The 54,630-nt window shown below is 51.8% G+C and carries 72 protein-coding genes (1 of these 72 only partly in view); 9 read left to right on the top strand and 63 right to left on the bottom strand.

Going from position 1 to position 54,630, the window contains the following annotated elements; all coding sequences use genetic code 11:
• Together GQY55_RS00350 and GQY55_RS00345 are read left to right on the top strand one after the other, a co-directional pair.
• A protein-coding gene (locus GQY55_RS00350; RefSeq protein ID WP_160037355.1) for an MFS transporter crosses the window boundary here: on the top strand, positions 1-737 show its 3' portion. Its footprint begins 544 nt before the window's first position; the window shows 737 of its 1,281 coding nt (coding positions 545-1,281); its start codon lies off the left edge, out of view; its stop codon occupies positions 735-737.
• 167 nt (positions 738-904) lie between these two features.
• Positions 905-1,456, top strand: a complete 552-nt coding sequence (locus tag GQY55_RS00345; protein WP_236575318.1) for a winged helix-turn-helix domain-containing protein — start codon at positions 905-907, stop codon at positions 1,454-1,456.
• Between the two features lie 89 nt (positions 1,457-1,545).
• Here GQY55_RS00345 and GQY55_RS00340 read toward each other — a convergent pair whose 3' ends face one another.
• Complete coding sequence (locus tag GQY55_RS00340; protein ID WP_160037354.1) at positions 1,546-2,505, bottom strand: GNAT family N-acetyltransferase; 960 nt, start codon at positions 2,503-2,505, stop codon at positions 1,546-1,548.
• Positions 2,506-2,853: 348 nt separating this feature from the next.
• On the opposite strand from GQY55_RS00340, the gene GQY55_RS00335 reads away from it, so the two are divergent.
• Entirely contained in the window at positions 2,854-3,795 is a 942-nt protein-coding gene (locus tag GQY55_RS00335; protein WP_160037353.1) for a helix-turn-helix transcriptional regulator, read from the top strand.
• An 83-nt stretch (positions 3,796-3,878) separates the two neighbouring features.
• On the opposite strand, the gene GQY55_RS00330 is transcribed toward GQY55_RS00335, so the two are convergent.
• The 20 genes from GQY55_RS00330 to GQY55_RS00235 all read right to left on the bottom strand — a co-directional run bounded on the left by GQY55_RS00330 (position 3,879) and on the right by GQY55_RS00235 (position 23,023).
• Positions 3,879-5,234, bottom strand: a complete 1,356-nt coding sequence (locus GQY55_RS00330; RefSeq protein ID WP_201452060.1) for a dipeptidase — start codon at positions 5,232-5,234, stop codon at positions 3,879-3,881.
• Positions 5,235-5,302: 68 nt separating this feature from the next.
• Positions 5,303-6,052 (bottom strand): tRNA (guanosine(37)-N1)-methyltransferase TrmD, encoded by a 750-nt coding sequence (trmD, locus tag GQY55_RS00325; protein WP_160038411.1) that lies wholly within the window; start codon positions 6,050-6,052, stop codon positions 5,303-5,305.
• Between the two features lie 4 nt (positions 6,053-6,056).
• Positions 6,057-6,575: a ribosome maturation factor RimM gene (rimM, locus tag GQY55_RS00320; RefSeq protein ID WP_160037352.1), complete on the bottom strand. Its 519-nt coding sequence runs from the start codon at positions 6,573-6,575 to the stop codon at positions 6,057-6,059.
• A 232-nt stretch (positions 6,576-6,807) separates the two neighbouring features.
• Positions 6,808-7,038, bottom strand: coding sequence for a KH domain-containing protein (locus GQY55_RS00315; protein WP_160037351.1), 231 nt, complete (start codon positions 7,036-7,038; stop codon positions 6,808-6,810).
• A gap of 22 nt (positions 7,039-7,060) precedes the next feature.
• The gene (rpsP, locus tag GQY55_RS00310) at positions 7,061-7,333 is read right to left on the bottom strand and encodes a 30S ribosomal protein S16 (RefSeq protein ID WP_036714483.1); all 273 of its coding nucleotides are present in this window, start codon (positions 7,331-7,333) and stop codon (positions 7,061-7,063) included.
• A gap of 38 nt (positions 7,334-7,371) precedes the next feature.
• Complete coding sequence (gene ffh / locus GQY55_RS00305) at positions 7,372-8,754, bottom strand: signal recognition particle protein (RefSeq protein WP_160037350.1); 1,383 nt, start codon at positions 8,752-8,754, stop codon at positions 7,372-7,374.
• A gap of 24 nt (positions 8,755-8,778) precedes the next feature.
• The gene (locus tag GQY55_RS00300; protein WP_160037349.1) at positions 8,779-9,135 is read right to left on the bottom strand and encodes a putative DNA-binding protein; all 357 of its coding nucleotides are present in this window, start codon (positions 9,133-9,135) and stop codon (positions 8,779-8,781) included.
• Positions 9,136-9,295: 160 nt separating this feature from the next.
• Positions 9,296-9,943: a PAQR family membrane homeostasis protein TrhA gene (trhA, locus tag GQY55_RS00295; RefSeq protein ID WP_160038409.1), complete on the bottom strand. Its 648-nt coding sequence runs from the start codon at positions 9,941-9,943 to the stop codon at positions 9,296-9,298.
• Between the two features lie 483 nt (positions 9,944-10,426).
• Positions 10,427-11,437, bottom strand: coding sequence for a signal recognition particle-docking protein FtsY (ftsY, locus tag GQY55_RS00290; protein WP_160037348.1), 1,011 nt, complete (start codon positions 11,435-11,437; stop codon positions 10,427-10,429).
• Between the two features lie 33 nt (positions 11,438-11,470).
• Positions 11,471-15,040 (bottom strand): chromosome segregation protein SMC, encoded by a 3,570-nt coding sequence (gene smc, locus GQY55_RS00285; protein WP_160037347.1) that lies wholly within the window; start codon positions 15,038-15,040, stop codon positions 11,471-11,473.
• 157 nt (positions 15,041-15,197) lie between these two features.
• Positions 15,198-15,908 carry a ribonuclease III gene (gene rnc / locus GQY55_RS00280; RefSeq protein WP_160037346.1) on the bottom strand — a complete coding sequence of 237 codons (711 nt, stop codon included), beginning with the start codon at positions 15,906-15,908 and terminating at the stop codon, positions 15,198-15,200.
• Between the two features lie 12 nt (positions 15,909-15,920).
• Positions 15,921-17,159 (bottom strand): beta-ketoacyl-ACP synthase II, encoded by a 1,239-nt coding sequence (fabF, locus tag GQY55_RS00275; RefSeq protein WP_160037345.1) that lies wholly within the window; start codon positions 17,157-17,159, stop codon positions 15,921-15,923.
• Positions 17,160-17,291: 132 nt separating this feature from the next.
• Entirely contained in the window at positions 17,292-17,525 is a 234-nt protein-coding gene (gene acpP, locus GQY55_RS00270; RefSeq protein ID WP_019638123.1) for an acyl carrier protein, read from the bottom strand.
• Positions 17,526-17,626: 101 nt separating this feature from the next.
• A complete protein-coding gene (gene fabG, locus GQY55_RS00265) occupies positions 17,627-18,376 on the bottom strand; it encodes a 3-oxoacyl-[acyl-carrier-protein] reductase (protein WP_160037344.1) in 750 nt (249 codons plus the stop codon).
• 50 nt (positions 18,377-18,426) lie between these two features.
• The gene (fabD, locus tag GQY55_RS00260) at positions 18,427-19,350 is read right to left on the bottom strand and encodes an ACP S-malonyltransferase (RefSeq protein ID WP_160037343.1); all 924 of its coding nucleotides are present in this window, start codon (positions 19,348-19,350) and stop codon (positions 18,427-18,429) included.
• Positions 19,351-19,500: 150 nt separating this feature from the next.
• Positions 19,501-20,490: a beta-ketoacyl-ACP synthase III gene (locus GQY55_RS00255; RefSeq protein ID WP_160037342.1), complete on the bottom strand. Its 990-nt coding sequence runs from the start codon at positions 20,488-20,490 to the stop codon at positions 19,501-19,503.
• Positions 20,487-21,497, bottom strand: a complete 1,011-nt coding sequence (gene plsX, locus GQY55_RS00250) for a phosphate acyltransferase PlsX (protein WP_160037341.1) — start codon at positions 21,495-21,497, stop codon at positions 20,487-20,489. The genes GQY55_RS00255 and plsX overlap by 4 nt, the downstream gene beginning before the upstream one ends.
• A gap of 1 nt (position 21,498) precedes the next feature.
• Positions 21,499-22,077, bottom strand: coding sequence for a transcription factor FapR (fapR, locus tag GQY55_RS00245; protein ID WP_160038407.1), 579 nt, complete (start codon positions 22,075-22,077; stop codon positions 21,499-21,501).
• Positions 22,078-22,279: 202 nt separating this feature from the next.
• Positions 22,280-22,453 (bottom strand): 50S ribosomal protein L32, encoded by a 174-nt coding sequence (gene rpmF / locus GQY55_RS00240; RefSeq protein WP_036645943.1) that lies wholly within the window; start codon positions 22,451-22,453, stop codon positions 22,280-22,282.
• A 60-nt stretch (positions 22,454-22,513) separates the two neighbouring features.
• Positions 22,514-23,023 (bottom strand): YceD family protein, encoded by a 510-nt coding sequence (locus GQY55_RS00235; protein WP_160037340.1) that lies wholly within the window; start codon positions 23,021-23,023, stop codon positions 22,514-22,516.
• Between the two features lie 199 nt (positions 23,024-23,222).
• On the opposite strand from GQY55_RS00235, the gene GQY55_RS00230 reads away from it, so the two are divergent.
• Entirely contained in the window at positions 23,223-24,461 is a 1,239-nt protein-coding gene (locus GQY55_RS00230) for a nucleotidyltransferase (RefSeq protein ID WP_160037339.1), read from the top strand.
• A gap of 22 nt (positions 24,462-24,483) precedes the next feature.
• On the opposite strand, the gene GQY55_RS00225 is transcribed toward GQY55_RS00230, so the two are convergent.
• Positions 24,484-25,524 carry a SepM family pheromone-processing serine protease gene (locus GQY55_RS00225; RefSeq protein ID WP_160038405.1) on the bottom strand — a complete coding sequence of 347 codons (1,041 nt, stop codon included), beginning with the start codon at positions 25,522-25,524 and terminating at the stop codon, positions 24,484-24,486.
• 101 nt (positions 25,525-25,625) lie between these two features.
• On the opposite strand from GQY55_RS00225, the gene GQY55_RS00220 reads away from it, so the two are divergent.
• Positions 25,626-26,846 carry a nucleoside recognition domain-containing protein gene (locus tag GQY55_RS00220; protein WP_160037338.1) on the top strand — a complete coding sequence of 407 codons (1,221 nt, stop codon included), beginning with the start codon at positions 25,626-25,628 and terminating at the stop codon, positions 26,844-26,846.
• Here GQY55_RS00220 and coaD read toward each other — a convergent pair.
• Positions 26,843-27,337, bottom strand: a complete 495-nt coding sequence (coaD, locus tag GQY55_RS00215; RefSeq protein WP_160037337.1) for a pantetheine-phosphate adenylyltransferase — start codon at positions 27,335-27,337, stop codon at positions 26,843-26,845. The two genes, GQY55_RS00220 and coaD, sit on opposite strands and share 4 nt — an antisense overlap.
• On the bottom strand, positions 27,321-27,935 hold the full coding sequence (gene rsmD, locus GQY55_RS00210; RefSeq protein WP_160037336.1) for a 16S rRNA (guanine(966)-N(2))-methyltransferase RsmD: 615 nt from the start codon (positions 27,933-27,935) through the stop codon (positions 27,321-27,323). Before rsmD ends, coaD begins: the two co-directional genes overlap by 17 nt.
• Positions 27,936-28,424: 489 nt before the next feature.
• On the opposite strand from rsmD, the gene GQY55_RS00205 reads away from it, so the two are divergent.
• Positions 28,425-28,847 (top strand): hypothetical protein, encoded by a 423-nt coding sequence (locus GQY55_RS00205; RefSeq protein WP_160037335.1) that lies wholly within the window; start codon positions 28,425-28,427, stop codon positions 28,845-28,847.
• 43 nt (positions 28,848-28,890) lie between these two features.
• On the opposite strand, the gene GQY55_RS00200 is transcribed toward GQY55_RS00205, so the two are convergent.
• Together GQY55_RS00200 and GQY55_RS00195 are read right to left on the bottom strand one after the other, a co-directional pair.
• Positions 28,891-29,223, bottom strand: coding sequence for a YolD-like family protein (locus GQY55_RS00200; RefSeq protein ID WP_160037334.1), 333 nt, complete (start codon positions 29,221-29,223; stop codon positions 28,891-28,893).
• A gap of 113 nt (positions 29,224-29,336) precedes the next feature.
• Positions 29,337-29,561 carry a helix-turn-helix domain-containing protein gene (locus tag GQY55_RS00195; RefSeq protein WP_160037333.1) on the bottom strand — a complete coding sequence of 75 codons (225 nt, stop codon included), beginning with the start codon at positions 29,559-29,561 and terminating at the stop codon, positions 29,337-29,339.
• A 142-nt stretch (positions 29,562-29,703) separates the two neighbouring features.
• On the opposite strand from GQY55_RS00195, the gene GQY55_RS00190 reads away from it, so the two are divergent.
• From GQY55_RS00190 to GQY55_RS00180, 3 genes are all read left to right on the top strand, one after another.
• Entirely contained in the window at positions 29,704-30,108 is a 405-nt protein-coding gene (locus tag GQY55_RS00190; RefSeq protein WP_160037332.1) for a hypothetical protein, read from the top strand.
• A 72-nt stretch (positions 30,109-30,180) separates the two neighbouring features.
• On the top strand, positions 30,181-30,516 hold the full coding sequence (locus tag GQY55_RS00185; protein WP_160037331.1) for a hypothetical protein: 336 nt from the start codon (positions 30,181-30,183) through the stop codon (positions 30,514-30,516).
• A 101-nt stretch (positions 30,517-30,617) separates the two neighbouring features.
• Positions 30,618-30,890 (top strand): hypothetical protein, encoded by a 273-nt coding sequence (locus tag GQY55_RS00180; RefSeq protein ID WP_160037330.1) that lies wholly within the window; start codon positions 30,618-30,620, stop codon positions 30,888-30,890.
• Positions 30,891-31,338: 448 nt separating this feature from the next.
• Here the strand turns inward: GQY55_RS00180 and GQY55_RS00175 are convergent, their stop codons facing one another.
• The 37 genes from GQY55_RS00175 to GQY55_RS00005 all read right to left on the bottom strand — a co-directional run.
• Entirely contained in the window at positions 31,339-32,049 is a 711-nt protein-coding gene (locus tag GQY55_RS00175; protein ID WP_160037329.1) for a glycoside hydrolase family 73 protein, read from the bottom strand.
• The gene (locus tag GQY55_RS00170) at positions 32,042-32,452 is read right to left on the bottom strand and encodes a phage holin family protein (RefSeq protein ID WP_160037328.1); all 411 of its coding nucleotides are present in this window, start codon (positions 32,450-32,452) and stop codon (positions 32,042-32,044) included. The genes GQY55_RS00175 and GQY55_RS00170 overlap by 8 nt, the downstream gene beginning before the upstream one ends.
• Before the next feature lie 73 nt (positions 32,453-32,525).
• A complete protein-coding gene (locus tag GQY55_RS30945) occupies positions 32,526-32,666 on the bottom strand; it encodes a hypothetical protein (protein ID WP_201452058.1) in 141 nt (46 codons plus the stop codon).
• A gap of 19 nt (positions 32,667-32,685) precedes the next feature.
• Positions 32,686-33,069 carry a hypothetical protein gene (locus tag GQY55_RS00165; RefSeq protein WP_160037327.1) on the bottom strand — a complete coding sequence of 128 codons (384 nt, stop codon included), beginning with the start codon at positions 33,067-33,069 and terminating at the stop codon, positions 32,686-32,688.
• A 10-nt stretch (positions 33,070-33,079) separates the two neighbouring features.
• Positions 33,080-34,249: a tail fiber protein gene (locus GQY55_RS30940; protein ID WP_236575316.1), complete on the bottom strand. Its 1,170-nt coding sequence runs from the start codon at positions 34,247-34,249 to the stop codon at positions 33,080-33,082.
• A 13-nt stretch (positions 34,250-34,262) separates the two neighbouring features.
• Positions 34,263-34,904, bottom strand: a complete 642-nt coding sequence (locus GQY55_RS00155) for a hypothetical protein (protein ID WP_160037326.1) — start codon at positions 34,902-34,904, stop codon at positions 34,263-34,265.
• Positions 34,897-35,928, bottom strand: a complete 1,032-nt coding sequence (locus GQY55_RS00150; protein WP_236575315.1) for a baseplate J/gp47 family protein — start codon at positions 35,926-35,928, stop codon at positions 34,897-34,899. The genes GQY55_RS00155 and GQY55_RS00150 overlap by 8 nt, the downstream gene beginning before the upstream one ends.
• 136 nt (positions 35,929-36,064) lie before the next feature.
• Entirely contained in the window at positions 36,065-36,427 is a 363-nt protein-coding gene (locus GQY55_RS00145; RefSeq protein ID WP_160037324.1) for a DUF2634 domain-containing protein, read from the bottom strand.
• Complete coding sequence (locus GQY55_RS00140; RefSeq protein WP_160037323.1) at positions 36,409-36,780, bottom strand: Gp138 family membrane-puncturing spike protein; 372 nt, start codon at positions 36,778-36,780, stop codon at positions 36,409-36,411. Before GQY55_RS00140 ends, GQY55_RS00145 begins: the two co-directional genes overlap by 19 nt.
• Positions 36,781-36,800: 20 nt before the next feature.
• Entirely contained in the window at positions 36,801-37,589 is a 789-nt protein-coding gene (locus GQY55_RS00135; protein WP_160037322.1) for a phage protein, read from the bottom strand.
• Complete coding sequence (locus GQY55_RS00130) at positions 37,582-37,908, bottom strand: phage baseplate plug family protein (RefSeq protein ID WP_160037321.1); 327 nt, start codon at positions 37,906-37,908, stop codon at positions 37,582-37,584. The genes GQY55_RS00135 and GQY55_RS00130 overlap by 8 nt, the downstream gene beginning before the upstream one ends.
• A 10-nt stretch (positions 37,909-37,918) precedes the next feature.
• A complete protein-coding gene (locus GQY55_RS00125; RefSeq protein WP_160037320.1) occupies positions 37,919-38,470 on the bottom strand; it encodes a phage baseplate protein in 552 nt (183 codons plus the stop codon).
• Positions 38,471-40,669 carry a phage tail tape measure protein gene (locus tag GQY55_RS00120; RefSeq protein WP_160037319.1) on the bottom strand — a complete coding sequence of 733 codons (2,199 nt, stop codon included), beginning with the start codon at positions 40,667-40,669 and terminating at the stop codon, positions 38,471-38,473.
• 42 nt (positions 40,670-40,711) lie between these two features.
• Entirely contained in the window at positions 40,712-40,909 is a 198-nt protein-coding gene (locus GQY55_RS00115; RefSeq protein ID WP_160037318.1) for a hypothetical protein, read from the bottom strand.
• The gene (locus GQY55_RS00110) at positions 40,869-41,180 is read right to left on the bottom strand and encodes a hypothetical protein (protein ID WP_236575314.1); all 312 of its coding nucleotides are present in this window, start codon (positions 41,178-41,180) and stop codon (positions 40,869-40,871) included. Before GQY55_RS00110 ends, GQY55_RS00115 begins: the two co-directional genes overlap by 41 nt.
• Before the next feature lie 37 nt (positions 41,181-41,217).
• Positions 41,218-41,604 carry a phage structural protein gene (locus GQY55_RS00105; RefSeq protein ID WP_160037317.1) on the bottom strand — a complete coding sequence of 129 codons (387 nt, stop codon included), beginning with the start codon at positions 41,602-41,604 and terminating at the stop codon, positions 41,218-41,220.
• A 14-nt stretch (positions 41,605-41,618) separates the two neighbouring features.
• Complete coding sequence (locus GQY55_RS00100) at positions 41,619-42,620, bottom strand: DUF3383 family protein (protein WP_160037316.1); 1,002 nt, start codon at positions 42,618-42,620, stop codon at positions 41,619-41,621.
• Positions 42,621-42,625: 5 nt separating this feature from the next.
• Positions 42,626-43,096, bottom strand: coding sequence for a phage neck terminator protein (locus GQY55_RS00095; protein ID WP_160037315.1), 471 nt, complete (start codon positions 43,094-43,096; stop codon positions 42,626-42,628).
• Positions 43,080-43,433, bottom strand: a complete 354-nt coding sequence (locus tag GQY55_RS00090) for a hypothetical protein (protein ID WP_160037314.1) — start codon at positions 43,431-43,433, stop codon at positions 43,080-43,082. Before GQY55_RS00090 ends, GQY55_RS00095 begins: the two co-directional genes overlap by 17 nt.
• Positions 43,434-43,439: 6 nt before the next feature.
• Positions 43,440-43,916 (bottom strand): hypothetical protein, encoded by a 477-nt coding sequence (locus tag GQY55_RS00085; RefSeq protein ID WP_160037313.1) that lies wholly within the window; start codon positions 43,914-43,916, stop codon positions 43,440-43,442.
• Position 43,917: 1 nt separating this feature from the next.
• Entirely contained in the window at positions 43,918-44,460 is a 543-nt protein-coding gene (locus tag GQY55_RS00080; protein ID WP_160037312.1) for a phage gp6-like head-tail connector protein, read from the bottom strand.
• Positions 44,460-44,837, bottom strand: coding sequence for a hypothetical protein (locus GQY55_RS30935; protein WP_201452056.1), 378 nt, complete (start codon positions 44,835-44,837; stop codon positions 44,460-44,462). Before GQY55_RS30935 ends, GQY55_RS00080 begins: the two co-directional genes overlap by 1 nt.
• A 36-nt stretch (positions 44,838-44,873) precedes the next feature.
• Positions 44,874-46,043, bottom strand: a complete 1,170-nt coding sequence (locus GQY55_RS00070; protein WP_160037311.1) for a phage major capsid protein — start codon at positions 46,041-46,043, stop codon at positions 44,874-44,876.
• A gap of 44 nt (positions 46,044-46,087) precedes the next feature.
• On the bottom strand, positions 46,088-46,681 hold the full coding sequence (locus GQY55_RS00065; protein ID WP_201452055.1) for an HK97 family phage prohead protease: 594 nt from the start codon (positions 46,679-46,681) through the stop codon (positions 46,088-46,090).
• Position 46,682: 1 nt separating this feature from the next.
• A complete protein-coding gene (locus GQY55_RS00060; RefSeq protein WP_160037309.1) occupies positions 46,683-47,957 on the bottom strand; it encodes a phage portal protein in 1,275 nt (424 codons plus the stop codon).
• Positions 47,958-47,977: 20 nt separating this feature from the next.
• Entirely contained in the window at positions 47,978-49,771 is a 1,794-nt protein-coding gene (locus tag GQY55_RS00055) for a terminase large subunit (protein WP_160037308.1), read from the bottom strand.
• Complete coding sequence (locus tag GQY55_RS00050) at positions 49,752-50,237, bottom strand: phage terminase small subunit P27 family (protein ID WP_160037307.1); 486 nt, start codon at positions 50,235-50,237, stop codon at positions 49,752-49,754. The genes GQY55_RS00055 and GQY55_RS00050 overlap by 20 nt, the downstream gene beginning before the upstream one ends.
• Before the next feature lie 91 nt (positions 50,238-50,328).
• Positions 50,329-50,505, bottom strand: coding sequence for a hypothetical protein (locus GQY55_RS30930; RefSeq protein ID WP_201452094.1), 177 nt, complete (start codon positions 50,503-50,505; stop codon positions 50,329-50,331).
• A complete protein-coding gene (locus tag GQY55_RS00045; protein WP_160037306.1) occupies positions 50,498-50,908 on the bottom strand; it encodes an HNH endonuclease in 411 nt (136 codons plus the stop codon). The genes GQY55_RS30930 and GQY55_RS00045 overlap by 8 nt, the downstream gene beginning before the upstream one ends.
• Before the next feature lie 107 nt (positions 50,909-51,015).
• Positions 51,016-51,567, bottom strand: a complete 552-nt coding sequence (locus GQY55_RS00040) for a site-specific integrase (RefSeq protein ID WP_160037305.1) — start codon at positions 51,565-51,567, stop codon at positions 51,016-51,018.
• Positions 51,568-52,064: 497 nt separating this feature from the next.
• Positions 52,065-52,451 carry a hypothetical protein gene (locus GQY55_RS00035; RefSeq protein ID WP_160037304.1) on the bottom strand — a complete coding sequence of 129 codons (387 nt, stop codon included), beginning with the start codon at positions 52,449-52,451 and terminating at the stop codon, positions 52,065-52,067.
• A 99-nt stretch (positions 52,452-52,550) separates the two neighbouring features.
• Positions 52,551-52,697 carry a hypothetical protein gene (locus GQY55_RS00030; RefSeq protein WP_160037303.1) on the bottom strand — a complete coding sequence of 49 codons (147 nt, stop codon included), beginning with the start codon at positions 52,695-52,697 and terminating at the stop codon, positions 52,551-52,553.
• Positions 52,690-53,079 carry a DUF3553 domain-containing protein gene (locus GQY55_RS00025; protein WP_160037302.1) on the bottom strand — a complete coding sequence of 130 codons (390 nt, stop codon included), beginning with the start codon at positions 53,077-53,079 and terminating at the stop codon, positions 52,690-52,692. The genes GQY55_RS00030 and GQY55_RS00025 overlap by 8 nt, the downstream gene beginning before the upstream one ends.
• A complete protein-coding gene (locus tag GQY55_RS00020) occupies positions 53,072-53,467 on the bottom strand; it encodes a YopX family protein (RefSeq protein ID WP_160037301.1) in 396 nt (131 codons plus the stop codon). The genes GQY55_RS00025 and GQY55_RS00020 overlap by 8 nt, the downstream gene beginning before the upstream one ends.
• 27 nt (positions 53,468-53,494) lie before the next feature.
• A complete protein-coding gene (locus tag GQY55_RS00015) occupies positions 53,495-53,824 on the bottom strand; it encodes a hypothetical protein (protein WP_160037300.1) in 330 nt (109 codons plus the stop codon).
• Between the two features lie 65 nt (positions 53,825-53,889).
• A complete protein-coding gene (locus tag GQY55_RS00010; RefSeq protein WP_160037299.1) occupies positions 53,890-54,186 on the bottom strand; it encodes a hypothetical protein in 297 nt (98 codons plus the stop codon).
• 89 nt (positions 54,187-54,275) lie between these two features.
• The coding region (locus GQY55_RS00005) for a site-specific DNA-methyltransferase (RefSeq protein WP_201452054.1) at positions 54,276-54,630 on the bottom strand (355 nt) is incomplete at its 5' end.

Below are 54,630 nucleotides of genomic sequence, written 5' to 3'. Positions count from 1 at the left end.
GCACGATGGTGATCGATGCCGCGACTTTTTTGATCGAAGCGCTGCTGTTTTTCTTCATTCGGCCCAATCCGGCGGAAAAGCCTGCGGATGAACCGCACGGTGATACCGGAGAGGACAGCCGAAGCTCGTATTGGAAACAATTTTTGTCCGGCCTGCGGTTCGTCGGAAAAAAACGGCTGATTCTGCTGACCATGCTGGCGGGCGCTTTCGTGAACCTTTGCCTTTGTCCGTGGAACGTGCTTCAGCCCGTCTATGTGAAGGAAGTGCTGCATGCCGGACCGTTCGGGCTCAGTTTGCTCGGCATTACGCTCGTGGTCGGCATGATTTTGAGCGGCCTTTGGATCAGCCAAAAGGGAAACCGCTACAAAAAAAGCACCCTGATCGTTTTTGGCTTCCTGCTGCTTGGGGTAACCTACAGCCTGCTTTATTTTCCGGCGTTCATCGCCAAATATCCGCTTTATGCGGCCTCCTTGTTCAGCTTCGGCATGGGCTTTGCCATCTCGTTCGTAAACACGCCGATATCGACGTATACGATGGAAGTTACGCCGCAGAACATGCTTGGGCGCATCGGGGCTTTGTCCGGCATGATCGCGACGTGCACCATCCCTCTCGGCGGCGTCATCGCCGGTTTTGCCGGCACCTGGATGAGCGCAAACACGGTATTTCTCGTTTTCGGGCTGCTGATGATCTTGCCGGGACTGGCGCTTCTGACGCAAAAAAGTTTTATGAGCCTGTAAATCGCCGGCGCCCGCACCTCCATCCTGCCTCAAGCGGAAACATCGGCGCCGGAATATGCGCCGTTTTGAACAAACATGCTTTGTGCTTTATCCATTCGGGCTATATAATAGTCTTATTGGCAAAATACGCTGAACGTAAATGCATGAAATAATGAGGTGCGATTGTATTGGAAACGAAGGAACTTAGCACGATTGAGGAAATCCGGATTTATTCCGACCCCTACCGGATGAAAATATTAAGCCATTTCCAGCGGATGGATCACCCCGCGACCATTAAGGAAATTGCCGACGACATGGGCGAGATTCCGGCCAAGGTATATTACCACGCCAAAAAGCTGGAAAGCATCGGACTGCTCCAATTGGTAAGCACCAAAGAAATCAACGGCATCAACGCCAAATATTACGAACCGTTCAAAGGGGCGGTGCGGATCAAACGCGACGACGGCGCGGACGAAGCCGCAAAAAAGATTTTTATATCGGAGACGCAAAAGCTCTTATCGGATTTGTACGAGGATAACAAGCAGCGATTTTTAAAAGCTCAAACGCTGGATAAACCCCACAGCAATTTGACCAATTCCGAGGTGTATTTGACCGAAGAGGAAGCGAAGGAATTTTTCGAAAAAATCAATCGGTTCTTGGAAGAGCATCATAAACGGAAACATCCGGACCAGGTCAAATACAGCATTTTTACGACGATTACCAAGTGGATGGAAGACTAAACCGGATATGCGGCGACAAAATGCAACCCCCTCGGCATGCTGCCAAGGGGGTTCTCCTATTATCCACGTTTTGATATCGTTCGGGGACCTTACTGCTTCAAGTCTTTTTTGGCCAGATCGTAGCCCTTCCATACGGTAAATCCGAGTTTTGCGTAAAAATCGATCAATCCGGTCCAGTCGATCACGAGGTTGTTTACGCCGCGGCCGGCCAGCTCCGCTACCCCGTCTTTCACGATCGCAAGGCCGTAGCCTTTTCCGCGGAAACGGTCGTCAACCCCCAGCGGGCCGATCCCGCCCAACGGGCCGTCAAACAGCGGCGCCCAGTACGTATTTTGGGCAATCAGCGGCGATTTGTCGTCATTCACCCTGCAGAAGCCGATCATTTCTTCGCCCTTGAACAGCCCTACAAACTCCCGGCCTTCGCCTCCGCGTTCCCAATATGTTTCCGCCTCGTAAAGCCAGCGTCCGGGGAAGCAGCGTTTGAAAAAGCGCAGCATTTCTTCCCGGTCCTTGGCTTCGAGCAGGCGGGCATAAGCCCCTTCGGCATATTGCTGGCGTCCTTCGTGTTTCCCCGACCGATTGACCAAATCATAGACGTCGTACACTACTTCGTATCCCCGGCGCGCAAACCATGCCTTGGCCTCAGGCAGCTCATGCGGAATTCCAGGAAAATAGTGCCACGGGTCCCGGCCGACGTAGGCCAGCTTCGCGCCCGCTTCTTGCAGCGCCCGTTCGGCCTGCTCCAACAGCGAGCTGCCGACGCCCTGCCCCCTTGCATCGCTGCGGACTACAATCGCCTGAATCCAACCTCCGCCGTCGCCAAGCGTCATTTCGCGCTGCCGCTCCCGCCACAATTTCGCAATGACGAAACCCGCCAACCGTCCCTCGTCATCGACGGCAAGCCTGGAGCCTTCAACGTACATGTTTTGATCCTGAAACGTATTTTGCCGCATCAGCTGCTCGCGCATCGGGAAAAGTCCGCCAAGCTCCCGGTTCCAAAGCTCGCACATCGAAGCCAGCCAATCCTCATGAAGCGGTATGAATTTCACGTTAAGTCCTCCCGAAAATCAGAATAATATTTCATAAATAGGCTATTAAAATAAAATTTTATTTCATATTGAAATTATATTGGATATCCCTCTATACTTCAACCTATTTGCGGTAATTCACATATGCCGTTACATCCGCAGCCGTGTTTGAACACGACGACGGCGCCCAGCGACCGTTCATAAGACATCCCCATCATCTCCTTCGTTATTTTAGAATGCCGCAAGGTCCTTCTGGACTTTGGGATCCGTTTAGCTCATAATAGTGACAACTATTGTCATGATCAAAAAATCTTTTAAAAAACGGATCGGGGTATCCGAATATCCCGTCAAATCCGATGGGGAAAAACGATGTCCAAATCCAAAAGACTGATGGAGCTCATGATGGCCGTTAACCGGAAGCGCCGCTTTACCGTCAAGGAGCTGGCTTCCGATTTCGGCGTATCGCCCAGGACGATCCTGCGCGATTTGCAGGAGCTGAGCGAGCTGGGCGTGCCTTTATATTCGGAAGTCGGGCCTCACGGCGGATATCGGGTGCTGAACGAAAGAATGCTGCCGCCGATTGCGTTTACAGAAGAAGAAGCGGTATCGGTCTTTTTTGCCGTTCATGCGCTCCGCCATTATACGTCCCTGCCGTTTGAAGCGGAATCTTCCTCGGCGCTGAAAAAGTTTTACCACTACATGCCGGAGGACACGCGGGATCGCATCGACCAGATGAAACAACGCATCGATTTCGTCACGCCAAAAAGGCAGGCGGCTTCCCCGCATCTGGCCATGCTGCTGGATGCGGCGATCCGCCAGCAGGTCCTGAAGATCGAATACGCCTCCCGGGAAAAGCGGTCCCAGCGCGACATCCAGCCGATCGGCATCTACACGAGAAACGGGTTATGGTATTGTCCCGCGTATTGCTATCAAACCGACGGCTTCCGCCTCTTCCGGTGCGACCGGATCCATTCGGCCTTTCCTTCGGAAACGCCGCCCCGGGACCTTCGCCATATCCATCTCGAAAACCGCGAGCCGGCACACCGCTCGGATCAGCATTGCATCCCTCTGTTTGCCGAGTTGACCCCGGTCGGGGTTCAGCTTTGCGAAGCGGAACCTTGGGCCGAACCGATGCTTCATAAGCGGGAGGACGGCAGCGGCTGGCTTGAAGGAAACATGCCGGAAAACGAACTGGATTTTTTTGCGAAGTTTATGATCGGATTAGGGGATGAAGCCGAATTAAAAGGCGCTCCGCAGCTCCGGCTGCACATCCGAAAGGTTCTCGATGGCCTCATGACCAAATACGGTTAAATCCGGTCTCCGGTGCTTTAAACGAAAAACTGCCGCTCGTCAAAGTTTCACTTTGCTAAGCGGCAGTTTTGTTTCAGGCGTTATTACACCCTTTTGAGGAAATCGACGATGGTCAGCAGACCCAGATCGAAGTTTTCAAGGTTGAAATGCTCGTTTGGCGCATGCAGGTTTTCGTCCGGAAGTCCAAAGCCCATGCACACGACAGGAGCTTCAAGAACACGCGAGAACGTTTCGACAATCGGAATCGAACCGCCGTCGCGGGTGAATACCGGACGCGTGCCATAGACATGCTCATAAGCATCCGCAGCCTTTTGCAGCACCGGCGTGGATGGGTCGATCGTAAACGGGTTTCCTTTTTCCATCGGCGTCACGACGACTTTCGCGCCGGCAGGCACATGGCTGTAGATATGTTTTTCGATTTTGTCGAGAATGTCCTGCGGATCTTGATGTCCGACGAGACGGCACGTAATTTTCGCATGCGCTTCCTTCGGAATGACCGTTTTGCTGCCTTCGCCTTGGAAGCCGCCGTATACCCCGTTCAGCTCAAGCGTAGGCCGCGCTCCGGTTCTTTCGGCAAAGGTGAATCCTTCTTCCCCGAACAGCTCGTCGAGCCCCAAATCCTGTTTCAGCTTGTTTTCGTCGACGTTTTGCTTTTTGAATTCCTCGCGGTCCTCCGGCGTAAGCTCCAGCACGCCTTTGTAGAAGCCTTCCACGCTGACCCGTCCCTTTTCGTCATGCAAGGAGTTCAGCAGGCTGACCATCGCATGCAAAGCGTTTGGAACCCCGCCGCCGTACGTGCCGGAGTGCAGGTCCGTATTGGCGGTGTATAACGCCACTTCCAGGGAGCAGAGACCGCGCAGGCCGGTGCAGATCGCCGGTTTTCCTTTTTCGAGCAGCGAGGTGTCGGAAATGAGCACCACGTCGGCTTTGAGCTTATCTTGATGTTCTTCAAGGAAGATCGGCAGGTTCGGGCTCGACACTTCTTCTTCGCCTTCGACGCAAAACTTGATGTTGACGGGCAGCTCTTTTTCTTCGGCAAGAATAGCTTCTACCGCTTTGATATGTAGGAAAAGTTGGCCTTTATCGTCCGTCGCGCCTCTGGCGTACAGTTTCCCGTCGCGGATGTCGGGCTCGAACGGCGGCGTTTGCCACAGATTGAGCGGATCGACCGGCTGCACGTCATAATGGCCGTAAACCAGAACCGTCGGTTTGCCTTCCGCATGCATATAATCGGCATATACGATCGGATGCCCTTTCGTTTCATGGATGGTGACGTTTTCGAGTCCGGCGCGGGTCATCGTATCGGCCAGCCATTGGGCCGCCCGCTTGACATCCCCCTTATGCTCGGACAAAGCCGAAATGCTTGGGATCGACAACCATTCCTTCAATTCGTTCAAATGTTTGTCTCTATTGCCCTGGAAATAATTTTTGTAATCCATGGATATTCCTCCTTTAAAAGATGAATTTAAACTGAGCGGGCCGTCATAATATCAGGCAGGAACACGGCCTATCGGCCGCTTTCCTGCTTCTCCTGCCGCAGCCGCTTCAACACTTTGCGGTCTTGATCGGTAAGCTCTATCTTCTCCAGCAGGTCCGGACGGCGCTCCAGCGTGCGTTTTAAGGCCTGCTCGCGGCGCCAAAGCTCGATGTTGGCATGATGTCCGCTGAGCAGAATATCGGGCACCTTCCAGCCCCTGAATTCGGCTGGACGGGTGTAATGAGGATACTCGAGCAGCCCCGTGCTGAACGAATCGGTCACCGCGGAGGTTTCGTTTCCGAGCACCCCCGGAAGCAGACGCACGATGGAATCGATGGCCACCATGGCCGGCAGTTCCCCGCCGGTCAGCACATAGTCGCCGATCGACAGCTCGTCCGTCACCAGATGCTCGCGGATTCGTTCATCATAACCTTCATAATGGCCGCAGATGAAGATAAGATGCTCTTCCTGGGCAAGCTCCTCCGCTTTCCGCTGCGTGAAGGTTTCGCCCTGCGGGCACATCAGAATAACGCGCGGCGGGGCGGAGGTACGTGTCAGCAAATCCTCGACCGCCGCAAAAATCGGCTCGGGCTTCAGCACCATGCCGCCGCCGCCGCCGTATGGGGTATCATCCACGGTGCCATGTTTGCTGCTCGAATACTCGCGAAAATTCACGGCGTTTAAGCTGACGATGCCTTTTTCCTGCGCTTTTCCGAGAATGCTCGAGCGAAACACGCCATCCATCATCTCCGGGAACAATGTCAGCACATCCACCTTCATCATGCTACAGCAATCCTTCCATGAGATGCACAAGCACTTTCCGGTCTTTGACGTTGACGTCCAGCACGACGTCGTCGATGTACGGAATGAGGATGCTTTTGCCCGATTTCGGCTGCACGACCCAGACATCGTTGGCTCCCGGCGTCAAAATTTCCGTGATCACGCCCAGTTCCCGTCCTTCGTCCGTCACGACCTCGCAGCCGATGATTTCATGGAAGTAGAACTCGTTTTCGGGCAGTTCGACCAAATCCTCCCCGGTCACTTTCAGCATGCCGCCCTTTAATTTTTCGACGTCATTAATATTATCGTACTCTTTCAACTTCACGATGTACATATTCTTATGAAATCTCGAGGTTTGAACGGTAACGGGCACCGGCGTTTTTCCGTCCGGCGGGACGACCAAAAGCTCGCTGCCCTTGGCAAAGCGCACTTCGGGAAAATCCGTGTGCGGCAATACCTTGATCTCGCCCCGGATTCCATGCGTGTTTACGATTTTGCCTACATTTAAAAGTGTTTGCGGCATATTTTCCTCCTGCGTTTATTGCGGTTTCGGCCTAAAGGCCGAAACGGAAACGTCTCTCGGCGTTTTTCAAAAAAACAAAATACGGCATATAAAACAAATAACCGCCGCTTGCCCGGCGGCATGTTCTCTTTACTCTATATAATACCGTGGACAAGGCTTAAATCCTTCAAGTTTCATCCTTTATATTTTGAAAAAAAGGGCTAGGAAATACATCCTAGCCCCCTTCGTACCTTTAAGATATAATATCCACGGTTACGCGTTTATCCATTTTGACTGCTGCGGAAGTGACGACCGTGCGAAACGCCTTCGCGATCCGCCCCTGCTTGCCGATGACTTTGCCTACATCGTCGGGATGCACGGTCAGTTCATACACAATCAGGTGATCCTTCTCCACCGTTTTCACGGTCACATCTTCGGGATGATCCACTAAAGCCTTAGCAATAACTCCAACTAATTCTTCCATAGATAACCCTCACCATCAGTCATTATTTCTGTTGCTTCAGCTCATGGAACTTCTTCAACACGCCTGCTTTGCTCAGCAGGTTGCGAACCGTATCGGAAGCTTGTGCGCCATTTTGGAGCCAAGCAAGAGCTTTATCTTCATCGATTTTGACTTCAGCCGGTTGTTGAACCGGGTTGTAGTAACCGATTTCTTCGATAAAACGACCGTCACGCGGGGAACGGGAATCCGATACCACGATGCGGTAGAAAGGAGCTTTATGAGCACCCATGCGTTTCAGACGAATACGTACTGCCACGAAATTCACCTCCTTCAACAAAATATATATATCCAGGCTTAACGGAACGGGAATCTCATTCCGCCTTTGCCGGCCAATCCTTTAAGCTGTTTCAAAGCTTTGCCTTTAGGGCCTTTCGGACCCATCATATCGGAGAACTGTTTCATCATCCGGCGCATTTCGTCGAACTGCTTGATCAGCCGGTTCACTTCGGCAAGCGAGGTTCCGCTGCCTGTCGCAATCCGCTTGCGGCGGTTATGGTTGATGATATCCGGATGCTGCTTCTCCTCTTTCGTCATCGAGAAGACGATGGCTTCGATGCGGCTCATCTGTTTCTCGTCGACTTTCAAATCTTTCGCCTGCTTCAGCTTGCCCATGCCGGGAATCATGTCCATGATCTGATCGATCGGACCAAGCTTCTTAACCTGCTCCATCTGCTCCAGGAAATCGTCGAAGGTAAATTCGGCGTTGCGCATTTTGCGCTCCATTTCCTTGGCTTTTTCGGTGTCGATATTGGCCTGCGCCTTTTCGATCAGGGACAGCATGTCGCCCATGCCGAGAATCCGCGAAGCCATCCGTTCCGGATGGAAAGGCTCGAGCGCATCGACCTTTTCGCCAAGCGCCGCGAATTTGATCGGACAGCCGGTTACCGCTTTGACGGACAACGCGGCGCCGCCGCGCGTATCGCCGTCGAGCTTCGTCAAGACAACCCCTGTCAGTTCGAGCTCTTTGTTAAACGTCTCCGCGACATTGACGGCATCCTGCCCCGTCATGGCATCGACGACGAGCAGCACTTCGTCCGGCTTGATTTCGGCGTGTATCTGCCGCAGTTCCTCCATCAGCTCTTCATCGACGTGAAGACGACCGGCGGTGTCGACGATCAGATAGTCATGGCCGTTGTCTTTGGCGTGCTGCAAGCCCTGTTTGGCGATCTCCACCGGGCTTGTCTTGTCGCCAAGCGAAAATACCGGCACATGGATCTGTTCGCCCAACACTTGAAGCTGCTTGATCGCAGCCGGCCGGTATATATCGCCTGCTACGAGCAGCGGACGGTGGTTTTGCTTCAGGAGCATCTTCGCCAGCTTGCCGGAAGTCGTGGTTTTACCCGCACCCTGCAGACCGACCATCATGATCACGGTTGGCGGCTTGTTCGCTTTCGCCAGCTTCGCCTGACTTCCGCCCATCAGCTCGGTGAGTTCCTTGTTGACAATGTCGATGATCACCATGCCCGGCGTGAAACTTTGCATCACTTCGGTACCGATGGCTTTTTCTTTCACCTTGGCCACGAAATCCTTGACGACTTTAAAGTTGACGTCCGCTTCGAGAAGGGCCAGACGCACTTCGCGCATCGCTTCGTTTACGTCGTCCTCGGATACCTTCCCTTTGCCGCGCAGCTTGCTGAACACGTTCTGCAACCTGCTGGTCAATCCTTCAAATGCCACGAACCGCCACCTCCTTCGTTTGCTTTATTCCCATGCTTCCAATTGATCCACAATATCGTTGATGTCCGTTTTCCGGTCCTGCGCGATCGCGCTGGCATTGACCAGCTCGCGCAGCTTTTCCAGCTCTTGAACGCGTCGTTCGTATTTTTTCAGCAGCCCGAGCTTTTCCTCGTATTGCTCCAACACCTGTTCGGCCCGTTTAATATGTTCATATACCGCCTGCCGGCTGATTTCGAACTCGGCGGCGATTTCCCCGAGGGAAAAATCATCGTGAAAGTAGTATTTAAGGAACGTCTGCTGCTTCTCAGTCAGCAAAAGTTCATAAAAATCAAACAGCAGATTGATGCGGTTCGTTTTCTCGAGCCGATTCTCCTGACTCATCCAGGGGCACTCCCTTCGTCAAGGAAAAACACTTTACAGTTCATTAACGTTCCTTATCATACATAAATCCAGGAAAGATGTCAAGCATTATTCCTTGTCATCTTTGAAGCGGATCTTCCCTCAGAATCAAGGAACGTTTCTCCCCCTCATGACGGGCTTTTTACGACCATGGCAGCAAATAAACCAGCACGGCGAAAAAGTGAACGATACTTCCGGCCAGCACGAACAAATGCCAAATGGCATGATGGTAGGGGAATCCCCGCCACACGTAAAAAATCGTTCCCAGCGTATACAATATGCCCCCTGCCGTCAGCAGCGCAATCCCACCGGGCGCAACCGCCGCGGTCAAAGGCCCCCAAGCCACGACGACCATCCAGCCCATGATCAAATAAAAAATCGTGGACATAAACAAAAACCGTTTCGTGAAAAAGGCTTTAAAAATACAGCCCAGCACGGCGATTCCCCACACGATCCCGAACAAGGTCCAGCCGAGCGTGCCGCGGATCGCCACCAGCATAAACGGCGTGTACGTGCCCGCGATAAACAAATAGATCGAGGAATGGTCGAAAATTTCGAACAGGTCCTTGATTTTTCCCTCTTTAAAGCTATGCACCAGGGTGGAATTCAAATACAGAATCAGCATCGTCGCCCCGTATACGGAAAAGCTGGCGATATGCCACGCCGTTCCTTTCATCGTCGAAAAGACGACCAGCGCCACGAGGGCCGCGACGCTAAGCAAGGCGCCGATGCCGTGGGTAATGGCGTTGGCCACTTCTTCCCGCCGGCTGTAGGTATAAGTGTTGGCCATAAACAACCCTCTCATCGTTTCTTTTCTTAACATTATAACCGTCCCTCCTCTACCATTTCCACTCTCGCGGAATTCCGGCCGTCCTCAGCTGTTCCGTTGGAAGGTTCAAAGGGGAAATTTGCTATAAAAAAACGATGACGAGATGTGATATTTTGCTGTAACTTTAGGTGCTGCAGCTGCCTGATGCCAAAAACATCATGTTCGAGCGAACCGCAAGAAAGGATTTTTTATGTACCGGTTTTTCGCCTAGACTTAAGCCTGTTAAAGCTTATGAAAATCGCCCCGAAGGTGTGCCTGTACACGGCCGGGCAGGAGATGCCGCCCCCGCTTCACCGCCCTCTACTGCTTCACGGGTCAGCGCTTTAACAAGAAAAAAAAGCTTTGCGAAGGAAGCGGTTTTCCCCGGAAACCCGGACCTTCCATGGCAAAGCCTTTTTTATATCATGACTCGGATCATGACTCCCGTACTAAGACGGACAACCTTTAATCATTGGCCGTTTCGGTCTCATCGCCTTGCTCTTGCTCCTGAATCAGTCCGGCGAAAAGCGCATGTACGAACTGCTCGGAATCAAACGGCTGCAGGTCTTCCATTTTTTCGCCGAGACCGACGAATTTCACCGGCAGGTTGAGCTCTTGGCGGATCGCCACGACGATCCCGCCTTTGGCCGTTCCATCCAGTTTTGTGAGCACGAGGCCGGTAACGCCGCTTTTTTCGCCGAAAAGCTTCGCCTGGTTCAGCGCGTTTTGTCCGGTCGTTGCATCGAGCACCATGAGCACTTCATGCGGCGCGCCCGGAATTTCCCGCTGGATGACGCGGAAAATTTTGTTGAGCTCTTCCATCAGGTTGGTTTTGTTCTGCAAACGTCCCGCCGTATCGCAGATGAGCACATCCGCCTGCCGCTGCTTGGCGGCTTGAACGGCATCGTACATGACGGCCGCGGGATCCGATCCGGCATGCTGCTTGATCACCTCGACGCCGGCGCGTTCTCCCCATACTTCAAGCTGCTCGATCGCTCCGGCACGGAACGTGTCGCCTGCGGCGAGAATCACCTTTTTGCCTTCCTGCTTGAAGCGGTGCGCAAGCTTGCCGATCGTCGTCGTTTTGCCGACGCCGTTGACGCCGACGAACAAAACGACCGTAATGCCGTCCGGATTCATCCGGATCGCGTTGTCGTCGTCTCCGCGCAGCAGCTCCATCAGCTTTTGCGACAAAATCGGCTGCAGCTCGGACGCATCTTCGATCCGCTGTTTTTTCACTTCGGCGCGCAGATCGTCAATAAGATCCATGACGGTGTTCACTCCGACGTCGGCGCCGATCAAAATTTCTTCAAGCTCCTCGTAAAATTCCTCGTCGATTTTTTTGCGGCGAATCATCAGGTCCGCCACTTTCTCGACAAACCCTTTGCGGGTTTTCTCCAGCCCGTCGCGGAATTTGCTTGTCACCGCCTCCGTTTTGCTGGAAATGCTTTCTTTCAGCTTTTTGAAAAAGCTCATACGTCTCCTCCATCTCTATCGCTATTGCCTGGATCAGGCGATTTCTGCCTCGTCGTTTTCAAGACGGACGGACACCAGTTTGGAAACCCCGCCCTCTTCCATCGTCACGCCGTACAGCACATCCGCTTCTTCCATCGTGCCTTTGCGGTGCGTCACAACGATAAATTGCGTTTGCTCGGAAAATTCGCGCAAATATTGGGCAAACCGGACGACGTTGGCTTCGTCGAGCGCCGCCTCCACTTCGTCCAGCACGCAGAACGGCACCGGCTTGACCTGCAAAATCGCAAACAGCAGCGCCATGGCGGTCAGAGCGCGTTCGCCGCCGGAAAGCAGCTGCAGGTTTTGCAGCTTTTTGCCCGGAGGCTGGGCGACGATGTCGATCCCCGTCTCAAGCAGATGCTCGGGATCGAGCAGCACCAGATCGGCGCGGCCGCCGCCGAACAGCTTGACGAATACCGTGCCGAATTCATGCCGGATCGCGTCAAAGGTCTGTTTGAACCGTTTGGACATTTCATCGTCCATTTCGCGGATGACCTCGTACAGCGTCGTTTTGGCCTCGATCAAATCGGCCTTCTGTTCGCTGAGGAACTGGTAGCGCTCGTTGACGCGCTGATACTCCTCGATGGCGCCGAGGTTCACGTCTCCCAGCGCCGCGATGCCGCGCTTCAATTCGCGAACATCGGCCTGCACGGCCGGCACGTCTTCCGGAACCGGATATCTCGCTTTCGCCAGCTCATAGCTCAGCTCGTAGTCCTCGCTCAACTTCTTGAGGATATTCTCAAGCTCCACGTCGAGCCGGTTCACGCCGATTTCCGTCTGCCGCAGCTGGTCCTCCACCGCTTTCAGACGCGTCCGCTGCTCTTTCGTTTCGCTTTCGTCCTGCTCCAGCTTTTTGGAAAGCTGCATCCGCGCGGCCCGTTTGAAATCCAGCTGCTCGGAAGCCTGCTCCTTCTTCAGCTTGTAACGGTTGAGGTCCTCGATTCTCTGGATGGATTCCTTGGCGTTGGTTTCGAGATCCGCCTCGATGGAAGCCAGAAGCGTCTTCGATTGGCGCAGCTCCTTGTCCTGGGAATTAAATTCGTTTTGCATCCGGCGCAGCTGCTCCTCGAGCGAGAAACATTCCTGATCCAGCTTGCCTTCCCGGACTTTATGCTGGGTCAGCTGGGTTTGCAGCTCCTCCTTGGCCGTTTCGCTTGCCTTGCGGGCAAACTCGGCAGCCTGGATCGCTTGATGCGTCGCTTTCTCTTCCTCTTCCAGCTGGGCGAGCTTTTTGACGGCTTCTTCCCGGGTTTTCTGCAGCTGCTCGTTTTCTTCATTGAACCCGTTTTTCTCCTGACCGGCCAGTTCGACCTGCTCCAGCACATGCCGAAGCTCATGCTCCAGCTGCTTGAGGTCGCCGGAAAGGTTTTGTTCTTCGACCCGCTTCTCGTCGCCGGCTTGGCGAAGCTCATCCAGCTTTTCCTGCGTTTCGTTCAGCTGGTTTTTCACGTCCTGAATGCTTTGAGTCAGCTTGCGAAGCTGATTCTCCGTATCGGTTATTTCTTGGTCCAATTGTTCAAGCTGGCGTTTGCGGCCAAGCAGGTTGTTGTTTTTTTTGTGCTGGCTTCCGCCCGTCATCGAACCGCCGGCGTTCACCACGTCGCCTTCGAGCGTGACGACCCGGTAACGGTATTGGCAGCGCGCCGCGATTTTGTTCGCGACCTCAAGGCTTTCCGCCAAAATGACGTTGCCGAGCAGGCTGCCGACGATCGGAGCATACTTGCCGTCGTATTGCACGAGATCCGCCGCTATGCCGACGTAACCTTCTACGCCCTCGACCATGGAACGGTCGCCGGAGGCAATATTCCGCGCGCGGATGACGTCGAGCGGCAGAAACGTCGCCCGGCCAAGCTGCCGCTGCTTCAAGAACGCGATCGCCTGGCGCGACACCGCCTCGTTGTCCATGACCACATGCTGTAGCGACGCGCCGAGCGCGGTTTCCACCGCAAGCTCCAGCCGCTCAGGGACACGGATGAGATCCGCGACGGCGCCGTGTACGCCGTGAAGCACCGATTTGCGGGCGGCCTTCAATACTTCCTTGACGCCAAGCATAAAGCCGTCGAAGTCATCGGCCATTTCCTTCATCGTGTCGCGGCGCGAAATTTGCGCCTCGCGCTTCTGCTCCCACTTCCGCAGCATGCTTTGGCTTTCGTCCAGCAGCCGCTGCAGCGACTGGTAGCGTTCGCTTTCGGTAATGTAGCCGCCCCGCAGTTCCCGAATCTCCTGCGCGATTTTTTCGATCGCCTGGTCAAGCTGCTGCTTGCGCCCCATGAGCTCTGCTTTTTTGCTTTCCCATTTGTCCGTTTCCTCATCGGCACGGCTCATCCGGCGGGACAAGGCTTCCTGCTGCTGGTCAGCGTAACGGATTTCGTTGCGTGCCTGGGCCATTTGGTTCATCAGCTCGAGCAGATTGCCCTTCAGGCTTTCCTCCTGCTGCTGGCTGATCCCGCCCGTCAAGCCCGCAAGCTTGGTTTCTTCGGCGGAAAGCTGCTCGCGCAGCTGCTTCAGTTCCTCCTGCGAAGCCTCCAGCTTCGTTTTTAGCAGCTCGATTTCGGCTTTCCGGTCTTCAAAACGCTCGTCGCCGCTGCTCAACGTGCTCAGAAGCTGTTCCCGGTTCGCCTCCAGATTCCGCTTGCGCTCCCGCAGCACTTCCGCGTAACCTTCGCTTTTCTCGTAAGCCTCGCTGTACTGCAGCAGTTCACCCTGCAGCGTCTCGACTTCCGTCTCCAGCTTGCGCAGCGCCGCGCGATCGCTTTCCAGCTTGGCGTCATGCGCGGACACGACCGTGGACAGCTGAAGCTGCTCCTCCTGCAGCACCTTCAGCTTGGCGTTCGCCTCGCTCCAGGCGGCGTGGATTTGCTCGATCTGGTACACGTACAGCGATATCTCTTTCGTTTTAAGCTGCTCGCGCAGCTGTTTGTAATGAATGGCCTTTTCGGACTGTTCCTTCAGCGGCCCGATCTGATCTTCGAGCTCGGTGACCAAATCGTGAATGCGGAGCAGGTTTTGCTCGGTTTCATCCAGCTTGCGCACCGCATCCTTTTTCCGCGATTTATATTTGACGATACCGGAGGCTTCTTCAAAAATCCCCCTGCGATCCTCGGACCTCGTGCTCAAAATCTCTTCGATCCGGCCTTGTCCGATGATGGAATACGCTTCTTTCCCGATGCCGGTATCCATAAACAATTCGGTAATGTCTTTCAGTCTGCATGATTGCCTGTTGATAAAATATTCGCTGTCTCCGCTCCGGTGCACCCGGCGCGTCACCGTCACCTCGTTAAAATCAAGAGGCAAGGCATGGTCCTCATTATCCAGCGTTAACGACACCTCGCCGAAATTGACCGCTTTGCGCGCGTCGCTTCCCGCAAAAATAATGTCCTCCATCTTGCCTCCGCGCAGCGATTTGGCGCTTTGTTCCCCAAGAACCCAGCGGATCCCGTCGGAAATGTTGCTTTTGCCGCTGCCGTTCGGACCCACGACCGCCGTAATGCCGCGGACAAACTCCATTTCGGTTTTATCGGCAAACGATTTAAAACCCGCTAATTCAATCCGCTTCAAAAACATTTTTCCCAAATCACCTCTAAACCTTATAATACCATAACCCCGCGCTTCATTGGGGATCCCGCCGGCTTTCAACGAAGAAAGAGCAAAAAGCAGTCTGAAGGCTACTGCCGTTCATTAAAGTGCGACTGCTCTTTGCTCTTTGTTTGTCCTTGACTATTTACAGGGAGCCGTCAATGCCAGCCAGCTTCAGCTGCTTTAACGCGACTGCGGCAGCCTGCTGCTCGGCTTCTTTTTTAGAGCGGCCCGTTCCTCTTCCTACACGCTCATTCCCCATATAAACCTCGGAGACAAACTCACGTTCATGCGCCGGACCCCGTTCTTCGACGATCCGGTATTCCAAAGCGCCCATGTTATGATGCTGCGTCAATTCCTGCAGCTCTGTCTTGTAATCGCTCATATGGAGGTTGCCTCCGGCTTCAACCAGGGGAAACACATAGGTTTGCAAAAACGAACGGGCGGCATCCAGCCCCTGATCGAGATAAAGGGCGCCGACAAACGATTCGAAAACGTCCGCGAGCAAAGCCGGGCGGGTTCGCCCGCCGGTCAGCTCTTCCCCTTTGCCGAGCAGCACGTACTGCCCGAATTCCAAACTTTCCGCAAACTTCACGAGCGACGGCTCGCAGACGATGGCCGCGCGCAGCTTTGTCAGTTCACCTTCGGGACGGTTCGGAAAAAGCCGGTACAAATATTCGGATACCGTCAGCTCCAGCACGGCATCGCCCAGAAATTCCAGACGCTCGTTATCCTGCTGCTGGCTGAAGCGGTGTTCGTTGACATAAGAAGCGTGGGTAAAGGCCTGTTTCAGCAGCAGCCGATTGTGAAATTGGATTTGAAGTTTCTGCTGTAACTGCTTCAGATCTCCACTCAACAAATCGTCCCCTTACTCATCGAATTTTTTAAGAATGATCGTGGCGTTGTGACCGCCAAAGCCAAAAGAGTTGGACATGACGACATGAAGCTTCGCGTCGCGCGCCTTGTTCGGAACGTAGTCCAAATCGCATTCCGGATCCTGGTTGTCCAAATTGATCGTCGGCGCGATTTTTTGATGTTCGAGCGACAATCCGCAAATGACCGCTTCGACCCCGCCTGCCGCGCCAAGCAGATGGCCGGTCATCGATTTGGTCGAGCTGACCGCTACTTTGGAAGCGTGATCTCCCAGCGCCTTCTTGATTGCGATCGTTTCGGAACGGTCGCCGACAGGCGTCGAAGTCCCGTGCGCGTTGATGTAGTCGACCGCGTCCGGAGCAAGGCCGGCGTCGCGCAGCGCCATCGTCATGCAGCGTGCCGGGCCGTCCGGATCCGGCTCGGTAATGTGGTAAGCATCGCCGCTCAGGCCGTAGCCGACGACTTCGGCGATAATGCGCGCACCGCGTTTTTGCGCATGTTCGAGCGATTCGAGCACCAGAATGCCCGCGCCTTCGCCCATAACAAATCCGTCGCGGTCAATGTCGAACGGGCGGCTCGCTTTTTCAGGTTCGTCGTTGCGGGTGGACATCGCGCGCATCGCGCAAAATCCCGCCATGCCGGTTGGACGGATCGTCGCTTCCGCGCCGCCGCAAATCATAACGTCCGCGTCGCCGCGCTGGATCAGCTTGAAGGAATCGCCGATGGCATGCGAACCGGTTGCGCAGGCCGTGACCGGCGTCGTGTTCGGTCCTTTTGCCCCGAGCATGATGGACAGCTGTCCGGAAGCCATGTTGGCGATCATCATCGGGATGAAGAACGGGCTTACGCGTTTCGGTCCCTTTTCGAGCAAAATGTTGTGCTGGTCTTCCCATGTTCCGAGACCGCCGATGCCGGACCCGATCGAAACGCCGACGCGGTTGGCGTCCGCATCCTTTTCGATGTCAAGGCCGCTGTGCTGAAGGGCGGATTTCCCGGCCGCGACGGCAAACTGGACGAAACGGTCCATCTTGCGCGCTTCCTTCTTGTCCATGAAGTCTTCGGGATTAAAATCCTTGACCGAAGCCGCGATTTGTGTCGGGTATTCGCTGATGTCAAACGATTCGATCCGGGAAACTCCCGACTTGCCTGCCATCAAGTTATTCCAAAACGTGTCCAGGTCATGGCCGAGTGCCGTCACAACGCCCATCCCGGTTACAACCACTCTATGCTTCAAATACATTCACCTCTATATCGAATGCACGGACCAAAGCGGGCCCGCTGCAAATATATTCAAGTCGTTTGGCGTTTCACTTTCAAAATGAGGAGAAGTCCCGCCTGTAGAGCAGTACGGGACTTATCAAATGACTTAGGTATGAGATTGTATGTAATTTACAACTTCACCTACGGTCGTAATTTTCTCTGCGTCTTCATCAGAGATTTCCAGATCGAATTCGTCTTCCAATTCCATGACGAGTTCAACAACGTCGAGAGAATCAGCACCAAGATCATCTTTAAAAGATGCTTCCAGTGTTACCTCAGCTTCGTCAGCACCCAAACGATCCACGACGATGCGCTTTACACGCTCCAATACATCGGACATCCGGTTCACCTCCTCCTTGGTATTATACGAGAAAAGTTTTCAAAATGCCAGAGGCTATGAAAACGGTTCTCTTATTGGCGTCTGCGCCGGTTTAGCGGGCATTACATGTACATGCCGCCATCTACATGAAGAGTTTGTCCTGTCATATAGGATGCCCCTTCGGAAGCCAGGAAAACCACGACCTTGGCAATTTCCTCCGGCTGGCCGAGGCGGGCGAGCGGAATATCCTGAATCATTTTGTCTCTCAGTTCATCCGAAAGCTCGCGGGTCATGTCGGTATCGATGAATCCCGGAGCCACGCAGTTTACCGTAATGCCGCGCGAAGCAAGCTCGCGCGCCGACGATTTCGTCAGGCCGATGACGCCGGCTTTCGCCGCGACATAGTTGGCCTGCCCCGCGTTGCCGAGCACGCCGACAACCGACGAAATGTTGATGATCCGGCCGTAGCGCTGTTTCATCATCGGACGGCTCGCGGATTTGAGGCAATTGAACACGCCTTTGAGGTTCGTTTCGATCACTTGGTCGAATTCTTCCTCTTTCATGCGCATGATCAGATTGTCTCTCGTAATTCCGGCGTTGTTGACAAGGATGTCGATCCGGCCGAAAACGTTCGTTACCTCTTTAATGAGGGTTTCGGCCTGATCCGATTGTCCTACGTTGGCCTGAATGGCGAACGCCTCAACGCCGAGCCGCTTGATTTCCTCGACGACGGCCTGCGCGGCAGCCTCGCTGCCCGAATAGTTGACGGCGACGTTCGCCCCCGCTTCGGCAAGCGCAAGCGCGATGCTGCGGCCGATCCCGCGGGATGCGCCGGTAACCAGCGCGGCTTGTCCCTGCAGTGGTTTGGACATGCGAAATTCTCCTTTCTTCTTAGTATACCTCGGATGCCTGTCGCTTCATCTTAAAAACTTGCGGACAGGCTTTCAAGCGTGTTGATGTTGATGAGTTTCGCGGTTTTGTCCATTTTTTTGACGAGCCCCGTCAGCACGCTGCCCGGCCCGATCTCGACGAACGTGTCGACGCCTTCCGCGATCAGGTAGGCCACCGTGTCTTCCCAAAGCACGGGAGAATAAACCTGCTCCACCAAAAGCTCGCGGATCCGGTCCGCGCTTTCGGCCGGACGGGCCGTTACGTTGGCAACGACCGGAACAGCAGGTTCATGGAACGTTGCCTCCTTAAGCTTGGCCCCCAGCTGCTCCGCCGCGTCCTTCATCAAAGAAGAATGGAAAGGTCCGCTGACTTCCAGCGGGATCGCCCGCTTGCCCCCCGCTTCCTTCACGCGCTCGCCGACGGCGGCCACGCCTTCTTTGGAACCGGATACGACGATTTGGCCCGGGCAGTTGATGTTGGCCATCTCTACCAGACGACCCTCTTCGGTAATGCTCCGGCACAACTGCTCCAAGGCGGAGCGGTCGGCGCCGAGCACGGCCGCCATGGCGCCTTGCCCGCCGGGAACCGCCGCCTCCATGAATTCTCCCCGTGCGCGCACGATCCGAACCGCGTCCTCGAAGCCGAGCACGCCGGCCGCGACCAGCGCGCTGTATTCGCCCAGGCTGTGGCCCGCCACGAAGTCGGGAGCGATTCCTTTCTCGCGCAGTGCCGCCAAGGCGGCAACGCTTGCGGTCAGCAAGGCGGGCTGCGTATTAAACGTCTTTTTTAATTCGCCGTCCGGACCTTCGAACATCAGCTTGGAAATCGAAAATCCAAGCGCGCGGTCCGCGCTGTCGATAATATCGCGCGAAGCGGGGACCGCTTCGTAAAAGTCTTTGCCCATTCCGACGGACTGGGCTCCCTGTCCGGGAAATACAAATGCCGTTTTACCCATCTTTTACGCTCCTCTCATTATCGGTTGACGCCTCGCAAAACGCCGGACCGCCCCTTGCAGCAGTGCACGGAGGATGTCCGCGTCATGGTCGGCGCTGACGTATATAGAAACGACACGGGAATTCACGAGTCCCCCGTACGCAGGCGGATCTTACCAAATGAGAACGGAAGCTCCCCAAGTCAATCCGCCGCCGAAGCCGACCATCAGCACGCAGTCGCCTTCCTTGATCCGTCCCTGCTCCGCGGCTTCGACCAAAGCGAGCGGTATCGAAGCCGCGGACGTGTTGGCGTATTTGTCCACGTTAACGACCACCTTGCTCTCGGAAAGCTCCAGCCGCTCCATGGCGGATTGGATGATCCGGATGTTCGCCTGGTGCGGCACGAACAGGTCGATATCCTCTTTGGTTTTGCCCGCTTTCTTGAGTGCGTCCCCCGTAGCGGTGTTCATGACGCGTACGGCAAACTTGAAGACTTCGCGGCCGTTCATGTAAATGTAATGCTTTTTGCCTTCCACCGTTTCGACCGAAGCAGGCATTCTGGAACCTCCGGCTTCGAGCTTAAGCAGGGTGCCTCCCGCACCTTCGGCGCCCAGGTCGAAGGATTGGAACCCGCGCCCTTCAGGCACCTCGCCGAGAATGACGGCCCCCGCTCCGTCCCCGAAAAGCACGCATGTGTTGCGGTCGGTGTAGTCCGTAATGCGGGAAAGGCAATCCGCTCCGATGACCAAAGCATTGTTGTACATGCCCGATCCGATAAAATTGCTTGCCGTCGCAAGGCCGTACACGAAACCGGAGCAGGCCGCGGACAAATCGAATGCGGCCGCTTTTTTCGCCCCAAGCTTATCCTGCAAAATGCACGCGGTGGACGGGAAGAACGTATCCGGCGTAATCGTCGCCACGATAATCAGGTCGAGCTGGTCGGCCGTCATGCCGGCGGATTCCAGCGCTTTTACCGCCGCTTCGTAGCAAAGATCGGAAGTCGCCTGATCGTCCGCCGCGATATGGCGTTCACGGATTCCCGTGCGGGATACGATCCATTCGTCATTGGTGTCCACCATTTTTTCCAGGTCGGCGTTTGTCAAAACCTTCTCGGGCACGTACATTCCCGTGCCGATGATCCCTACTGGCCGCAATGTATTCATATCGTCACTCTCTTCCCGCTAATTTCGTTTGAAATGCTTTCTACCAACTTGTTCCGAAGGGCGATCCGGGCTTGGCGGACCGCGTTTTTGATCGCGTTGCCGTCAGCCGAACCGTGGCTTTTTACGATCAATCCGCTGAGGCCGAGAAGCGGCGCGCCGCCGTGTTCCTTGTAATCCAGCTTTTCCTTCAGCCCGCGCATTTGGGGCATCAGAAGGGCGGCTCCCAGCTTGCTTTTGAAATTGGCCGTGAACTGCTCCTTCAAAAGCTTGAACATCGCTCCCGCCGTGCCTTCGACAGCCTTCAGCAAAATGTTGCCCGCAAAGCCGTCGCACACAAGCACGTCGCAGTTGCCCGTCATGATGTCGCGGGCTTCCACGTTGCCGACGAAATGAATCGGCATCTGCTCAAGCAGCGGGTACGTGTGCTTCGTCAGCTCGTTCCCTTTGCCCGGCTCCGTGCCGACGTTCAGCAGGCCGACGCGCGGCCGCTCGACGCCCATCACCTTTTGTCTGTACAGGCTTCCCATCAAGGCGTACTGAGCGAGGTGCTCGGGTTTGGCGTCCATATTGGCGCCCAAATCCAGCGCCAGGACGCCGGCCCCGTCCAGCGTCGGAATCATCGGGGCAAGGGCCGGCCGTTCGATGCCCTCCATTCTGCCGACGACCAACAGCCCCGTGGTCATCAGCGCCCCGGTGTTGCCGGCCGAAATCATCGCATCGGCCTCTTTTTCCTTTAGCATGCGTCCGGCCACGACCATGGATGCGTCCTTTTTGCGTCGCACCGCCTTGACGGGCTCGTCCTCGGGCTCGATCACTTCGCCCGCATGGCGGACGGTCAGGTTGGAAGGAACCTGGCCGTTCGTTTTATGAAGCAGCGGGTGAAGTTTCGATTCGTCACCCACCAATATGATTTCCGTATCCTTCCACTCGGCAGCTGCGGCCAAAGCCCCTTCAACGTTGCAAGCGGGAGCATTGTCGCCTCCCATGGCGTCAATGGCGATCCGCATACTACATTCCCCCTTCAATGTGATCTTCCCCTGTTGACCTGTAAATGACGAAATTGCCTTGGAACACCATTTCTTCGCCGACATAGGTGAAAACTTCGACCTTGGCTTTTCCCTTGTGTCCGTTCATCGACCTTACATAAGCCTTGGCGATGCATTTCTCGCCGAGATGAACCTGCCGCAAAAAGCGGATGTCCGCCGAGGCGGTCAGCGCGATTTCATCGTTGATCAGGGCCACCGCCAGCGAGTTGGCCTGGGCAAAGACGTAATGGCCGCGCGCTATATGCGTCCGTGAAAAAACGTGCTCTTCCCGGATTTCGAATATGGAGATGCCGCTTTTGTCCAGCTGCAGATCCACAACATCGCCGATCACCTCGTCCAAAGGAAGGGAACGCACTTGGTCGTAGGAATGCTCGGCCATTTGCTTCATGCGCTCCCGAAGTTCGGGAATCCCGAGTTCCATGCGGTCCAGGCGGATCGTTTGAATGCTGACCTTCAGCTCGCGGGTCAACTCGCGATCCGTCACAAACGGATTATCTTCTATGATTTTCAATAACTGCTGATGTCGCTGTTTCTTGGGCAACCGTTCGATCAGAGGCACCTCCTAAGCTCCTTAACTTATCCGGCAATGATTTATTGTTTTTAAAACGGGTTTTTGCAACCGATTCGTCCGATCATTTTAGAACCTGGTACTAAAACAGTATATAGCATGGCAAGCCAAAAAGGAAGAGGAGACAAAAAAAATAGCACCTCACCAAAGATGAAGTACTACTTGATTTCCCGCATTACTGCGAAATAATTTCTCTCGATTTATACGTTCCGCACACTTTGCATACGTGGTGAGCAAGCTTCAATTCTCCGCATTGTTCACATTTCACCATGCCTGGCACCGCCAGTTTAAAGTGAGTACGACGTTTGTCACGACGCGTTTTGGACGTTCTCCGTTGAGGTACTGCCATGTTCCCACCTCCTTATTTCAATCAACCGTCGGCGTCAGCCTCCGGTCATGCTTTGCATACTCATTTAAAAAAATCTTTCAGTGCCGCAAGCCGTGGATCGACCGTTTCGGTATCACAGTCGCAGGCTCCTTCATTCAAGTCCGTTCCGCAATTCGGGCACAGCCCTTTGCAATCTTCCTTGCAAACCGCGGTCATCGGAATATGAAGCACAAATGATTCCTCCACGTACGGAACAAGATCCACTGTCTCATCGTCCACGTAAATGGTATCGTCATCTTCATCCTGAATTTCTTCAGGCGCCTTCACAAGCTTGAACCGCTCGTGGAATGGAATGTTCAGATGCTGATGCACGGGTTTCAAGCAGCGGGAGCAGGCCATGTCCAGCTCTACGGAGAGCTTTCCTTGGACTTCTACCGCATCCTGTCCGACGTAGGCAACCTCCAGTTCCGCCAAAAGCGGCCGGGGTGCTCTTATATCGCCAAGTCCTTGAACTAATCGGCTGACATCCACTTGCTGACGGACCTGCAGCGGCTGGCTGCCGGCTGCCATTTTCTTAAATTGAAAGTGCATAAACATCACTCCAAACAAACAAAAATTATTATACCGATACCTTGGAAGCTTTGTCAATAGTTCGACCTTTACTTTGCCTTATTGGAGTTTCGTTCGCGCGGAACGGTCCATAGGTCCCCATACCGCTTATTGTTGCAGAGACGGCCGTCTTTTATGTTATATTGGACTGGAATGAACAAAGCGGATGGAGTTGAACTTGATGTCTGCCGTCGGAATTATCGTCGAATACAACCCTTTACATAACGGTCATGTCCATCATTTTAACAAAGCCAAGGAAATCACAGGCGCGGAGCACGCCATCGCCGTACTGAGCGGCCCGTTTCTTCAGCGCGGCGAACCGGGCATCGTCAGCAAATTCGCCCGGGCCGAAATGGCTCTGGCGATGGGGGCCGATCTCGTCCTCGAGCTCCCGGCCGCTTACGCCGTGCAGCCTGCGGAATGGTTTGCCTTCGGCGCCGTCTCCCTGCTGCACGCCACGGGCGTCGTGGACAGCCTTTGCTTCGGGACGGAAAGCGGCACGCTTGACCTGCTGCTTCCCCTCGCGCGGATCCTCGCGGAAGAAAGCCCGGAGCTCCAAGAGCGTATCGCATTTCATTTGCGGGACGGAATGAATTATCCCGCCGCATACAGCCGCGCCGCGGCGGAAGCTGCGAACATGCCAGGGGATGAAAGCGATGTGTTGCAGACGCTTCAGCAGCCGAACCACACGCTTGGCCTGCATTACCTGATCGCGCTGAACCGCCTGGGGAGCCCGATCCGCCCGCTCACCATCCCGAGAATCCATGCCGCGTATCATGACGAACAGCCTTCCCATGCGGCGATCGCCAGCGCAACGGCGGTCCGGAAGATGATCGTGGAGCAGGATTTGGCGGCGGCCAGCCCCTATATCCCCGAATCGACGCTCCGCATTCTCGATCGGGAATTCCGTGAGGGACGCGGGCCGGTCACCTGGAATTCCTTCCGCGGGTCGCTGATGCATATCCTCCTGACCGGCGCACCGCAAGACTTGGCCGGTCTGCACGAGGTGACGGAAGGGCTGGAACACCGTCTGCGGCGGCTTCTGTTTACCTTGAAGGAACCGACCGTAGGCGAGCTGCTGCAAGCCCTCAAAACGAAACGTTACACGCATACGAAGCTTCAGCGGATGCTGACGCATATTTTGCTTGGCCACACGAAACGGGAGATGTCCCCCGAAGCGCTTGCCCAAGGACCGGGATATTTGCGCGTCCTGGGCTTTAACGGCCGGGGACGGCAGCTGTTGAAGCGAATGAAGAAGACGGCCTCCCTTCCGGTCATCATCAAGCCGTCTTCCTTCGAGCACCCCCAGCTCACGCTCGATCTCAGGGCTTCGGCGGCATACGCCAATGCGTTTCCGCACCCAACGACACAGAGCATGTTCAGGGATTATCTTGAGGCGCCGATCCGTTATCCCGAATAAGGTTGGATTCCAACCCCCGGCGTCAGGATTTGGCCTGAAGTTTCTCCATATAGCCGATGGCATCCTCCAGCTTTTCCACCGGCACGAGTTTCATGCCGGTTTTTATTTTGTCCGCTTTCGCTTTCGCTTCCGCGTAATTATCCTTCGGAACGAAAAAGATTTCCGCATGTTTCCGGTCGGCGGCGACGATTTTATGCTGAACCCCGCCGATCGGGCCGACGTTGCCGTCCTTGTCGATCGTACCCGTGCCCGCAACCTGGTAACCTTTGGACAAATCACCCTTCGTCAGCTGATTGTAGATTTCCATCGTGAACATCAGGCCGGCGGACGGCCCGCCGACGCGGGTATTTTCGAAATTGACCTGCAGCCCCGGATCCCGGGATACGACTTTTTGCATCGTTGCGATCGTGACGCCAAGCCCCGGACGCGTTTTGTTGGTGTCCTTATCCTTCAGCTCGATCAGCTTCACGTTTTCCTCCAGCGTTTTGCCGCTCCGGATTAATTTGACGGTAACCTGATCCCCCACTTTTTTCGTTTGAAGCAGGTCGGTCAAGCTTTTATTGTCGGTCACCGGTTTCCCGTCGACTTCGGAAAGGCGGTCGCCCGGCTTGAAGTTTTTGCGTGCTTCGTCTCCTTCCGGCGTTGAAAAAATAAACAAATATTGCGGTTCGATGCTGTACGGAACATGTGCTTCATGGTACGCCGCTTCCATGGCCGAGGATTGCGAATCGCTCATCAGATATACCTGCTCCGCGGCATATTCGTCTTCGCTGCGGTCGCCCAATCGCGCCTGTTTTTTGTCGATTTCCGCATTCGGATTAAAGGCCGAAACGACAAGCATGACCAGATTGGCGTAACTCGCCGATACCGTCGTCATCATAAAAGCGCCTTTTTCCTCGGGGTCCCCTTTTTGGACGGAAAGCATCGGCTTGACTTCGTCCGCGCTTCCCGGCTGGTAAATGATATACGGCGTCGGCATGTATACCGTCACGTATACCAGCAGGGCCACCGCAAAAATGTAGAGGATCAGGCGGGCCGATTCCCGTTTTTTCGTGCGCTGCATATTTTTCCCTTCTCTCATTCCATCCTGCTCCCCTGGTCTTATGGTTGTCTTTCCCGCATAGATTGTGTACTAGCTATGTTTACTCAGAAGAGGTGAAAATCATGAAAAAAAAAGCCCCTCTCCGCTTCACGCCCGCTGCCGCCACGGTACTGCTAGGGGCAGGCGCCCTGGCGCTGGTGGCTGCCGTCGTCAGTTCTCCAACACCGGCCTTTCAGGCTTCCCTGCAGGGTCTGCGATTATGGTGGCAGATCGTTTTTCCGGCGCTGCTTCCTTTTCTTGTTTTATCCGAAATATTGATCGCGTACGGCTGGATACATGCCTTGGGCGCATGGCTCGAGCCGCTGATGAAACGACTGTTCGGGCTTCCCGGCGTTGGCGGCTGGGTTTTGGCGATGGGCATGACGACGGGTTATCCCGGAGGAGCCCAATCCGCCCGGCGGCTGTTCGACCAAGGGGAATTAAGCGGTCAGGATGCCAACAGGCTCGCCGCCCTTTCCCATTTTTGCAACCCGATGCTGGTTCTCGTCGTCATCGCGACCGGATTGATGCACGAACCTTCGGCAGGGTATATCGTGCTGGCCGTTCATTGGGCCGCCGGTCTGCTCGCATTTCTTTTGCTCGGACGAAAGCGCCCCGCCGATAGCAAAACCTCGGGAAATGATGCAGGGAATAAAGGCAACCGCAAAGACCGGCGTTCACTGCTCGTCCGCTCCCTTCATGCCGCCAAGGTGGCCCATGCCAAAGACGGCCGCGGATTCGGGAGGCTGCTGGGCGATTCGGTCACGAACGCCGTGCAAACCTTGATGATGATCGGCGGCTATATCATCGTTTTTGCGGTCGTCATCCAAATCGCCAGCCGTTTTCTGCCGTCCGGCCTTCCCGCTTACGTGTTGTCCGGAGCTTTCGAGGTGCATCTCGGAACAAGGGACGCCAGCGCGGCGGTCTTTGCCGCGGATCGCACGCAGTGGTCCGTCATTTCGGCCCTGCTCGGCTTCGGCGGCATCTGCGCCATGCTGCAATCCATGTCGCTGCTGAGAAAGACGGGCATCCGCTGGTTCCGTTTCGCGCTTGTCCGCCTGCTTCACGGCGCGCTCGCTTTCGCGGGCACTTGGTTCGCCTGGCCGCTTCTCCGCTATTTTCCGAAAAACGCGAGCAACGCGTTTAACGGCAACGGAGAGCTTGCGGCCGATTGGAGCGGTTATTTGACGTTATGGAAAATCGTGCCGCAGCTGTTTCAGTGGCAGGGTATGATGCTGGCCGCCATGCTGGTATGCTCGCTTTTGTTCATGCTGCTGCAGCCGTCCCGCAAATTTCCGCGTTAGCCGCCGAATTTCAGGCGCAGCGCATCCTCCACCTCAGGCGGAACCAGATCCTTGACGTCCCCCTGATAGGCTGCGATCTCTCTGACAATGCTCGAGCTTAAATACGAATATTTCGGATTGGTCATCATAAAGACGGTTTCGGCATCCGGATTCAGCTTATGATTGGCGGACGCCATCTGCAGCTCGTATTCGAAATCCGTCACGGAGCGTACCCCGCGCACGATCGCCTGCGCGTTCCGCAGACGCACGTAATTGGCCGTCAGGTCATGAAAGCTGTCCACCTCCACATTGGGCAGGTGGGTCGTTACTTTTCGGATCAAATCCATCCTTTCTTCAAGCGAAAACAGCGGCTGTTTGCTCCGGTTGACCAGCACGGCCACCACCAGAACGTCAAATTGCCTTGCCGCGCGCTGAATGATGTCCAAATGGCCCATCGTGACCGGATCGAAACTTCCCGGATATACCGCGATTCTTTTATTCGTCGAGCTCATTCTCGGCCTCCCCGGCGGCTTCGTCTTCGGACGAGGCCGCATCATGTTCGTCATATTTGTAAATGGAAACCGCCGTTTCCCCGTACACCGCATGCCGGACGCAAGCAAAAGGGCCGAACTCGGCCGGGTATTCGTAACCCGATTCATGTTCGAGAACGATCGTCGCCCCGCTTGCCAGCATGTTTTTTTCGTGCATCGCTTCCATCAGCTTGTCTCCGTTTTTCATCCGGTACGGCGGGTCCAAAAACACGACGTCCAGCACGACCCCGCGCTTCGCGAGCGCTTTGAGCGCCCGTTCCGCCTCATTGCGGTACACTTCGGCCTTTTCCTCCAGCTTGGCGGCCTTCAGGTTGGCCCGGACCGTTTCGATGCTTTTCGGGTCCATGTCGATAAAAATCGCCTTTTCCATCCCCCGGCTCAGCGCCTCGATCGCAAGTCCACCGGTCCCCGCAAACAGATCAAGGGCAACTCCCCCGTCAAAAAATGGACCGATCATGCTGAAAATCGCTTCCTTCACCTTATCCGTCGTCGGACGCGTCCCCATGCCCGGGACTGCCTTCAGCGGCCTTCCTTTGGCGCTCCCCGATACTACTCTCACGTTGTTTCACCCATTTTCGTCGTTAAAAATTCTTTTGTGCGATGCTGTCCATTCAGAAGTTCGCAGCATGCCTTTTTCTGACGAATATCGTACCACAACCAACCCGAATTTGAAAAATGAACCCCTCGGACAATTTTTTTGGAAAGGGATGTATAAAGAGGGCTATAAGGGGAATGCTTTAACTATCGACATCAACGAATGTCGTAGACAACCGCGGAAAGCTTACGTTTCCCCATAAGCTCTTCGTCCGGTTTCTCCTCTCCCATGAAAGGGCGTCCCGAAAGGGGCGCCCGATTTTATTTGCTAAAAACCCTTATATATCAAGCGTTTCAGGAAAATCGTTTTGGGACAACCCACTGAATTGTCCACCTATTGTCCACCAAATAATCCAAAAAGCACTTTACTATTCCTTAATATCACACTTTTATTGTGGTTAAATTTTCCTATCCTTGATAAACTGTTATTGATTTTACATAGGGAGGTCAAATTATGGGGATTTTCGACAAAATGAAAGCCGATCTTAAACAAGCAACTGCGGATGGAAAAGCCATTGGTGCTGGCAAGGCGGTCATGCTCGAATATATAGGCGGACATCCAAAAGTAAAGGCCGGGCGAGTCACATTTACCAAAGGGGACGAACCATATACTCTCTTGGTCTCAGGAAACAAGATCACTGTCACTAAAATGGAGTGGGATGAAAAAGGAAAGCGTAGTGCTGGCAAAGCAGCTGCTGGTGCAATTGTAGGCGGGGTCCTTACGGGCGGTATAGGTTTGCTTGCTGGCGCAGCGATCGGCGGGAGAAGGAAGGATAATTCCCTTGCTGTAATATCTTTTACCGACGGTCCATTTGAAGGTACTATTTACTGCCGCTGCGATCAGAAGGAATATCAAAAACTTGCCGCTTTACTTTGATACGTAAAAAGCCCACCGACCAATTAGGTTAGTGGGCTTTTTTCTAAATATTCGCCTGAATGATATCATCAAATTTTATCCAATCCCAATCGTCGTCGTAACGCAATTTTATTTCCTTTCGAAACATGTTGATCACGGTGACAAATCCGGTCGCCTGTTTATCCTCATATGGGTCATAAAGTTCCAGAGTCACCGGAACATGTCGGTTAAACGAATCCTGTAGCGCCTGGCCGATCTGCTGCCATTCCTGCTCGTCGATCACCGGCTTAGGGCGCGGATCCTTGTGGATCATATATTGGTTGTACGCTTCCCGGTGTTCCGGCAAAATCATCCGAGACGACTCAAATAGCCCGTTTCCTTCCAGTTTTGATGCCATATAGCGACCTCCATTCAAGAACATTTGTTCTTATTATACACAAACATGCGTTCGATATTCAATAAAAAATCCTAACTGCATTTCTGAGTACAAAAAAATACCACTTTGGCTACTTATGCCTCGGTGGTATTTTGGGCGTCTGGGATATGTTCGAGCAAATCATTTGGCTGGACTCCAAAATAATTACACAGCCGATCCAGTACTTCTAAAGACACGTACTCTCCTTTTTCAAACTTCGCCAGCGTTGACGGCCCTATTCCGACCGCCCCACGTAAATCTGTCTTTTTCATATCTCTATCGATCAGCAGCTTAAACAACGGCTTATAAGTAAATGCCATACAATCACACCTTTCTGTATTCCATGTACATAATATAAGATAAAAAGTACATAAAAGCAAATATTTTGTTTGACATAATGTTTTCGATATAGTATATTAAGTACAGGAAGTGAAACATAATAACAAATGGAGGTAATCGAAAATGAAGAAGGTCATGGTAAGAGCTTGGGAAATCGCAAAGGCGGCAGTTGCTAAATTTGGAGGCAAAGCAAAGGAATACTTCTCCCAGGCTCTCACCATGGCGTGGAAGGAGGTGAAAGCAGTAAAGAAGAAGTTTGAACTTGAATTGAAGGCAGACACCAAGAAGACAAAGACATGGGTCGCTGAGATTACGGGTACTCATCCGGTTTACAAACTGGCCAGAAAATTCCTCAACAAGGATTGGGATAACGAGTACGGCGAGAAGGTTTTTCGCCTCAATGACGGGTTTTACGAATTTTTCAACGGCAAGCGCAAGCAGTTGTTTCAAGTCGTGGATGGTGAGTACGTAGAAGTGGATTTGGACAGAGTCCTAGTAGCAGTACAAGAAGAAAGCCGCTCGGTATAAGCGGCTCGGGCGGGAAAAACTTCTCACGGCCTTCCCGCCCTCCATTATAACAAAAATCGGAGGATGATGAGAATGTCTAAAGTAAATGTGTATGAAAATGAGCTTGCACAAGGTCCCGTAATTGCCAGGGTGGAATACAACTCCCATCTTGATTTTTGGAATGGAAGCGATTGGACGGATGGCGGTCTGGGGACGCACCTTGGTATCACGAAACTCCGCGATGGCCGCTACGTCCTGATCCATGGAACTCAATGGGAGGGGCAACGTGATTGGGCGGAGGTCGTGTCGGATGAACGAGCATTACAGGCTATTTTGAGCACTGGCAACGATCATTTGCTCGATGATAAACGATTTAAGCCGCTCAGAGAGTTGGCCGAGAGACAACTGGTAAAAGAGTTAGAGCATTAATTACACAAGCGCATCGGAGGGGTCTCCATTTCCTTCGATGCGTAGATTTAAATTCAAAAAACTGATAGAGTAGGATTATATTAACTACGGAGGTACTACCGATGGGGAGATTATCGATAAGCCAAAGATTGCGTAAGGCAAGTAAACCCGAACTCAAGCAAAAGATCGCCGTAGATTGGTCGGCTGAATGGCAAACAGAATATGAAACTCATGTGAGAAATTTCGAAAAAGCAATCCGTGACAAGGACTTTGACCTTTTGGTGCGAACCCTTGGATGGTTAAAGGCTGATGGAAAAAAGAGATTTGACGCACTTCCACGCGTCCTGTCTGCTCTTGCAGAAGAACATAAAGTTGAATTAGAGGAAGATAACTAAGTATGAACGGACGGTATACGAAGGAATGCGCATATTGTGGGATTGAATTTAAGACTGATACCCAGCATCAACGATATTGCAGACCAACGCATAAGACATACGATTATCGTAGACGTCGGGTGCTCAACGCCGAAAAGCCAATTTGTCCGAAATGCGGAAAGCCCTGGAAGGAGCCAGACATTAAAAGGGGAACAAAGCCGAGTTATTGCGCAGATTGCCAGGAGTATTTTTCCGAAAATTATGAAAAAAAACGCCTGCGGAGTTAAACCCACGGGCGTTTTTTTTGTAATCAATTTTAACCCAGCGCTTGTATAAAAAGCGACAGCGCGGCGGTGCTTCCGATCCGCGCAAGTTAATAATAAATCATTTGGGACAAAATGTAAATATGAAAAAAAAGAACCCTGCCAAGCAGGGCCTTCGCCCTTATAATCCCAAGCGCTTGGGAATTTTATTTCTTTACAGTCATCCCGTTTTCCTTCCGGAAGTTAATCACCAGCTGCCTCCAAAAATCATAACTCCCTGTTTCATCAGCAATATAGGGCTTGTAAAACTTAAATGCGTCCTTAGCCCATTCAGGGCAAGGCATGTTTGCCAGCCCCTTCTGCTCCTTGATCCATTCAGCCTGTTGTTTAACCGTAGATTGCAGCTCTTCAAACATAGCACGTTCTTCTTTTGTCATGGGTCCATCTCCTCCTTCCCGTTTATCGTATTGATGAAGCTTGTACTGCTCGATAATGCTGATCAATTTGGTTGGATAATTCGGATCGGTAGCGTAGCCACCTTTCCATATTTCATGGCAGGCAGTTTTATAATCAGCGTTAAGGACGCCATGATATCGTGTCGGCTTATCCCTGGTCCCCCTCAAAATCAACTTGGAATGATCCGCAATGGACTCATACCAGTTAAAGTAAGCCCTGAAGGCAGCGTTAACCTTGATTGGTTTTCCCTGAACATATTCCGTCGTCGGCATGGTTACACTCCCGGCGGTCCCCTTCCCTTTAATTCCAAAAAGGTTATTTGCTTGCCGGGTTAAACCGCTGCTTCCCCAATTGGATTCAAGCGCAGCTTGGGCAATCGTCAAAGACGCGGGTACTCCGGTCAAAAGCATGTCCTTGACGGCCGAGGGTGCAATCGTTGCTATAAATTCGGATTTAATCACCTTTTTTAAAGCCTCCTTTGCCTTTCAGCACCTCAATTGCCTGCTGGATAACGGGAGGTATGGGAGCGCCCATCTTTCCTCCGTTTTCTATAATCGACAACAGCTCGTTTGCAATATAAAAATAGGCGATAGTGTCCCTAAATAAATGGCTATCACCTAAAACGCCATCAACGAGATGACCAACTGCTACCATGGCGAAGATAAATGCTTTGCGGGCGATCCCGATCAAACCCTTTTTGCTTTTCAGCTCCCCGGACGCTCCTGCCGCTATGACGCCAGTAAAATAATCGATGATAACAAACACAAGCAGTGTGCCCAGAACTCCGGACCACCCGCCAAAAAAATATGTTGCTGCGCTCCCCCCTAATGCTGCGGCCCACTTAATAACTTCCCATCTATCCATGTTCTTCCCCCTTTAAAAGTAATGCCCCCGGATCACTCCGAGGGCAAAATAAAAACGCCTATGCGGCGCTAGTTTATACTGCCGTTCCGGTTACGACTTCGGTGACGACATCTTTAAGGTTATACAATTGCGGTACTTGCTCGACCTTATAAGTCCCGGTCATAACCAAGCTTACCCATACCTTTACAAGCCCGCTGTCCTTGGTAAATTGCATGATCGTTCACCTCCTTTCATCAGGCCGTAGGAGCTGCGGCCATGAGCATGGTCAATTCGGCGACGGCCTGCTTCAATTCCTCCACCTGGTCCGTTAATGGTTTTTGAAATACGGGCTGCTCAGGTTCTGGGTTATTAGGGTCCGGGTAGGAAAATTCAAGTTTTTGGGTCTCCGGATTGACACGAAAACCATTACATGTTGCAAATTCCTCGGCGTATTGCCCAGGTTCCAGTTCTAGGATGATTACCGAATCGGGATCTCGCCCAATCAGATTGTAAAATGCTTGAAAGTCCGACTCGATCGATGGTCGTTCGAAGTCATCTAACACCTTCAAATCTCCTGTGTTGGCCAATATAACACCAGTTGTTTTATCAGCGTATATTCGTCTACCGAATATTTTCATTTCTATCCTCCTAACGCCCATAAGCATAAACTATAATACCTTTTGTTGTATTATTACCATTGCTATAGTACAAATGGATGCCTGTCAATGTTGGATTGGTTAAGTTCCCGTTATATGACATACCTGTTGATAAAGAACCTTCGGGATGTCTTAAATAAAAAGATGAAATGCCTCCATCCCAATTTTCTGAATTCGCGATTAAAAGGACTACCGACCAATTAAAACCAATATTAATGTCAAAATCTACCTTACCGTAAGGCGGTATAGAAATATCTTGCTTATAAAATTTTTTCCCTTCTTGAAGTGTTCCGACCAGTCCTGCAACATTTACTCCTGCTCTTAGATTTGCGGCTGTAAGTCCTGGAACATCGGCAGTGACCCATGTAGAACCGTTAAAGTAGCCGTTTGGCGGACGAATAAAAAATCGATCCCCCGGCCAAACAGTAGACTCGAGTCCGGGTATGTGGGTGTTCTCGGCGCTACGGTTTGGCATCATCCCTGGGGTCCCGGCCACGGTGTTACCAACGAGCAGCGCATTTTGATTAAACTGCACGCCAGCAACCTTGCCCGCCCCGTTATGATAACCTGTTGGGATCGTTTGGTCAGCAGGTCCCGGTGTGATGACCACCGCTCCCTTGTTAGGCATTGATCCTGTCAATCCATTTCCGCTGCCATTCGAAAAAGTCTTTCCTGCTAAGACGTCGGCGGCTGTCGCATTACCTGTTGCCCGAATAACCCCCGCCATTTTTGCAATGAGCTGCGCCCAGGTTTCATTGGTGGATGCCGCTACCCCAATGGAGTTGAGCGCGGCAACCACATTCGCTTTTTGCTCAACTCCAAGCTGCTTTGACGCTAAAGCCTCATCCATGGCCGCCTTTACCGCCTTCGGCGTCGCGGCCATTGCCTCAGACGTGCTGTCTGTGGCGCTGGAAAGCTGCGTGATGCCTTTTTGCGTCAGGGTAGCGTCTGGCACCTTCACCCCGGCCACGGCTTCATCGACATATTGTTTGTCTGCTGCCTTGTTCCGCAGCTCCTCAATGGCTTTAAAAGTCCGGTTCAAAAGCCAGTTCCACCAGCCAGCAGGAGGCCTGTCCTCCACGTCCCAACCTGCTTGCTTTTTGGAGTCTGGCGGTTCGATGCCTTCAGCGTGCCACTCGGGCAGTTTCTCTGTAAATGCCATCGCGTGTTCCCTCCTATATTGGCAATGTGTAGTCATGACCCGGTACGTATACTTCGCCCAACGTGCCGCCCGTGCTCATATCAGGATCGGCCAGTCCGGTCGGTCCTGTCTCCAAAGCTCCATATTTTGAAGACAATTGAAAGGTTCCGGCCAGCTCGATTTGGGCAACCCGCACACCGGCAGCCACCGTCTTTTGTATGATCTGTCCAAACTGCATAGGCGACATGCCGACCTCATTCAGCCGCTTAATAGGCACCCGAATAAGGGAGATTGCGGCGGGCTCCGGGTCGACGGGGTCATTAAACTTGGACTTGATACGGATATCGCTGTAATCGCAGTTCAGGGCCAGCGCCAGAACCCGGATAATGGTGTTAATGTCGGTTTGTGATAGGTTCCGGGCAATTTTGGATTTCAGCAGAACCCGGTAAATCTCGTCCGTGGCCGCGCCGCGCGGCTGGACGATGTTTTGCCCGATCATATCAAGGGTGGTCCCCTTGGCCTTATCGATGCTGCGCCATTCACGGACGGTTTCCAGCGTGTCCCCGACTTCTTTCAGCTGGCCGTATAGAATACCAATCAACTTTCCAATGTTCGAATCCGGGTCTTTATTGAAAACGTCCATGAACCGCCCGAGCATATCCTTCATGCTAAACATGACTGGACACCTCAATGTGGCCCGCTGTCGTTTGCGCAACCTGGTACGGAGCAATTTCAACGTTCTGGCTCTGCATGTTTTGAGAGCTGCTGCCGACCGTGAGAGCGACGTCTTCTACGCCATCCACTGAATATACGGCGCTGATCAGACGGGTAAATACAACCGGCGCGCCCATGGACAAGCCATTGTAATAACTGCCTGCGGCGTCTTCGCCGCCGATATACCGGATAATGGCGTTCCGGATCAAGTCGTCCCCGTCAGCTGGATATCGGTCGTTTTTATTGACCTCAACACGGACATAGATAGGTACCTCTTCGGCGCGGCTGAATTTAATCGTGTGCGGGTACCCGCCCAAATCTAATACCTCTTTGCTGATATCGCCATAGGTTTCGATGCCGCCGGACTGCTTAGCAAAGATCGTCTCGGCCACCTCCTGATCGTCCCCGCCCAAGACGTAAACTTGTATGGACTTCGGCGGCCGCCCGGCCGCGTCAACCTCCATTGTCTTATTATCGATTACGGCCGCCGCCCGAACCTTTTCCAATCGCAGCAGCGCCCCCCGAATAGCATCAAGAGATGCCGATCCACCCCCGGCTACAGACAATTCAAAGCGAGAACGAAACTCCGGGTCCGTCTCTTTCTCACGGCCTCCGGTGATCCGCTCGGGGTTGGTGACGGCTGTCACATCCGGATTAGGGTTGACGACAACGTTGACCAGTCCGGCGGCCACATTCCCGGATTGTCCCGGTTCAATAGCTTCAACCTTAACCAGCACCATCCCATCGGGCCCGATCGTAAAATCCTCCAATGTCTCGTATTGGATTCCGGATTCGGTACCTACACGAAAACCAGCCGCCTCCGAATGGCCCGGTGTGCCGGAAATTTTCACGACGCCCGAGGCGTATTGATCTAAAACACGAGTAATCCCGACATAAGGCCCGAGCCTGTCGAGGTTATTTCCGGTGGCCGTTGGGATGTACGCACTATTATATACGTCCTCAGCAACGGCCCAAATTTTGGCCAAAAACCAAGCGAAAATGCGCAGCATAATGCCGAGGAATGATCTTTCTGAAGTGTTTATCTGTTCTCCATAAACTTCCCTTGCTTTGTCCTCAGCCTCCGAAAAAAGATCGTCGAACCGTCTTCGTTGAAATCCTTTTTCAGTCAGCACCAATCTTCACCTCACTTTGAATCCCCTCTCCGTCCGCTTTGGTAGCGACAAAGGAGACTTCCATCGCCCGAGACTTTTCATCCGGGTTAAACACAATCTCGTTTACACTGGAAATGCGTTCTTCCTGAAGCAATCCCCGGTTAATTTCATCCCGCATCTGCTCTTCGCTCAAATGCTTCCCGAGAAACAGGCTGAAATCAATCCCCATTTCCGGATTCAGAAACCATTCCCCGGTATTTGTCCCCAAAGCAATGTCACAACATTGTGCCAGCTCCTCGTCGCCGTCGATCATCTCCAAATCGCCGCTGCTATTAAAGACAATATCCCCGTCAATCAACTTGAAAGATTGCATCCGAGCACCCCCAATACAACTGCGTCGTTAACATCATGTTGTCGGCCTGTGCTTGCTGCGGCCACCGATCCATTCAAAGCGTTTTTGATTTCCCGATCGGCACAGACTACAAAGACCACATCGCCTTGTTTTAAGTGCGGCTTGTATACTTGCGGCTCTCCTCCGTTGACGGATAATCGATGCGCAAGGACTTGGGCGCCCTGAATTATCGCCGGCATGTCGGAAGTTGTTCGGATCAATGGCTGAACGTCCGCCGCGCACTTCCCGGAATCAAAGTTAATGACTTTGCACAAAAAGCCCACATGCAAGTCGCTGAAAATCTTGGCTTTGAAGGATTCGAAAATCGTGGACATGCTGCCCGCAGGGTCGGTCCTCATAAAATCGCCTCCACTTCCGTAACGAAATCCCCCGTTCGGCTGAAGGTATGCGAGCCGCTGCGGACGTGCGTCCGGCCCGTAAACTGCGAATATTCTAGGTCAATGACCGATGCCGTAGTAACCCGGTGCTGTAGCTGCATTTTGATATTGAATCCTTTCGTTCCCCCGTCTTCGAATCGGCCCGGGGTACCGATCAGGCCCGTATCCTTGTTCAGCTTAAAGACTGCATCACCGCCACGCCTCAAATTCCGGATATAGAGCTTATTTTTGTTGATATAAACGGATGTCCCGCAATCCTTGCAAACCTTCGCAATGATTTCCGTTACCTTGCCTTTGGCCGTATATCCCTCCTGGTATCGGTAATCCTGGTTAAGCTCCATTTGAGCAATCGGGAGGCCGATGTACCCGGCCATTTGCTTGATGATTTGGCTCGCCAGTGTCCCTTTGGCATAAGCGATTTCCTTGACCTCGCGTTTGGATAGGTCTTCGCTGTCCAAAACGTTGATTACCGTGATCTTGTCTACGCCTTCCCATGTCGTGGATACCTTAGAAATATAGCCATGCAGCAGCAGGCCGACATCGCCTTTATAACCAGCGTTCAGCATCATCACCGCGCCACGCTTAATGTTATTTATGGTTTTATCGGACAAGTTCCAGATTTTGATTTCAGATTCGTTGGGCAGCGGATCGTTATCAAACGGTACTTTGCCTTCGATGTTGTAATGTTCGCTCGAAAACTTCATATTGGCTGTCATAACCTCGACCACGCGGCCAAAATTATCCATCGTCATCACCTTCGATCACATACAAAAAGACGCTCTCATTGAGCGTCCGCCAATTTACTTCGCTTTCATTTTCCGATTCATCATATGGCACGATCGGCACTTTCGGGTATCGATTGTCCTGGTTGTCATAAAACAAGGGCTGCCCGTAGATCAACTTTTCTCCGGTCGCAAGTATCTCGCCGTTTTTTTCAAGATTGACGGTGAAGAAGTCAAATTCTTCGTTGTAATGAACTTCAAAGGTGAACATTTCATCGGCCAGCGAAATATCGAACCGGTACGGGATTAAATCTTTTTCGATTTCAATATATTCGTAATCCATTCATCCCCACCTAATCAGCCGCCCAAGGGCTGCCCTTCTTAAATTTCACTTTTTTGACTGGCTCCTTTTTAGTTGTTGATTTTTTCTTGGTGGTCGACTTCTTCTTTTTGTCTTTCGTCTTCGTGCTCTTGGTTTTCTTTTTTGATTTGGTTTGCTTGACACCGCTATTCACGATCTTAGCCGCCTGCGCCTTTACGGGGGTGGGTAGCTTGTTTACATAGGAAGATTGAGCGACTCGTACTTCCGTCAATGTGAACGAAAAGGTAAAACCATCAGCGGTCTGATAAGTGCGCTCCGTGGAAAGACCGCTAATCAAACCGATGAATGCCATTCGACCGATGTATTTTACAATTTTGCCAGTATCGGACGCATGGACAAGATAGGCATGGATTTCAGCAGCTTTGCTCCCCGTTACCATGCCATTTAAGGCCAGCGTGCGCGCTTTACGTTGAACATGGTCTGTCATGTCGATGTCTTTTTCCACCGGTTGACTCGTGATGTCCACATCAAAATTAGGCGATTCCTTTTCTACCCAAATGTATTTGCCATCAATTGTCGCCAACTAGATCACCTCCGGTTCAGGCAGACCCATACGGCGAATCGCCTCTTCAATGACTTGCTGTATGACTGTTCGTACCTCCTGAGACACATCAGACGCCACCGTAGCGCTCGAAGCGTCTGCCCGCAGATCGATATTTACCTTGATATCCATAGACCCGGCAGCATGTCCTGTGGCCGCTCTCGCGGGGGCCAAGGTCGCTTTTGCGGGAGCTGTGCTTGCGGATGTCGTGATTTCATCGGCCAAGCCAGCGGATGCCGCCGATACGCGGTCCTGTGTGCCATCGATACCTTTCGCCAAACCTTCGCCGGTGTAAAAGCCCAGCTCCATCATGACTCTGGACGGCGAGTGGATTCCGAGGATGCCCTTTACTTTTTCCGTGATACTATTGCCGATCTCTTTCATTTTGTCGACGACGGCGTTCGCCATGGAGCTGATCCCGTTTACCATGCCCTCTATGATGTTCCGTCCAATGTCAAAGAGATTGATGCCTTTGAGGAATCCGATGATCCGATTCCAAATTTCCGTGATTTTATTCCAGATGCCCGTTACAGTATTGGAAATGCTGTTTTTGATCCCATCCCATATCGCTTTCAGCCGATTCGATATATTTGTAAATATCGACATCGTGAACGCCTTGATCTGGTCCCAATACTTGATGACGAGGGCCACGACCCAAACGATCGGCCCGCCGAGCACAATCAGAATTGTCGGTCCCCAGGTTCGGAAAAAGTCAACGATGCTGTTAAAAATATTGACGACCCAAGCCTTAAAGGCATTCCACACGTTGACCAACCAGGTACTTACTGAGCCCCAATTTTTAAATATCAGGATAATTCCCGCGATTGCTGCACCGATAGCCACGGCCAAAGCGATAAATGGCAACCATGGGGCCATAAGCGCCCAAGAAGCAGCGACGGAAGCCCATAGCGATGCGATCCATGGCCACATCAACGTACCGACAAGTACAGCGAGGACAACAACCAGCGGAGCAAGTGCTGGACCGATCACATCAATGTTTTTGACGAAAAATTCAACCGCGTCGGTAACGATCGATATCCCTTTGGCAAGTCCATCTACTAAATCGCCCCCTACCTTTTGAAGTTCTGGCCCGGCCTTTTCAAGCCATTCCGAAAACCGAGTCAAGTAAGGGAGCAGCTTTTCGCCAATAGGAATCAGCAAATTCGTCTGGAGCTGCCTACCGATCCGGGCGGCGGCTTCCCCGGGCGTATTAAACTTGATCTGATTCAGCTCGCCCATCTTATCCTTGGTCATGTCGAACTGACTGCGAACGGTACCCATGGCGGTAATCGTTTTTACTTCAAGGTCTTCAAACTGCGATCCCATCAAGGCGACGCCGATCGTATTTCGGTCCACAGGATCCTCGATATCGGCAATCATTTGCATGATTTGCTGGAATGCCTGCTTTGCCTGCGGCCCTCCTGCGGCAAAGGTATGCATCATTTGATCCGCATTCAGGCCCAGCATCTGGAAGGCTTCCACCGTCGATTTACTACCGTCTTTCGCCCTGATATTAAATTCCTTAACCGCATCTCCAACCTTGTCCAGGTTAAATGCGCCGTTTTCTGAGCCGACAGCCAGAGTATCAAACATCTCTTCAGCCGAAAATCCCAAGGATTGAAACTGGTTTGCGTACTCGTTGACGGTATCCAGCATTTCGCCCGAAAAATCCAGTCCTTTCTCCTTGCCTTGTGCAATCAAATTAAAGGACTGGTCACTGGTGATGCCAAACTGCTTCATTAACGTGTTGGCCGTTTTGACCGATTCGGGGATCTCGAAGCCGAACGCATCCCGCATAAGGAGCGCGTTTTTCGTGGTGTTTTCTAGTTCCTTGCCCTGCTGCTTGGTGATCTGGCTGGTAGTTGCAATGGCACTCCCCAGGTCTTGCCACGACTCGCCAAAATTTTGATTGTATAATTCGGTGGCGATGGATTTTGTCGCTTCCATCTGCTCATTGGTGGCGCCCGTTGCCATCTGCACTTGAGCCATGGATTTTTGAAAGTCTGCCGCCGCACCAATAGACGCAGCGCCAAATTGACCCATGGCGATCCCTGCAGCTGCTCCGAGGGCAAACACCGTATTTTGCAAGGAACTCACTTGATTTTGAGCTCTTCTCAGGGCGCTATCCCCGATTTTAAAGCCCACTGCAAACATGAGATTCCCTATGATGCCACCGGCCATAGCTGCATCACCTCACCATAAAAAAGAGCGCCGTTCGGGCGCTCACTTCTTGTTTTTAGCCTTATTCATTTCGCGTTGCTGCTGCTTGATATGGATATCCAGGGCAGCGTTCGCCTCTGCGATATCGTCGTCATCCATTTGATTCAGATCGGAGTATGAGATATTCATTTCCGATAGCAGCAGCCGCCAATAACGCCAGTTATTCTTGGCCCTCTTCTGGGCCTCCTTCTTGCTGATCATCTTCTCCCTCCTGATCCTGATCTTGGCCGGTAATGAAGGAATATGCTGCATTAATGACTTCGGAATATTCAGAATATTCGTCGAAGCTTTCAATTTTCAGCTTAGGTGCGACAATAACATGCTTCAGGACTTCCTCGGCAAGCCGTTCTTCGAGCACGACGCCATGTTTGTTTTTGCAGGCATCGTTAATTTTAGATACCATCCGAACACCCGGATGCTGGAAAGTATACTCTTTACCCGCTTTAGATTTGTAGTTTTTTTGTTTGAACATAATAATTCATCTCCCTTATCATGATTTGTATTGGATTTTAATTGACTTTGTGATCGAGCATTTGGATTTCGTATTCCCGGTCCTCCGCTTCGTTTCCGTAAGTCCGTGTCGCTGGCTTTTTGATAAATGCCCGGGTGCATGTGATGCTTTCTTTGGGTTCGCCGTTGTAAATGACAGATACGGGCACCTCTTGGCCCGTTACGGCCAATTTATCCAAATAGGCGACCTGCGGACTCGTCGGGAGCAGCGTAATCGTCAGCGTTGCCAGAGGATTGTTTACCTTGCTGGTAACAACATCTCCCTGGGCGCCAACTTTGGCCGTCTTGTTATCCTCGTCCTTCTCCCATTCGGCCAAGTCCTCGGAAAACCCCGTAATAAATACGCCGCCTACGGTGACAGTCAGGTCCATTGGATCGTATTGCATGGTTTTTCATCTCCTTACAGCTTAATTAAGCCTTTGATTTTGGTTTTATGGATGGCTCCGGCCAGTTCAAAGGTAAATGTCCCGCCGTTGTATTCACGTTTTTCGCGGTCCGCCGGATCCACCTGCGACCTCGATTTAAAATCGGTGCTATACAGCGGCAAGTTGTCGTCGTCGTGTGCAATCATGCCGTTCAAATCAGCACGATTAAGGACCGTTTTGACCTCACTTTCGATTTGTGCAATGCCGTTGTTGTCATAGCTAACCTTATCGCTGCGGTTAAACAGCTTCTGCACCGCAAAGTTAATGGACTGCACCAGGTAATCTTGCGATTGGATAATATCGATGTACTCGCCCGAGACGGTTTTCCCTTCACTCGTCACGTTGTCTCCGGCCTTGGTCACGTAGGTGTTGGCATTCATCGCATGGATTTGTTCCAGCTCCGTCTTGCTCAGTTCCAGCGGTTGGATGCCGTTAAGAGTCTTAAATTTCCATGTCAGGCTACCTGCTGGCGCCGATCCTGCCCGGCCGATCCATGCCGCCTCCGGATAGTTCGATGTATCCTCGTGATACATCGTCACGGTGCGTTTGTAGTTCTTTGCATGGATTTTCCCCAGGTCTTCCAAGCTGCTGGTGCTTGCAAAAAATAACCGGGAATCGTCCGCATCGACTGCATCAGCAATTGCAGTGATATTCGCAAGCGTGCTGCTGGTAGACACCGCATAGTACCAGTCTTTGTTAAAAATCGTCGGCAAAAAGTCCGTGATAACGTCACCCGTTTTATAAAGCATAACGGCGATTGATTCCGGAGAGTGGTCGCCTTGATTAAACAAAGCAAATGCGGCTTTATATACCTCTGTATTTGTGGCATGGTCTTCCTTTACCGCTTCCAGATCGGAGTATACTTTATAATCCTGTCCGTTCGCGCTCGAACCGATGATCAGCGGTTTCCCCATGCCGATGATCGGCGTGGGGCGCTGAATGTCAATCACGACGGATACGTCATTGATATTGCTCAAAGCGTTCATTCCCTTCTGAGATTTACTTTTTCGATTGGTATAAGCTCCTGTTCGGTCGTATCCGTTGTCCGTAGCTCCACATCAAAGCCCATACGGCATTCCCACTCAACCCCGATGGTGATGTCCCGGTTATCGACATTGCCAATAGAGGATACAATCACATCCAAATCCTTCAGGGCCTGCCGGCCGGTTGTTTTAAACCAATCCCGGGCCTTCAATGCGTTGGTCGTGCTGGTTACATTGTCATCGGCATACGACAAAAAAGAGACGGTAAATTTCACCGTCTCCTGAAGGAGCTGCTTTCCATTGTGTTGGGTCTTTAATATACTTTGGCCTGGCACCCCGTCGGAAATGCTGTACGTCAAAAATGCAGTCTTGGGCATGTCTCCGCCGCCGTTCATGTTAATCACCGGCAATTGCAGGATTTCTTTCAGTCCGTGGACCCACGTTTTCCGGATTTCATTGTACGGGATCATTGGCAACCACCTTTTTCAGCAGATATTTCTTGATGTCGCTGTAGTCTCGTAATGCCGGATCGTCGACAATGTACTGGCTCCCTTGATATTCAATCAAATCCCCGCCAGTATGCTCCGACAACGTATAAAGGGCTTTGTCCTCTGCGGTGTACTTGCCCCCTTCCACCTGCGTAAGCTTGGCGTCGAGCGGCTGAATATGCCCTTGCAGGGTGATCCGCTCCGGATCAGATGGGATTGGATCACCATATTCGTCATACCCTTTTGTCTCCCCGGGACGCACGAGGATGTACGGGCGAAAATACTTTCGCATCATCCCCGCAAATTGGAATTGCCGCAAAATCGCTCACCCCTTCCGGACGACAATGAATTTAAGCGAGTCCCGCAGCTTCTTTTCCTGGGCAACGAGAATTTTGTTGCTCCCTTTACGTCGCGCATAGATCGGGTTGAGTGGCGGCTGCCTGATTTTATCGAAGTTTTGGATCATTTTTTGCAGCCCTGTTTGACCCACTTTTTCGAGCAAACCTCGGGCCGTTTCATTCTTCAGTACAATTTCATTCACTCCGGCTTTGACCAACTTGGATATAGCGGCCTGGGCTTTCCGTTTCCCGCCTCCGATCGGAGACCGCGCCGGTATCCCGGCTTTAGCAGAACCAAATTCGTGGATAGCTGCGATCATGGCCGTTTCGGCATCGCCGGAAGCTCCGATATGCACTTCATATTTGGTCAGTTCTTCGAGCTTCTTCAGGATATCCGGCAAATAGGTAAGCTCTGTGACTTCGACATTTGCCCTTCTCGCCCTTCTTCTTGTCGCACGAGGCATATCATACCCACCGCCCTACAAATGGCGATATTAGGGATTCTACAGCGCCAGGCAGCCGCCCATCTTCTCCTGCATCCGCAAAAGTGATACTGATATCTCCTACCCGCTCCGAACGAATGCTAGGATCACGTAATCCTTGCTGAGCAAGGAGCAGGCAGGCAAGTTCTAACGGCTCCGGAAGGGTCCTTGGTTCCTCCTCCGTGGCATCGCCTGGAAGCACATACCCCCCGATGTAGCTGACCTGGATATTGTGTTCCCCCTGGGGCCATCCTTCAGCACGGTACAAACGGCCGTCATCCAGTACCTCAAAATCCCAATCGCTTGGCAATTCGACGCTGTAGATCGGATAGTTACGCAAGTTGAGATATTTCGAATTCGAATGTCCGCTGACCCGTTCCGAGTACCGTTGCTTTTTGAAATGCCGCTTACAATAGTTTTCGATAGTGGAGGATGCTGACGCAATTTGAAGCGTCAGCATGTCATCCCCCCAAACATCAGCTTGTGGACCAAGTATTCCTTTTAAACGGTCCAGTGTGGTAAGCATTACTTGCCGCCTCCCTGCGCAGCTTCAAGCGCAGCGACACGGGCGACCAGTTCGTTCCACTGCTCCTCCGTGGGAAATCCGGGGTCTCCTTTAGGGCCGGTCGCCCCCTTCGCTCCAGGCTCCCCTTTCGGCCCCGCTTCACCAGCTGGCCCTGAAAGTGAGGAAATCCATTCTTCTTCCGTACCCTTGAAGCCATGTTTCACAGCAATTTCATACGCTGATAATCCGGCTGGCCCTTCCGGTCCAGTTACTCCCTCACCGCTAAGAGAGATCTCTTTCCCATCCCTTGTGATTTTTCCTTCCCCTTCCAAGGCAAGCTCTCCCTGGATCACCCAGCGTTGACCACCGGGTTCCTTGTAGTTCTTTGTCGGATACATGCTATCCCTCCAATCTGGGGCTTGGCCCCCACGCTATTAGGCAATGGTGATCTGTCCGTAAACGACCGCATCCAAATCAAATGCCCGCACGTCCTCTCGCTGAATGGCGCGGACATCCGTCGAGTTCCGGGCAAACGACTTGCCGCCGACATTCGTCGAAGCGATGGAATACTGCTGGCGATCAAACAAGACGACGGCTTCTTTCAGGTCACCGATAATCATCGGGGCAAGTTTGGTAGTTGTCCCTGTGGTCGGCAACCAACGATTGGCCAGAACCACGATCGGTTTGCCTTTATACATCTTTTGGGTCGGATTCTGTGGGTTTGGCTGGAGCAGGTCGCGGCCGTCGCTATCCTTCTGCGTGTCGAGCCAGTGGAAACCATCCTGATTCGTCAAAATGATCGCGCCCAGGCTGATGCTCGGGTCCAGGTCCACATTCAAAATCCGTTTGATATCGTCGAGACCGTTAAGTTGCACCTTGGTTTTCGTATCCAGCAATGCCAGGATCAATTTATTCCGCGTTACGACGGATTTTTTGGCAATCCATTTGGAAATGTAGGCCATCAAGTTCTGATCCGTGTCGTTCAGCAAGCTGTTACTGATCGGCATAATGCCTCCCCGGTCCTTGATGTCAAACTTCACCGGCGAAAACTTTGGATTATCCATATCATCGAGGTCGGTCAATTCCGTGATCTCGACAAATGGCGTAATATCCGCGTTCTTCTCAATCACGCGGGAGCCGCTACGTGTGGAGACAGGCTCAACCGTGACATACGATTCTAGCGAAATGTATTGCCGCTTGAGTTCGTGTATCATAGTGTTGATATCTTGCGGGACGATCAAGCCGCCGTCTTCGTCAACGCCTTCTTGCATGCCACGTGTTTCTTCAATGGTTCTTTCCTCGATCAATGTACGTTCTTCCGCATTCAGCTGTTTATTGCGAAGTGTTTTCAAGAAGGCGCTGCGGTATTGTGCATCCTTGTCAGCAGGATCATCCGCCCGTTTTTCTGGCTCACTCACCGGCGTAGTGACTCCCGGCGTGTCCGTGTCCCGGATTTCAGCAAGCAGGTCAATTTGGCTTCGAAGCTCCTTGGCAGTATCCTTCGCTGCTCTCGCCTCGTCAAGTTTCCCTTCAGCAGCAAGACTCCGGGCCTCCTCCAATTTTGCCGCCAGTCTTTGGCGCAGTTCACGTTCTTTTTCGTCCATCTTGAACCTCCATAAATGATATTTTGGGAAATAAAAAAGACCAGTCAGCCGATAGCCAACAAGTCAAGTTCAAGTAACAGTCTTTCTTTTTCCATTTTCCTTTGTTCTTTCGTTTGGATTCCCAAACCTTCAAGGTTTCGCTGGCTGGCTTCGCTATCAGGGTAGGCTGGAAACGGGGTTGGAGAGACCTCAAATAAATCCACTTCCAACAAGGTACGCTCGTATACGTCTTCATCCTTCAAATACTGCCAGGCGTCTTTGCGTACTCTGAATCCAAAGCTCATACCGTCTACGTCGCCACGCTGTACCGATTCATAAGCATCTTTTCCCCATGTGTTATTCGGCAAATCAACTTCAAATCGGAGACCAGTATTGTCTTCATACAGGCGAAGGGTACCGTTTTTAGTCGATCCCAAGACAAAATCGGAACGGTGATTCCATAAGGCCTTAATCGTGTTCTCCTGCAGGCTGCGCAGGAAAGCGCCTTTGGCCACTCGCTCATAGAATTCACCCCAAATCAAATGACTCCGTTGGTTGAACTTCACGACATATCCGGCAAGCCCCAGGGAATCGCTCTCCCCCTCCCCACTCCTTACTTCAATGGTATCGGCATGCAGATAACGGATTTCTTTCTCCAAGTTATTCACCCCCTTTCTCAGATTTCAGGCCCGCTTTTAGTGCTTGATACTGGTCCATTTTCTCCAGGCTGACATAGTTCAAGCTGACAAAGTGCCGGTCTCCCATTTCCCCGATATTGTCGCGTTCCTCCAGTTCGCGCACCTCGTTAATCGAATACACGCCCATCGCAATCATTTCTTTGTAATAGGCCGCCCGGCTGGTACTATCGCCTCGGAGCTCGCCGGCGACATTGAATTTCGTGTAAAATCTCCGTCGCTCCAGCTCTGTGAACAGCTTGTAGTCACATTCCTGTTCCCAATTCGTCATGATCGGCTGCAGCGTGCTTTTCACGTATTCAAGGGATTGGTTTTCCATATTTGAGAACTTAACATCCGTCAGTCCAAGCTTATAGCCGGGAACCTTGTAAATCTTGGCGACTTCCGCGATGCCGAATTTACTTGTTTCAATGAACTGCGCATCATTAAGCGGCATTCCCAAATTCTGATACTCCATTCCAGCATCCAAAATTGCGATCCTATGCGCGTTGTTCAGACCTGAGTTCGCCTTTTGCCATTCATCACGGGCCTTCTCTCTCGCAGGCTTGTCCAAGGTCGCTCCGGCGGGCAATTTGAGTATGCCGCGGGTTGCAGTACCATTCGAATAAAATGAGCCCAGGAATTTCCGCTGCGCCTGCTGAACACCGAGCTCTTCGCGGATAACTGAAATTGGCGTTATCCCTTTCAGGCCGCTTTTGCTTATGGCCTTAAAATGCAATATGTCCGTGTGTTTGATCTTCCGCAGCTCGCCGCTCGGTAATGTCGTCACGTACCATACTTCCCCCGTGACGTTATCCACGTGGACATCCGTCTTAGATGGGTCGAGCGGCCACAGTGCTTTCGGTCTGCCGTTGTTCGGCCCGCTGGTTTCCCATTCAATGTTTGCGTATCCATTGCCCCAAACCGTGACATGTACCTGCATAAGCTCCTTGAACGTATAGGCGCTCATGTAAGGATTCGACCGCACCCCAAGTAAACGAGTGACGGGATGGGAGTCGTCTTTCTCAATGCCATTCCCCCGCCGTTTGAAGACCTGCAGCGGAAGTTTGCCGATGTCGCCGCCTAATATGGAAGCACATGTATAGACGTTACTGTTCAGAAGCGCCTTATCATTCGTGATCCGCTCCCCGCTTGAGGTATTCGAGACCCCGAAAAGATCCAGCAGCCATTGCTTTGGATTTAACAGCGAATCACCGTCAGACCGGCGTTCCAGCCAGCGGCGGAAGACACTCTTTCTCATAGGTTTATCACCCCCTTCCGTTAGAATGAGAAGTCATCGTCCATAATATGGGCGTTCAAATCAATGCGGCCGTCGCCAACCATAGCCCGGACAAGCGCGTTAATGACTGCGGCGATCAGGTCGATACGTTGGCTATCGTCTTTGTGTTTTTTGCTCAGTTTGATGTTCCCATTATTGTCGATGATCTCAACGGCATTTGATAGGCACCATGTCAGAAGTGGGCTTCCATCATGGACGACAAGACCTTTCAGCACCAATTCACGGAAAAACTTTGTCGGCTCGGATAGCGTCTGCACGCCTTGACGGATCTCCACTCGCTCATATCCTTGCTGTTCCAGCTGCTGTGTGAAATGAGTGGCATTATAGGGGTCGTAGCAAATCTCCTGTACGAACCATTGATGATCCTGCTCCATTTTCTCCATGTAGGATTGGATAAAGCTGTAATCCACGACTTCGCCAGGGGTAAGCGTACACCATCCCTCTTTTGCCCAATGACGATAGGGTACGCGGTCGCTGTGTTCGTGTTGTTTCGCGCGCTCAGAAGGCATGAATCCATGGGCAGTCACAGCAAAGCGGCCTTCCGGCAGCCGGAACACGTAACCAACGGCCGTTAAATCCGTGGTTTTTGACAAGTCCAAACCACTCCACGTTTGATAACCCTTAACCAATTCAAAAAAGTCCTCTCGCGGCATGGCAAGGGACTTCCATTTGTTCATATGGTTAGTGGACATGTACTTGTTCTCACTGTCTTTTTGCCATTGATTCACCCGTTTGGTCAACCATTCGCGGATTTTTTCGGGATTACCGGCCCCAAACGCTTCGTCATGCTCCACTTGAATCTGGCGGCGCAACTCCTGAGCATATGCGTTATCTTCCTGAAGAACCGGATTAGCTTTCACCCACGTCTGAGGGTCATGCGGATCGTCGTCCGGATCCAGTTCCCGAATCATCGCGAAATAGCTTTCCTGCATCGGCACTTCGCCGCGCAGCATCTTGCATAAGTAATCGTATTCCTTTTTACACGGGCTGTTTTCAGCATCCTTTCCGGCGGTACTGATAATCTGCATCAGCGACTGCAGCCGTTTACCAAATCCAGAATAGGACACATCTAGAATTTCGGACGTCGGGTGTGCGTGGTATTCGTCGATTACAACGAGACACGGCGCGCCGGAGTCTTTATTTTTGGTGTCCTTACTTAGTGGTTTGAGCGACCCACCGCGTTTTGCGTGCTCGATATAGCCCCTGAGAATGCGCAAGCGCTTCGAAATATCCGGACTATTTATACCCATTTCACGGGCGTCGCCCCAAACACGTTTGGCCTGACCTTTATCGACAGCCGCACAATCCACCTCCGGACTGTGTTCATACTTCCGAAGCTCAGGCTGACCTGGCGGATAGATGCAATCCGCGCACATGCCGTACAGGGCCAGCCCGCTCATCTCAGTTGACTTTACATTTCCACGGGCTCGCAAATGGAAGGCTTTACGGAAGCGACGTTGCCCCGTCTCCATATGGACCCATCCATAAACGCAACCCATGTCAAATTTTTGAAAGGGTAATAATTCGATGAGTTGCCCGCTAAACACGCCGCGTACATGACGGCAACAGCGTTCGAACCATTCGAAGACCCGGTCGGCCCGGCTTTCGTCAAATACATAAGGGAAATCAGGCGTTGCTTGACGTTGCAGGTCATCCAGGTGTCGTTGACAAGCTAGGCGCTCCATCTCACAGCTCGGCCGAATTCTCATAACAATTTCGGCAGCGTATCGGTGTGTCGGATGGAGGTCGTCCCAATTAATCGAAGAGGTCTGCATTCGGATCAGTTCCCCCGTCGGCTTGTCGCTTCGCAAGGCGCGCCCGCGACTCGGCATTTAAACCAAGCTTGTTAGAATAGGCTAGGGCGATGTTCGCGTATCGTTGCGACATCTGCACGTAAGCGTTAGGAACCTGCACGCCGGATTTATTGGTTTCCGTATATCCAAATTCATCAATAAGCCTGCTCGCCTCCTGGACCTTCGAAACGGCGTCGCAATAAATGCCCAGGACATCTTCGTCAACCTTGTCCAGTACCCCAAACTCTTCCATATCCTTGACCGTCTTCCGCCAGATTTTACGAGCAGAATCATCCAGCCAATCAGGAATACGAAGCTTAAGCTTCTTCTTTCTCTCAAATTTTTTAGCAGCTTCCTCTCGGGCCGCCACTTCTTTTTTGGTCCAGTTCTTCCCGCCGCCTTTTTTTCCGACCCTCATATGATCGAAGTTGATCACTGGATTCGCCACATTTTAGACCTCCTTTTCCCCGATTTCATCACGGGGACTTTTTTTCGCATTTGAGGGGGCCGCGGTCTACAGTGACTCGCTTTTATTTTTCTTACCCCTGGGGGGCCTCCTGCAGCCCAAGTTCCTTCTCGATTGAATTGCATAATACCTCGACTCTTTCAAAGATAGCTGCTTTCTCATAAGCGTTTAAGCAATCGCAAGTCGCAAGCTTAATCAGCTGGTCGAGGTAGCTAATCTTCATAGACACACTCCAATCGAAATCATCCATTTCCAAAACCTCCATCCTCTCTAGCCGTCTTGGCATCGTGGCATGGTTTGCATAAAGCCTGCCAGTTACTGCGATCCCAGAATAATTTTTGATCGCCTTTATGTGGTACGATGTGGTCCACTACTGACGATGCAGTCACCCGATCGTTCCTGTAGCACGCCACACATAATGGGTTCTCCAACAGGAAAGCTGCACGCTCACGCCTCCATAATCGCCCATACCCGCGCTTTGCAGACGACCCTCGGTTACGGTCATACCCTCTTGCTAGAGGCGTATGAACAGAGCAATAACCTTCCCTCGTGAGCTCTCTGCATCCAGGCTTCTTGCACGGTTTATTCGGACGCAAACTCACCCGATACCTCCCCTTTCGGTTGTCCAATTTATGGCAGAATGAATTACTCATATTACAGGTTTTGTTAAACTCAGGACATGCTTAAAAACCCAAGCGTAGCATGGGCTTGTTTTGCTTTCTGAAATTGAATTTCACGTACGCCAGATATGTGGAACTGGCTATTTTCTACGGTGTCTTTTCAGGGCCATATCCATCGTATCCTGGGCCATTCCAATATAACGAAGAGTTTCCTGTTGTGATGAATGGTTGAAGTAATTCATCAGAAGAGCAATGTCCTTATTCGTTGTTTTGTTGTAGAAGATATACCCGAACGTTTTTCGAAGTGAGTGGCAGCCGATCTCCGAGATCCCAAATTCATCACCTATTTCGCGGATAATCTTGTAGGCCATCTCGCGAGTGATTGGTCTGTTCAACCCTTCTCTGCTTTTGATCAGGAATTCATTCGGAGGCTTCCCCTCGATATACGGAGCAAGCTTCTCTTTCAGTTCCGAAGTGATCAATATTCGCTTTTGCTTGCCCGTCTTTTTTTCGCGTATGGAAATATGTGAGCCGGTTACGTCTCTGACCCGTAGCCTCAAAATGTCACTGATTCGTAATCCTGTATCTATGCCAATCAGGAACATGATGAAGTTTCGGTAATTCGTACTTTCCAGGTAATCCATAATATCCTGCAGGAGCTCCGGGTCACGAATGGGCTGCACAAGATTCATTTCTGCTTATCACCCACTTTAGGCATAGAGCCTTTAGCGCACATATTGCTTGGTTTGGAGCAATACTGAGCAGATGCTTCCCATTTGCCCCAAACGCACCCCCGACACTTCAGCGGCTGCCTAACCATTGGTTTCTTTTGTTTCACAACGTACTCAGCACCTCCAACTTCAAAAAAAATACCGCCCATAAAGGACGGTTGTAGTAGGAACCTTATATTAAGGCCTTGTAGGAATCGAACCTACTGTACCACGAGGCCATGAATATGCCCGTATTTATATGCCGCCCGGGCGGAGCGACTTCGGGGCATCTAACCCCTCCTCACGCCGCACCCTTGACGATTAACGTCTAAGGTCAGTGACCCACAGCACGGCCGAGCATCTACAGCGATAAGGGGCAGTAGACTTTTCCCAGGCAAGATTTCCTTGCCTGAGTCCACTGTATCCCTTAACCGCCGTCAGCTCGCCGTCATGATTCCTTCGACTTTCCCTCAGTTTTTTTAGATGATCCCCCACAATTTAAGGCTATCGGCAATAGCTGCGATCCCCTTATCAATGTAACGATCGACCGTGCTATTGCTCATGCAGCCGCTGTAAAACATAACGGTATCTGTGTATCTTCTGAGTTTAAAAAATCTGTGCTCAATGACCCTTTTTATTTGGTCGTCTTGGATCAAGTTTAAAGCTAGTTCAATGATCTCGACTTCATCTTTTTTTGCCTGGTAAACCTTCTGCATTTGCTCCGGTAGATTGGATTTTCGGGAAAATGCCAGTACCATTTGCTTGTCTTTCATGTAGTTTTCGAGTAATTTCCGAGTTTTCAGCTTGTCTGTTTCGGTTACGGACGGCCAGAGCTCCCCTTGCTCTCCCATCATTACTGCTGACAACAACATTCCCCTCATCCCCTCATTATTTGGTATAATAATGAAAGGAACATGTGTTTGAATCCACCGAGAGACGGCCAAATCACTACGGTGGATTCATTTTTATGCTACGTCATTCCTCTTGGTAAAAACCTTTGTCCAAATCCGAGACACTTCCTTGTCCGTCTTATTGTTTTCTTCCGTCCTAAAGTAAAACTGAGGATTATATCCCTTGAAGAATGTATTTTTGCGCTCTTTTTGTTTATTCATCCTCTTTATCCTCCACGAGTTCTAATTTATCTAGGCGGTAAAAGGCCTGTTCAAATCTTCTGAATGTACCCAAAGTTCCTGTGGTCGTGTATTCAAAGCGGCACTCTGCTGATTTTTTGCTCTTTGACAATTCAAGCACTTTTCCAATTCCCCATTGTTCATGATCTTTATGCCGTACCTTATCCCCTGGTTTTAAGGGAGGTAAGGTAATGGGATCGGGGGCATACATGTCTGATTTCAAGCGTCCAACAAAATTTTCAAGAGCATTTATTACTGGAAATCTATCGTAATCAGCCTCACGATCCTGCAGCAGTTCGTGCATTCGGCGCTCAATATCTTCGATGACTTTGTTTGCGTCTATTAGCTTTACTTGTTTATTCATTGGTTACCTCCAATAGAGATGGGTTTTCGAACTTGTTACCTATGACCGTGGCATAATGCCTCTCTCGATGTAAAAGCAAGCTGCCACAACATAGCTCCATACGATCGTTGTACCCGACTTCGTAATTTCCGTTTATCTGCATCGGGCCTTCGAATGGATGTCCTTGGATTTGGACTATATCACCTTCATAGATATCCTTTTGATTAATATCCTTCATCCCGGTGTATTGACCTACCGTTTCGGGATCGACCTTGTGCCAAAATTCCGTGCAAAAGTATTCGTCATCCCAATCAACAATATCCCCTACAATAACGTCAGTTCCAATTAAGTTACCGTAGATCCATTCACCTGTATCTATTCGCTTGCCGCGATATTTAATTTCACGCATCTTTGTATCCCTCCTGGTACGGATAGGCTAAGCCTTAACATTGGTCTTTGAATATTCTTCACTCAGTGCTTTATAGAAACATTCTTTGCAAATTACGTTTTCTTCCACTGCTTCGGGCCAAGGGAATATGCTCCCTTTCTTACGCGGATCTCTTGTGGAACTACCGCATCTTTCGCAATCGACATACACTATCTCACTGGCGCTATATGATGGTTCAAACTCAACATATACCTCAAATTCTTTTCCGCACTTTTCGCACTCATGATCAAAGGTATTATCGCTTGGCACACCTTCGCTGAGTGCATCTGACATATCGTTATCGTGTTCACAATATGGGCATTCAACTGTTTCGAACATTTTCATTCGCTCCTTTTCGTTGATAGGAGAGGCATTCAAACCTCTCCCCAGCCTGTCTTTATCGATTAGCTTATAATTCCTTCGATTTTGTCCGAGCACCGCTGAGTCAGATGATATAAGTCGATAGCATCCCAAGCCCAAGTAGCACAAACACTAATTTTCAAGCTTCTGTCTATACATGGAGTAAAGGAAAAGCTCGCCTCACAATTCGTTTCATCGTCGAAGAGAAATGAGAAACCATTATCTGTCTTATCAAATTCGCTTTCGGAAAATCCATACTGGCGACCAATCTCCAATTTGATGATTTTTTCAGCTTCTTCTACCGATCCTCGTTTAGTCCAAACTACAAGTACATTTTCCATTTTCATTCGCTCCTTTGTATTGGCATGGATAGGCTAAGCCTTTGTATTAGGACAGAGGCAGGGTTATGCCTATCCTTGAAGTCCCTGTTTTAGATATTCATAACCGGCTGAATCACCGCAGTGCGTTTCTTAGCAATTTCAACGTATTTCTCTCCCATCTCAATGATGGTGCATTCTCGGTTATTCTCGAGGGCGACCTTCAATGTCGTTCCGGATCCACCAAAGGGATCGAGGACCAAGCCTCCGACCGGCGCCCCCGCCAAGATGCATGGCTCAATGAGCTTTTCCGGGAATGTGGCGAAGTGCGCTTCGGTAAATTGAGAAGTGGCCACATTCCAGACAGACCTTTTATTCCGTGTTTCACCTTCCCATGGAATAGATGCTCCGAAGTGTGATCCTGGTCTATCCCGGTTCTCCCCATGTTTCCGTTCCTTATTACCGCTG

This window comes from Paenibacillus sp. USDA918EY (assembly GCF_009870825.1).
Taxonomy (GTDB): Bacteria; Bacillota; Bacilli; order Paenibacillales; family Paenibacillaceae; genus Paenibacillus_AQ; species Paenibacillus_AQ albilobatus.
This window is presented reverse-complemented; position numbering and strand designations above follow the sequence as displayed.

Coding starts and splice junctions, on each gene's coding strand:
- GQY55_RS30945 (WP_201452058.1), bottom strand. CDS start 32,666: ATGCAATTTACCAAGGACAGCGGGCTTGTAAAGGTATGGGTAAGCTTG.
- GQY55_RS00155 (WP_160037326.1), bottom strand. CDS start 34,904: ATGTTTAGCATGAAGGATATGCTCGGGCGGTTCATGGACGTTTTCAAT.
- GQY55_RS00335 (WP_160037353.1), top strand. CDS start 2,854: ATGTCCAAATCCAAAAGACTGATGGAGCTCATGATGGCCGTTAACCGG.
- rimM (WP_160037352.1), bottom strand. CDS start 6,575: ATGCCGCAAACACTTTTAAATGTAGGCAAAATCGTAAACACGCATGGA.
- GQY55_RS00130 (WP_160037321.1), bottom strand. CDS start 37,908: ATGGATTACGAATATATTGAAATCGAAAAAGATTTAATCCCGTACCGG.
- GQY55_RS00115 (WP_160037318.1), bottom strand. CDS start 40,909: ATGATCAGCAAGAAGGAGGCCCAGAAGAGGGCCAAGAATAACTGGCGT.
- GQY55_RS00180 (WP_160037330.1), top strand. CDS start 30,618: ATGGGGAGATTATCGATAAGCCAAAGATTGCGTAAGGCAAGTAAACCC.
- GQY55_RS00025 (WP_160037302.1), bottom strand. CDS start 53,079: ATGAATAAACAAGTAAAGCTAATAGACGCAAACAAAGTCATCGAAGAT.
- GQY55_RS00010 (WP_160037299.1), bottom strand. CDS start 54,186: ATGGAAAATGTACTTGTAGTTTGGACTAAACGAGGATCGGTAGAAGAA.
- GQY55_RS00095 (WP_160037315.1), bottom strand. CDS start 43,096: ATGATCCCGTACAATGAAATCCGGAAAACGTGGGTCCACGGACTGAAA.
- GQY55_RS30940 (WP_236575316.1), bottom strand. CDS start 34,249: ATGGCATTTACAGAGAAACTGCCCGAGTGGCACGCTGAAGGCATCGAA.
- ftsY (WP_160037348.1), bottom strand. CDS start 11,437: ATGAGCTTTTTCAAAAAGCTGAAAGAAAGCATTTCCAGCAAAACGGAG.
- GQY55_RS00020 (WP_160037301.1), bottom strand. CDS start 53,467: ATGCGTGAAATTAAATATCGCGGCAAGCGAATAGATACAGGTGAATGG.
- GQY55_RS00045 (WP_160037306.1), bottom strand. CDS start 50,908: ATGAGTAATTCATTCTGCCATAAATTGGACAACCGAAAGGGGAGGTAT.
- GQY55_RS00120 (WP_160037319.1), bottom strand. CDS start 40,669: ATGGCCGGTGGCATCATAGGGAATCTCATGTTTGCAGTGGGCTTTAAA.
- GQY55_RS00220 (WP_160037338.1), top strand. CDS start 25,626: ATGAAAAAAAAAGCCCCTCTCCGCTTCACGCCCGCTGCCGCCACGGTA.
- GQY55_RS00140 (WP_160037323.1), bottom strand. CDS start 36,780: ATGTCCACGATTTTCGAATCCTTCAAAGCCAAGATTTTCAGCGACTTG.
- GQY55_RS00110 (WP_236575314.1), bottom strand. CDS start 41,180: ATGTTCAAACAAAAAAACTACAAATCTAAAGCGGGTAAAGAGTATACT.
- acpP (WP_019638123.1), bottom strand. CDS start 17,525: ATGTCCGATGTATTGGAGCGTGTAAAGCGCATCGTCGTGGATCGTTTG.
- GQY55_RS00195 (WP_160037333.1), bottom strand. CDS start 29,561: ATGGCATTTACTTATAAGCCGTTGTTTAAGCTGCTGATCGATAGAGAT.
- GQY55_RS00315 (WP_160037351.1), bottom strand. CDS start 7,038: ATGGAAGAATTAGTTGGAGTTATTGCTAAGGCTTTAGTGGATCATCCC.
- GQY55_RS00085 (WP_160037313.1), bottom strand. CDS start 43,916: ATGCCTCGTGCGACAAGAAGAAGGGCGAGAAGGGCAAATGTCGAAGTC.
- GQY55_RS00225 (WP_160038405.1), bottom strand. CDS start 25,524: ATGCAGCGCACGAAAAAACGGGAATCGGCCCGCCTGATCCTCTACATT.
- fabD (WP_160037343.1), bottom strand. CDS start 19,350: ATGGGTAAAACGGCATTTGTATTTCCCGGACAGGGAGCCCAGTCCGTC.
- GQY55_RS00055 (WP_160037308.1), bottom strand. CDS start 49,771: ATGCAGACCTCTTCGATTAATTGGGACGACCTCCATCCGACACACCGA.
- smc (WP_160037347.1), bottom strand. CDS start 15,040: ATGTTTTTGAAGCGGATTGAATTAGCGGGTTTTAAATCGTTTGCCGAT.
- GQY55_RS00060 (WP_160037309.1), bottom strand. CDS start 47,957: ATGAGAAAGAGTGTCTTCCGCCGCTGGCTGGAACGCCGGTCTGACGGT.
- trmD (WP_160038411.1), bottom strand. CDS start 6,052: ATGAAGGTGGATGTGCTGACATTGTTCCCGGAGATGATGGATGGCGTG.
- GQY55_RS00200 (WP_160037334.1), bottom strand. CDS start 29,223: ATGGCATCAAAACTGGAAGGAAACGGGCTATTTGAGTCGTCTCGGATG.
- GQY55_RS00165 (WP_160037327.1), bottom strand. CDS start 33,069: ATGAAAATATTCGGTAGACGAATATACGCTGATAAAACAACTGGTGTT.
- GQY55_RS00105 (WP_160037317.1), bottom strand. CDS start 41,604: ATGCAATACGATCCAATGGACCTGACTGTCACCGTAGGCGGCGTATTT.
- GQY55_RS00255 (WP_160037342.1), bottom strand. CDS start 20,490: ATGAATACATTGCGGCCAGTAGGGATCATCGGCACGGGAATGTACGTG.
- GQY55_RS00040 (WP_160037305.1), bottom strand. CDS start 51,567: ATGAATCTTGTGCAGCCCATTCGTGACCCGGAGCTCCTGCAGGATATT.
- GQY55_RS00145 (WP_160037324.1), bottom strand. CDS start 36,427: ATGCAATCTTTCAAGTTGATTGACGGGGATATTGTCTTTAATAGCAGC.
- fabG (WP_160037344.1), bottom strand. CDS start 18,376: ATGTCCAAACCACTGCAGGGACAAGCCGCGCTGGTTACCGGCGCATCC.
- GQY55_RS00080 (WP_160037312.1), bottom strand. CDS start 44,460: ATGCTTACCACACTGGACCGTTTAAAAGGAATACTTGGTCCACAAGCT.
- GQY55_RS00015 (WP_160037300.1), bottom strand. CDS start 53,824: ATGTTCGAAACAGTTGAATGCCCATATTGTGAACACGATAACGATATG.
- GQY55_RS00030 (WP_160037303.1), bottom strand. CDS start 52,697: ATGAATAAACAAAAAGAGCGCAAAAATACATTCTTCAAGGGATATAAT.
- plsX (WP_160037341.1), bottom strand. CDS start 21,497: ATGCGGATCGCCATTGACGCCATGGGAGGCGACAATGCTCCCGCTTGC.
- trhA (WP_160038409.1), bottom strand. CDS start 9,943: ATGGCCAACACTTATACCTACAGCCGGCGGGAAGAAGTGGCCAACGCC.
- GQY55_RS00205 (WP_160037335.1), top strand. CDS start 28,425: ATGGGGATTTTCGACAAAATGAAAGCCGATCTTAAACAAGCAACTGCG.
- GQY55_RS00170 (WP_160037328.1), bottom strand. CDS start 32,452: ATGGATAGATGGGAAGTTATTAAGTGGGCCGCAGCATTAGGGGGGAGC.
- GQY55_RS00300 (WP_160037349.1), bottom strand. CDS start 9,135: ATGAGTCAGGAGAATCGGCTCGAGAAAACGAACCGCATCAATCTGCTG.
- rpmF (WP_036645943.1), bottom strand. CDS start 22,453: ATGGCAGTACCTCAACGGAGAACGTCCAAAACGCGTCGTGACAAACGT.
- GQY55_RS00070 (WP_160037311.1), bottom strand. CDS start 46,043: ATGGACGAAAAAGAACGTGAACTGCGCCAAAGACTGGCGGCAAAATTG.
- GQY55_RS00230 (WP_160037339.1), top strand. CDS start 23,223: ATGTCTGCCGTCGGAATTATCGTCGAATACAACCCTTTACATAACGGT.
- GQY55_RS00135 (WP_160037322.1), bottom strand. CDS start 37,589: ATGGATAATTTTGGCCGCGTGGTCGAGGTTATGACAGCCAATATGAAG.
- coaD (WP_160037337.1), bottom strand. CDS start 27,337: ATGAGCTCGACGAATAAAAGAATCGCGGTATATCCGGGAAGTTTCGAT.
- GQY55_RS00185 (WP_160037331.1), top strand. CDS start 30,181: ATGTCTAAAGTAAATGTGTATGAAAATGAGCTTGCACAAGGTCCCGTA.
- GQY55_RS00330 (WP_201452060.1), bottom strand. CDS start 5,234: ATGGATTACAAAAATTATTTCCAGGGCAATAGAGACAAACATTTGAAC.
- GQY55_RS30930 (WP_201452094.1), bottom strand. CDS start 50,505: ATGGATGATTTCGATTGGAGTGTGTCTATGAAGATTAGCTACCTCGAC.
- GQY55_RS00190 (WP_160037332.1), top strand. CDS start 29,704: ATGAAGAAGGTCATGGTAAGAGCTTGGGAAATCGCAAAGGCGGCAGTT.
- GQY55_RS30935 (WP_201452056.1), bottom strand. CDS start 44,837: ATGTATCCGACAAAGAACTACAAGGAACCCGGTGGTCAACGCTGGGTG.
- GQY55_RS00235 (WP_160037340.1), bottom strand. CDS start 23,023: ATGCACTTTCAATTTAAGAAAATGGCAGCCGGCAGCCAGCCGCTGCAG.